This window comes from Proteiniphilum sp. UBA5463, from assembly GCF_002427225.1.
Classification (GTDB): domain Bacteria; phylum Bacteroidota; class Bacteroidia; order Bacteroidales; family Dysgonomonadaceae; genus Proteiniphilum; species Proteiniphilum propionicum.
Genome location: NZ_DIQL01000005.1, coordinates 79236 through 121793, shown reverse-complemented (window position 1 = coordinate 121793; position 42558 = coordinate 79236). Strand labels below are relative to the sequence as shown.

Genomic DNA, 42558 nt, shown 5'->3' with positions numbered 1-42558 from the left:
CAGGTTACCGGTGATGTGCAATGGGCAGACCACCTCGAAAAAATTGCTTATAATGCCTTACCAACTCAAACCACCGACGATTTTGGCGCTCGACAGTATTACCAGCAGGTCAACCAGATTAAAGTCAGCCGGGACATGCGAAATTTCGTAACTCCCCATCACGATACAGACAACCTTTTCGGAGAACTCACCGGATACCCCTGCTGTACCTCCAACATGCATCAGGGGTGGCCCAAGTTTACGCAGAATCTTTGGTATGCGACCAACGATAACGGCATTGCCGCAATGGTGTATGCCCCATCGGAGGTTTCAGCAAAGGTAGGAAATGGACAACTCATCACCGTTAAAGAGTCCACACAGTATCCTTTTGAGGAAACCATTACTTTTACCTTTGAGTTTCCAGATAAAAAAGAAGAAAGAATAAAATTTCCGTTCCACCTGGGTATTCCCCGATGGTGTAAAAACCCCGTAATAACGATAAACGGGGAAGGGGTTACGGCAGAAACAAGGCAAGGTGAAATCGCAAAGATCGATCGTGCCTGGAAAAGCAATGACAAGGTCGTTCTACGCCTGCCCATGGAAGTGTCGATAAGCCGATGGTACGATGGCGGAGCGGCCGTTGAACGCGGCCCACTTCTGTATGCGCTGAAGATGAATGAAAACTGGCAAAAGAAAACAACAGAGCCCCACGAAACCAAACGTTACGGAAAATGGTATTACCAGGTCACCAGCGACTCTCCCTGGAACTATGCCTTACCTATCCGTAACTTAAGTAAAGAAAATGTTGAGAAAGCTTTTATTGTTGAAACAAAAAACATGACTTCAGATTATCCCTGGACGCTGCAAAATGCACCTGTTAAAATAAGAACAACAGGATTACGCCTCCCCGGATGGAAAGAATACAACGGGTCGGCCGGCCCGGTATCTTATTTTCTCACTGAACAGGAAAAAGACATTGGTAATGAAGAAGACATTGAACTTATCCCCTATGGGTGCAGTACATTACGAATTGCTGTTTTTCCCGTGAGAGACTGATGAAATGTATACACCCCAATAAGTTTACACTTTGGGTTACTAAACCATAAATTTATAGAATAGGCAGATATTAAGAGGAAATATTTGGTGCCCATTTGTTTTTTCATGCACTAATCTCTCCTTCTTTGTGAAATTCATAGACATGTTAAAAAATTCGACTATATTTGTGACAAAAGAATGTCACTAATATAAGCATTTAATCTTTGCTTAAATCGTTTTGCAAATTACTGTGTATGATACAAAATATGATATACCTATTGCTATTCCAGGAATTACTGAATTTAAATAATCATAGATATGAACAAACGGGAATTTATTAAATCGGCTGCCGCCATTGCGGGAGCGACAGTCGTTTCTCCCTTGTCTGCAACGATATCGCCCATTGAGACTGTCACTCCATCGTTGGGTCTATCATCAACCCTTGTAGACAATAAGCCGAAACAAAAAGTCGCCTTAAAAAAGAGCTTGGGGCTTGGAATGATCAAAGAGGAGTTGTCATTAACTGACAAATTTAAACTTGCCGTAGATCTTGGATTCAACGGTGTAGAACTAAACTCACCTGTTGATTTTAATATGCCCGAGATCCTTGAGGCAAAAGCCAAATCGGGGATTGAACTTCCCTCGGTTGTAAACAAGGACCACTGGAGTTCACCCCTTTCCGATCCCGACCCGGCCGTGAGGAAAAAGTGTATCGACTCTGTCGCGAAATCTTTGCAGGAGGTGAAAGAGATGGGTGGAGACACGGTTTTAGTCGTGCCGGGTGTAGTCAACGAAAAGGTATCTTACGAGCAGGCATACATCACTTCTCAAAACTCAATCAGAGAGCTGATTCCTTATGCAGAAGAAACAGGGATGCAAATTGCTTTGGAAAACGTATGGAACAATTTCCTCATAAGTCCGGTGGAAGCAAAAAGATTTGTTGATGAAATAAATCATCCTCTTGTAGGATGGTATTTCGATATTGGTAATGTGCTGCGTTACGGATGGCCTGAGCATTGGATCAGGACATTAAACAGACGCATTATGAAACTCCACATCAAAGAGTTCAGCCGCGAGCTGATGAACTCCAAAGGATTGTGGGAAGGGTTCAAAGTAGATCTGCTGAAAGGCGACAATAACTGGCCTTTGGTAATGAAAGCCGTCAAAGAGATAAATCATCAGGGAGGATGGCTCACTGCAGAGGTAAACGGGGGAGACCGGAATCATCTGAAGATGATCTCGGCACAAATGGATGAGATTATATCGTATCTGTAATAAATTGTATCTTGTATCGATGAAACAAAAAACTAGAAACGAGATTCAGCCACAGCGACTAAAGTCACTCGATGCTCTGAGAGGATTCGACATGTTCTGGATTATGGGTGCAGGTGAGTTTTTTATACTGCTGGGCTCTTTAACCGGATTACCCGCTCTGCAGTGGTGGGCAAACCAGATGACACATATAGAATGGCATGGTTTTCACGCATATGACATGATCTTTCCTTTGTTCCTTTTCATTGCCGGTGTCTCATTTCCCTTCTCTGCACAAAAGCGTTTAAAGATGGAAGATGGAAGGAATTCACTTTACAGGCATATTTTTAAGAGAGGGTTGCTACTTGTGCTGATAGGTATTATTTACAATAACGGTATCAGCTTCGATTTCGCAAACCTGCGTTATGCAAGCGTTCTGGGACGAATTGGACTGGCATGGATGTTTGCCACATTGATTTTCATGAATACGAAAAAATCAAAAACACGTGTAATCTGGTTCTGGGGTATCCTGATTTTCTACTGGCTCCTTTTTGTACTGTTTAAGGCACCTGATACTGGAGATCCCGATCATTATTCAATGCAGGGAAATATTGCAAGTTATATCGACAGGCTTCTGTTACCGGGACGTTTCTGCTGTTTTGAGCTGGGAGATAACGAAGGGATATTGGCTCTGATCTCCGCTACTGGGACAGGATTATTAGGTATTCTGACAGGGGAGCTGCTTTTAACAAACCTGAAACCATTAAAGAAAGTATTGTATATGGCTATTGCAGGTGTTATCCTTATGATAGCAGGTCAGTTATGGAATCTTGCCTTCCCTATTAATAAAATACTGTGGTCCAGCTCTTTTGTCTGTTGGGTTGGAGGTATAAGCCTGCTTTTGATGGCTATTTTTTACCTGATTATTGACGTGTGGAGGTTAAGTAAGTGGTCTTTTTTCTTCGTCGTGATAGGGATGAACCCTATTACAATCTATCTTGCTAACCGTATCATACGGTGGGGAAATGCAAATGAATTTTTCTTCCGTGGTATTGCTGAACTCTTTCCCGAAACTTGGGCTCCCATTGTCATGTCTGCAGGATATATAACCATAGGATGGGTGTTTCTTTATATCCTCTATAGGCGAAAAATATTTCTTAAGATATAAGTCTATCCTCTGATTAATCTTTTTTTGAAACTCATTTTTCGCAAATTATGAATATATTACTTCGTTATTTTTCTAACTTTGCCAAATGTGAATTACAATCTATTGATATAATTTTCAGTTATCTGAAGTCTTAAAACATATTATTTCGAAATGCAACAAAACAATCAATTATCACGGAGAAATTTTCTAAAAAGTTCAGTAGTAGCCGGAACAATAGGAATAACCGCTGGAATTCCGATTCTGAGTTCTTGCTCATCTCAAAAAAAAGATAAAAAAGCCGGGTTAACACTCCCTGTATTACCAGATCAGGCACCCGATGGAAAAGTTCTAAAAGCCGGATTGGTCGGTTGTGGTGGACGTGGTACTGGTGCTGCAATAGATTTCCTGAATGCAGGGCCAAATCTGCAGATAGTGGCTCTTGGTGATGTCTTCCAGGATAAGATGGATGCCTGCAGGGAGATTTTGAAAAAGAAAAAAAATGTGGAAATTCCTGATGAGAATTGTTTTATTGGTTTCGACAGCTATGAGAAAGTTATTGATTCAGGAATTGATATAGTACTGTTATGCACACCTCCACATTTTCGTCCTACACATGTAGAGGCCGCTGTGAACGCAAAAAAACATATCTTTATGGAGAAGCCTATTGCTGTTGACCCCACAGGTGTAAGGAAAGTGCTGGCAGCAGTAAAAAGAGCTGAATCACTTAATCTGAATATAATCAGCGGGACCATTCGCCGTTCACAGAAGGACTATATGGAGACCCGACGAAGGGTATTAAACGGTGAAATCGGTGAAATAACCGGAGCAAACATTATCAGGAACGGGGGAGCCTTGTGGTTTCGCAACAGAAGGCCGGAATGGACAGATATGGAGTATATGCTAAGAAACTGGGTAAACTTCTGCTGGCTGTCGGGAGATCATATTACAGAACAGTTCATTCACGAGATAGATGTGATGAACTGGTATTTTGGGCAGTACCCTGTAAAAGCTACCGGTTGGGGAGGGCGCCAAAGAAGGGTCACCGGTGATCAGTACGACTTTTTCAGTATCGAATATCTTTATGAAAACGGCATGCGAGGACATTGCGCTTCACGTCAGATAGACGGGTGCAGTAATGGGAAAGTTGAGCAGATTAATTGCTCAAACGGTTATGCAGACGCATCCGGAAAGCTGTATGACCTGAAAGGAAATATTGTTTGGGAGTACCCTTTACCTGCTGAAAATGACAACCAGTCGGAATGGAAAGTGACCAATCCCTTCGTTCAGGAACATACAAACCTGGTCACCGCAATAAGAACAGGGAACACCATAAACGACGGGGTTGACCAGGCTTACTCTACGCTTGTAACCATTATGGGTAGAATAGCAGCATACACAGGAAAAGACATAACCTGGGATGAGATATTGAATTCCGAGTTATACCTGGGTCCCAAAACTTACCTTATGGGTAAAGTGGAAAACATCCCCGAGACAATTCCTTTGGCAGGTGCACCTCACAAAGAATAGCCTATTTCAAATATTTCAAAGGAGACTGTTTTTAAAAGCCGGACAGTCTCCTTTTTTTATGTGCATTTGGGCCCGGCTTTTTTCTGGTTTATGAAGCAGCAGAAACTTTTGAACTTACTTTGAAAGATTTATCCCTTTGCTGGCTCTCCAAGCATGACAAACAAGGAGATTTTTGTACCTATCTAGAAAGATTCAAGTATGCTTTTTCTAAAAGATGAAACAGTCTTTCATTTATTTAACAAAAAGTGTACTTAAAATTTAACACCTGTTACTTTTACTCTTTTTTTATTCTTTATCTAACTTTTCATTCTTTTTTCTCCTCAGAAAACATTATTTTTACAAAGTTAATTTTTCACATACCTATAAGTAATTAAATTTTATAATAACAATGACCACCAGAAGACATTTTTTAAAAACTATCGGTGGAGTTACATTGCTGACAATTGTGCCCCGGAATGTGCTGGGGAAAGGGATGATTGCTCCCAGCGATGAACTTACCAAGGGAATTATCGGCGTGGGAGGAATGGGACGCGGTCACATTTCCTACGATAACACACGTGTTGTTGCTATGTGCGATGTCGACAAAAATCACCTTACCAAAGCAGCTGCAATGGTAAAAGAAAAGATCAACCTCTATCACGATTTTAGGGATCTTATCCTTGATAAAAACGTTGATATCGTTCACATTGCTACCCCACCCCATTGGCATGGAATTATGTCGGTTGAAGCAGCAAAGGCAGGAAAAGATATTTTCTGTGAAAAGCCGATGACAAGAACCATAGGAGAAGGGAAACGTGTTAGGGAAGCAATAGCACAACATGGTAATATTTTCCGTCTGAACACCTGGTTCCGCTTCAAGGATCAATTTTACGGCCTTGGCACCCCGGTAAAGCCGCTAAAAAAACTGATCGACAGCGGGCTCTTAGGATGGCCTCTGAAAGTGACCATCAGCAAACATACCGGTTTCGACTGGAAATTCTTCTGGGTGGGGAAAACACACCTTGAACCACAGCCTGTACCTCAGGAACTAGATTATGATATGTGGCTGGGGCCGGCTCCCTATAAGCCATACAATGCACATCGCGTTCACCAGACCTTTCGTGGTTACTGGGACTACGATGGCGGAGGATTAGGTGATATGGGACAGCACTATATCGACCCCGTACAGTACATGTTGGGTAAAGACAATACAAGTCCGGTTAAAGTGGAGGTTGATGCACCTCAACAGCATCCCGACGCAGTCGGCACATGGCGTTCAATCACTTACACTTATGAAGACGGCTGTCAGATCATACTCTGGGGTGGCGATTACGGAAAACCTGACACCCCCTATATTTCAGGGCCAAAAGGAAATGTTTACAAAAACTTTGTTTGCGATATCCCCGACTGGGAAAAGAAACTGGCTGCATTCCCCGAACCACGCGAACAGAATACTAATTTCCTTGAGTCTGTTCGAAACAGACAGAAGTTTGCACTGAACGAGGTGAACGGGCACCGCTCATGTACTATCGTGAACATGGGTGCTATAGCGCTTCAACTAAACAGAACACTGCAGTTTGACCCGGTAAATGAAATGTTTGTCAATGACGAAGAAGCTAACAGACTGATTGATCAGCCTATGAGAGCTCCCTGGACTATATAATCTCTTAAAATAAAAAAAGATGAAACATATACGATTTATCATATTTTTTCTGAGCCTTCTGATAACTGCCGGAATTCAGGCTCAGACACCGCAAGGTAGAACCGATGCTACCATCATCGCCGATGCACTGGCCCAACTGCCGGCAGACACCCCGAAGAATTACAACCAGATTATTTCAGATTTAGTCTCCACCGGTGAAAAGGGACTGCTGGAAATTATAGGAAGGATGAATCCTCCCGGAAAAGAGAGTAACGAAGTGCTGGATTACGCCATTAGCGGCTGGACCAGCTTTGTGGCAAACGACTACAACAAACGATCAGTGGCTGAAAAAGCATTCGGAAAGGCACTCGCCCAACCTCTCGATAAAGAGGTGAAGGCATTCATTATACGCCAACTCAGAAAAATAGGAACTGACGAAAGTGTAAACGTATTAGCCGATTTCCTTACTGACAGCTATCTCTCAGACGATGCGTCGCAAGCGCTGGTAAGTATCGGAACAGAGAAAGCTCATGATGCTCTACTGATAGCTCTCTCCTCAGGTGGATCGGATGAGATAAGGCTCAACCTTGTTAACGCCATTGCCCAGACCGATTACCAAAAAGCCGAACCGGCCCTGCTTAGCCTGTTAAGCAACAGCACACAGGAAAAAATGGAAAAAGTAATTCTCAATGCATTAGCCAATGTGGGGTCAGAAGATGCCCTTGAACCATTAAGAGAGGCAGCGGCAAAGGCCGGATTTGCATATAATAAAAACAGTGCCACTGCATCATATATCAAATTACTTGACAGGCTCAACAACGGCAACCCCAAACTGGTAGAGAAAGAAGCAAAGAAGCTACTTTCCACTGCTTCCAGACAGAATGACACGGGACTGAGGAGTGCTGCCATGCAATTGATCCTGGCACAGGAATCCACGAAAAAAGTGAACTTATTGAAGAATGTTATTAAAGATGGTGATATCACTTATATAAACGCTGTGCTCAACGCATACCCTTTTCAGAATGATAAAAAAGCGAATGAGCTGATATTAAAGGAGCTATCCTCTAACAAATCGACCCAGATACAGACAACCCTTATCTACTGGTCTGCAGAAAACAACGGAAAAACAGCCCTTCCTCAAATCATAAGGCTTGTAAAATCTTCTGACAAGGAAGTGCAAAAGGCTGCAGCTCATTCTCTTGCAAGAATCGGTGGAGATGAGGCTCTTATTGCATTAGCTGCCCTGCTAAAAAGCGATGATAAAGAGACAGTTACACTAACACAAAATGCTTTATCAACCTTTGACGGTGATATATCTTACACCCTTGCATCAGTTTTTAACGAATGCGGAGATGAGGGGAAAAAGGCAATCCTGCAACTTATTGCAAACCGCAAAATGGAGAGCCAATACAATCTCGTTTATAATCAGATATTTACTGGCAATACAGTAGTGAAAACCGAAGCTGCAAACACACTGAAAGAGGTTGTAACTGACAGAAACCTATCTGACCTTTTCACCCTGCTTGAGCAGTCCGATGCAAGCTATGCACCCGCAATACGGCAGGCAATTAATGCGGCACTCAACTATCTTCCGGCGGATGAGCAACTGAATCTGGTTGCCGGAAGAATGGGTAAATCTGCCAACAAACACCTCTATTACAGCGCCCTTGCAAACAGCGGAACCCCGCAGGCAATGGATCTTATTTCCAAAGCATATGGTAAAGAAACCGGTAAAAATAAAAGCGCTGCTTTTGAAGCACTTGCCGGATGGAAATCGTTTAACGTTGTTTATCCTCTTTTGGATATAGCAAGAAGCAGCAAAAACAATCAGGAACTGGAAAAGGTAACCGATGCGCTTGTTTCGACAATCGCCGGATCTAATAAAACAGGTGCCGTTAAATACCTCTTCCTGCGCGAAACGATGTCATTTGCCCAAAACGACAAACAGAAGAATGAAATTATTAAACTGATGGGCACTACCGCCCAATACCAGGCAATGCTTTTCGTTGCTCCCTATATGGAGCAGCCTCAAACAAGCGAGACAGCTGCTATTGCGGCAATGAATATTGCAATTAACAATCCCTCTTTTGCCGGCACAGAAACAAAGAAAATACTGGATAAAGTAAGTCAAACACTTCAAAATCCAGATGCAGACTATCAGAGGCAATCCATCCAGAAATATCTCTCGGAAAACTCACAGGAGGGAGGATATATTTCTATCTTTAATGGGGAAAACCTGGACGGATGGAAAGGATTGGTGGCAAACCCGATCAAAAGGGCAGCCATGAACAAGAAAGAACTTACTCAGGCACAGCAGAAAGCAGACAAGGAAGCAGCAGAAAGCTGGATTGTTGAAGATGGAGTACTGCTCTTTACGGGAAAAGGCGACAACCTCTGTACCGAGGAACAATACGGCGATTTTGATATGCTAATAGACTGGAAACTGTATGAAGGGCCTGAACCTGATGCTGGCATCTATCTTCGCGGAACTCCGCAGGTACAAATATGGGACACAGCAAGAGTAAACGTAGGTGCACAAGTCGGGTCAGGCGGGCTCTATAATAATCAGGTGAATCCCAGTAAACCACTTAAGGTGGCAGATATAAAGGTGGGTGAATGGAATACATTCCGTATCAGGATGATAGGCGACCGCGTTTCGGTGTGGCTTAACGGCCAGCTGGTAACTGACAATGTCATTCTGGAAAACTATTGGGATCGCAGCCAGCCGATATTCCCTGTTGAGCAAATTGAGTTGCAGGCTCACGGTAGCAAAGTGGCATATCGCGACATCTTGATCAAAGAACTGGAACGCCCTGAACCATTCAAACTCTCAGAACAGGAGAAAAAAGAAGGGTTTGAGGTACTCTTCGATGGTACAAACATGCATCACTGGACAGGAAACACCACCGACTATATTATGGAAGATGGAGTGATAGCAGTATATCCTGGTAAGAACTACAGCGGAATCAACCGTAACCTCTACACCAAGAAAGAGTATGATAATTTTGTCTTTCGTTTTGAGTTTATGCTCACACCCGATGCCAACAACGGGCTGGGGATTCGTACTCCGATGGAAGGTGATGCTGCCTACCAGGGTATGGAGCTGCAGATTCTCGATAATGAAGCACCCGTTTATAAAGACCTGCAGAAATATCAGTATCACGGGTCGGTATATGGGGTGATCCCAGCTAAAAGAGGCTTCCTTAAACCGACAGGCGAATGGAATTACCAGGAAGTTATTGCCGATGGAGACAATATTAAAGTAATACTGAATGGGACAACAATCTTAGACGGAAATATTCGTGAAGCTGCCAAAAACGGAACGATAGATGGCAGAGAGCACCCGGGACTTTTCAATAAAAAAGGACATATCGGATTTCTGGGACACGGAACGGTTGTGAAATTCAGGAATATAAGAGTAAAGGAGTTGTAGATCTTTAGTATAATATCAACATTAAGATTTTATTGTGCCGGAAAAGATTATAAGTTGCTTTTCCGGCACAGTTTTTTAGAAATTGCTTTGTGACAGAAACAACAACCAAGTGTTTTATTTAATGATTGCTTATAATATATTGGTTAAAGGATAAATTATCATTGCGTTAAACTTTACTGAAATACAACAGTGTTTCTTGCTGACTCTCATTGTATTAAAAAAGTATTTAACTAACCATCAAGAAAAATTACCTATAATACAATTAAAATGGAAAATTTAAAAACATATCTGCTTGAAATATTTTTTTTTTACATTGCAATAGCAGCTCAGACAACACAATCTAACTATCAAATTCCATATCGGCAGTAAAGAAGCCCATATGATTGAAATAATCGCAAATAATTGATTTGATCATTACAAAATAAAGTTTTTTGACTGGGTTTTTTAATTTTTTAAATAAAAAAACCCAGCATCAGCAACGAAATACAAAATTTTCTTTATAGTTTTGTATATGTTGAAATATGCCTCCAAGAATAGTTACATTTATAAATCGATATAAAACTGATCACTATGTCCACAACAGCTAAACTGTATTCTTTAAGACTAAGCAACACGAAAACCTATCTATTCGCTGCTGTTTTTATTGCAGGAAACCTTCTGTTACCACAGCTGGCACACCTAGTTCCGCAAGGTGGGTTTATATTTTTGCCAATATATTTCTTCACCCTGATTGCCGCTTATAAATATGGCATTCATGTGGGACTACTAACAGCTATCCTGTCACCCTTGGCCAACAGCTTACTATTTGGCATGCCACCGGTAGCTGTACTTCCAGCCATAATGATCAAATCGGGCATTCTGGCTATCGCTGCAGCAATGGCTGCAAAACATTTTGGAAAAGTGTCTCTATTAGGCATTTTGATTGCTGTCATAGCCTATCAGGTTATCGGAACGGGTATTGAGTGGATAATGACTCAAAATTTCACCGTTGCTGCTCAGGATTTCCGTATCGGTATTCCCGGAATGATTATCCAGCTTTTCGGCGGATATTTTGTGCTGAAAGCACTGGCCAGAGTTTAAAATGATTGAAGTAAAACCTTTCGAAGAGGTTATGAAAAAGTTTCGCGAGATAGAGTTCCGCGAGACTTTCGATATGATTGTGGCAATTGCCAACGGGGGTGTAATACCTGCTGCAATCATCAATCAGCGTTTGAACGTAGAAATACAACTGTTAAAAATAAACCTGCGAGATCCCAGCCAAAAGCCAAAATACGACAGCCCGGTACTTGTCTCTCCAATAAATTTCGAATATAAGAATAAGACAGTGCTATTGGTTGAAGATCGTATAAAAACAGGTGCTACAGTAGATTTTGCTATCAATCTTTTACATGGCGCCAGGCAGATAAAAACCTTTGCCGTGAACGGCAGGGCTGATTATTCGCTATATGACGAATCATGTTTCAGATTTCCCTGGATTGTATGAGAAGAATCACCTTTTTTATTTTTTCCTGCTTATTAGTGCCCCATACGCTGCTGGCGGGAAACGGGTACACCGATAACGAAGAACTGAATGACACCATTCGCCTGGATGAGGTGATAGTTACGGGTAGCATGCCGAAAGTAAATCTGCGCAATGTACCCATGAGTATTTCCATTGTCGGAGAACAACAGATACGAAACCGGCTAGAGCCATCGCTGCTTCCCATACTTACGGAGGAAGTGCCCGGGCTCTTCATCACACAGAGAGGCGTTATAGGATATGGTGTGGCAAATGGCGCCGCTGGCGGAATGAGTATCAGAGGAATAGGGGGAATGCCTACATCGGGAGTATTGGTTTTAATTGATGGCCATCCCCAATACATGGGACTTATGGGACATCCGCTGGCGGACAGTTATCAATCAATGATGGCGGAACGTGTGGAAGTAGTCCGGGGCCCCGCTTCTGTTCTTTATGGCTCCAACGCTATGGGTGGCGTGATCAACATCATAACCAAAAAGCAACAACAGGAGGGACTTCAACAATCTGCCCAAACTATGTACGGCAGCCACAACACGTTTAGTGGAGAAGTAATGAACGGATGGAGGAAAGAGAGGTTGCAACTTGTAGGAAACATCGGATACAACCGCTCTGACGGTCATAGGGAAAACATGGAGTACAGGCAGGTAAACGCTTATGGAAAGGCTGGTTATCAATTATCCGGAAATTGGTCGGGATTTATCGACCTCAACCTCTCTAATACTAAGTCATCCAACCCGGGATCGATCTCCAACCTGATGATCGACAATGATGCCGATATTTTGCGGGGAGTAGCTTCTGCTGTTTTGGAAAATGAATTTACCCACACATCGGGAGCATTAAAATTCTTTTATAATTTCGGCAGGCATGAAATAAACGACGGTATCTCAAGCCTTTCATCCTCTCTGCCGCCTGACTATCGTTTTCGTTCAAATGACCAAATGTTTGGATTTTCAGTCTCTCAGTCCTATTCTTTTTTTGAAGGAAACAAGACAACTGCCGGACTCGATTTTCAACGCTTCGGAGGAAAAGCATGGAACAAATTCAATGACAAAGTGAATAATGAAGAGTTAGCAGATGTTCACCTCAACAATCAGGCGGGTTACGTGAATGTGCAGCAAACTTTACTGGATAAATCACTTACAATAAACACAGGCATCCGCCTCGATCATCATGAAATAAACGGTTCAGAATGGATACCTCAGTTTGGAATAAGTTTCACTCCTTCATCTCCCACAGTAATTAAAGCCATCGTAAGCAAGGGATTTCGCAATCCAGCCATTCGGGAGATGTATATGTTCCCGCCGAAAAATCCCGGTCTGAGGCCGGAACAACTCTGGAATTACGAACTATCGTATCTGCAAACTCTATTGGGAAACAGATTTAACATAGGAGTAAACCTTTTTTACATAAATGGTGATAATATGATACGTGTGGAACCGGGTATCGGTAAATGGAGCAATACCGGAAAAGTAGAAAACAAAGGTTTCGAGATAAGCTCTATTTACATGGTTACCAATCGCTTGCGACTCTCGAGCAACTACAGCTATCTCTATATGAGACATAAGATTATTGCTGCTCCTGAACATAAGTTGTATGTGAGCGGAATATATACCAAAAATCGGTTGAATTTTTCTACAGGCATGCAATATATTGGTAATCTGTACAAAGCCGTCCGCCCTGAACATATAAAGGAAAATTTCCTGCTTTGGAATGCTCGTGCTGGATTCAAGGCATCAGAGTGGCTTAATATCTTTTTAAAAGGAGAAAACCTGCTTGACCAGAAATATGAGATCAATGCTGGATATCCCATGCCTGGAGCTACAGTTTCCGGAGGGTTACAGGTGCAGTTTAAGTATATTTAAAAAAGCAGGTAAACTTTACGCAAAGATGATAATTACAAACGAAAATCATTTTTATGCTTATAAATTACAAAGATGAGCCCCCTGTAAACAGCCTCTTTTATTGTAAACAAACCAATATAAATATTGATATCAATAATATATAAATAATTATTTATATATTAGTGGCTTTCGGAGATGACTCAAAGATTAGTAAATTAACAAAACCAAAATAAATTAGATTATGGACAGACGGAAATTCTTACGGGCGGTAGCTCTTACAGGTGCTGCCCTTACTACAGTAAAAGAAGTGGGTGCGATGAGTGTTCTAACCCAATCGTTCGAAACTACCAACGCAGCCTCAAAATACGATTTGGTGGCAGTAATGGGAGATGAACCCGAAAACATGTTCCGCAGGGCGATTGCAGAAATAGGTGGAATGAAAAATTTTATCAGCAAAGGCGACAAGGTTTGCGTGAAGCCCAACATCGGGTGGGACCAGCCTGTTGAAATGGCAGCCAATACCAACCCAAAACTGGTTATGGAAATTATCAAACAATGTTTCGACGCCGGTGCTTCGGAGGTTACAGTGTTTGATCACACCTGCGACGACTGGCGAAAATCATACACTAACAGTGGCATTGAGGAAGCAGCAAAAAATGCAGGTGCCAAAGTGGTTCCCGCCCATCAGGAATCATATTACAAAACAGTCTCACTGCCCAAAGGGAGAAGCCTTAAAACTGCAAAGATTCACCAGGCAATCGTGGATAGCGATAAATGGATAAATGTGCCTGTACTCAAAAATCATGGCGGCGCACAATTAACTATCTCAATGAAAAACTATATGGGGATTGTATGGGATAGAGGTTATTTCCATGCAAACGACCTTCAACAATGCATCGCTGATGTATGTACATACGAAAAACGGCCGGTCTTAAATGTGGTGGACGCTTATAGATTAATGAAAACAAGCGGCCCTAAAGGAAAATCACTCTCCGATGTGGTTCTCTCAAAAGGGTTGTTTGTATCTCAGGATATTATTGCCGCCGATACTGCTGCTGCTAATTTCTTCAACCAGGCTCGTGAGATGCCTATAGAAAAGGTGACCCACATTGCCAAGGGACAAGAATTGGGTATTGGTACTATGAATCTTGACAATTTAAACATCAGAAGAGTACGAATGTAATTCCGTCTGTTTTTATTTAGAGTTGTTCGGCGTAATAATCCGGTAATATCAACCGGATTATGTCTCTGCGTATAACCGAGAATGGAAGGAAGGAAGGAAGCAAGCAAGGAAGCAAGCAAGCAAGCGAGCATGGAAGCAAGGAAGCAAGGAAGCAAGCGAGGAAGCAAGGAAGTAAGGAAGTAAATAATAGAGTAAGAAAATAAGCAAGCAACAATAAAAGAAAACATTATGTTAAAAAAGATACGGGTTATTCTGTCTGTCATCCTGTTCACACTAATAACACTTTATTTCCTTGATTTCAGGGAAGTACTACCGGAAAGTCTTAGTATTCTGGCTGAGATCCAGTTTATTCCTGCACTCCTGGCACTTAATATTATTATTCTGGTATCACTGATTGTGCTCACCCTGATCTTCGGCAGAGTTTACTGCTCGTCCATCTGTCCAATGGGAATATATCAGGATATAGTAGCATGGCTATCCAAAAGATTTATCAGGAAGAAAAAATATAGGTACAGCAAGGCAAAAAATATTCTCCGGTGGAGTGTGCTTGCAGCCACTGTAATTGCTTTTGTTTTCGGATTTACCTTTCTGGTGGGACTTCTCGATCCCTACGGTGCATACGGAAGAATGGCAACACACCTTCTGAGGCCTGCTTATCTGGCCGGGAACAATCTGCTGGATACAATTTTCACCTCTTTCGATAATTACTCATTCTACAAGGTAGGGATCTACTCTCTGGGAGTTTTTTCAACCATAATAGCACTCCTTACTCTATTGACAATCGGTTACCTTGCATGGCGTGGCGGCAGGACCTGGTGCAACACTATCTGCCCGGTGGGAACCACACTTGGTTTGCTGAGCAAATACTCGCTATTCAGGATTCAGTTTATAGATGACAAGTGTAATATGTGTGGACTGTGTAGCATGAGGTGCAAGGCTTCCTGCATCGATTCCAGCAACAAACAGATAGATTACAGCCGGTGCGTTACCTGCTTTAACTGTATTGAGAGCTGCAACCACGATGCAATGAAATACAAGTTTATCATGCCTGTCAAAAGGAGACGGACAGATAATATTCAGGTAAACAGCTATGTGGAAAAGGAGATGTCGGAAAAAATGGATAAAACCGGGAAACCGGGAAGAACTGTAAAATCGGAGAAACCGGAGATAGCGGAAAAGACAGGGAATCCGCAAAAGATTAACAGGGTGGAAAGGACGGATAGACCTGAGAGAGCGGATAAACAAGATAATGATAAAAGATCTGTAGATGAATCGAAACGACGCTTCCTGTCCGCCTCCCTGGTAACCGGACTGGCAGCAGGGAGCCTTATCGCGCAAGAGATTCAGGGAGGGGTAATTCCAAAGCGTGATTTAAAACGTCAGGTTCCTATTGCACCACCTGGGGCACTTTCCTTCGACCACCTACGGGAAAAATGCATCTCCTGCCACCTCTGCGTAAGCAAATGTCCGTCACACGTTATAAAGCCTGCATTCCTAGAATATGGCCCCGGAGGAATAATGCAGCCCAAACTCTATTTCAGCAAAGGTTTTTGCAACTATGATTGTACAATCTGCGGAGAGGTTTGTCCCACAGGAGCCATCCTCCCATTAACCAAAGAGGAGAAGAACCACACACAAATGGGGCAGGTGCAGTTTATTGTTGAGAACTGTATTGTCTATTACGATGAAACTAACTGTGGTGCCTGCTCTGAGCACTGTCCAACCCAAGCTGTACATATGGTCCCCTATAAAGGCTCGCTGACTATTCCCGAGATTAATCCCGCTATCTGTGTCGGTTGCGGTGGATGCGAATATGTATGCCCCGCAATTCCTTTTAAAGCCATCTATGTGGAGGGATTGCCATCACAAAATGTGATAGAGATTGAGCAGGAAGAAGCTGAGGATGTTGTAATTGACGACTTCGGATTCTGAAAGGCCAGTATTATAGCACTTCGAAAACAAGTGGTTCTTCTTCGGGTAATAACGAGGTTGTTATTCCTAAATCGGCCATACTATGGACAGGGAAACGTTCCATCGTCTATGTGAAAGGTTTTGCAAGGTGTATGGTGGACTAAAAGATTTAATTTATCTTTGTTTTTTAAAACAGACATACAGGCCATAATCTCTTATATTTAAAAACATTAACAAATGAATAGATCTATATTTCCGTTGTTCATTATTTTTTTCATTCTCAACACTTCCTCTCTCTTTGCCCAGCAGGGCGACTCCATCCGCAACGAAATACTTAGTCGCCGTGCCAGTGACATGGAAATAATTTCTAAAGGGCGTTCGCTAACCCTGGAACATTTGCTGAAGGGCGATATATCCGCTTTAAAGGATGTAAAAGATTATCTTGCCGGTGAAGCATTCAATCCATACAAAGTCTATCTGCCCGTAGAATACTGGCTTCTATCATTCTGGACTGAAGATTACACCGAACTGCTTCATGAGGCAAAGCAGTTTTCTGCGAATATCGACTTGAATAATGGCGGTTACTGGCAAATGCCCGAAAGGTTCAGGCCTTCATCAATGTTGAGAATGATATCCGATAACGACCATCTCACAGAGGAGGCAGGAAAGAAATCAGCTGAATCATATCTGCCATTGACAGTATGTATAGACAATTCGGAGTTGAGCGTGGAAGAGAAGGAGTTTCTCAAATTGTGGCTATACTCACTTCTTTTCACGCCTGATAAAGTGGATGATGAACCGGAGATGGAAGAGGTAAATTCCATGGCGACCGGTTTTTTGGAAACCTACGAAAATAGTGAATATGCAGACTACACACGCAGGTTTATCCGCTACCGGTTCCGGCCGGGTAACTGGGGGTTAGGATATGAGTTCTATCTGGGGCATAACGCACTTACCGGCGGGCTGAGTCACCACTTCAGAAACAGTATCGCAGGCGGTTTTGCTCTGGATGCGCTTTACAAGGATTTCGACCTCTCCCTGCGTTTCAACTATGCTTCCACCAAAACCAACCGGGAAGTTATCAATCATAATATTAACTGGCCGGTCAATATCAAGGGCTATCTTATCGGAGCCGATCTTACGCTCCAATATCCGGCCTTCCAAAGTCGTGACATCAAGTTTATGCCTTTCATAGGTATCGGAGGAATGGGTATGGGACCAACTGATACAGAGATAAAGAGCCATCCCGAACTGGGTGATTTCAAGGAGTTGTCGGCTCTTAACTACCTGGCAGGACTGGAAATTAAACTGAATACCTGGAGCAAAGAGACAGACCTCTCCCGCTACGGAGGAACCTACATAGGAGTACGTTACACTTTTTACATACCCAACTACAACAGGGAAAACAACCTGCTGGATGGGAACATGCATATGGTTACCCTCAGCTTCGGTGGTTTCAGCCGTCCCCCTAAAAGGCATTTCTAATATCGGCAGAAGTGGTTAGGCTCAAACAGTCAACATATAGAGATATCTTAAAAGTATTATCTCGTAACTGTTGAGTATGTAACGATATCGATCAATCGGGATAGCTGACTGACTGGGTCAGTAATATCTCCTCATTGGGCTTCAGATTAAGCAGCTTGCCCAGCTTATCCTTATCGAACGATCCACGCACAACTGAACCAAGTCCCTCTGATGCACAGTAGAGATAGACGTTTTGCGACACAAATCCGCAATTTGTATAGGCATACTGCCTGCTGGAAGCCATATCCATGTCGGAGACAAAAACCAGATTAAGTGCCGCATCAGCAACAAAATCCTGGACACCTGTCTCAGCACGATAGTCCCCTTTTTTCACCTCTTTCAGAGTGTGGTTTCGGGCATCATAAAAATAAATCCCGTTTTTGATCACCACGTACAGTTCCAGTTCCTGGCGGTTGTTTGCCGTTGGTGCGGTGCGTTTATCATCGCGATTAAAACCATTGGCAGCCCACAACAGATCTGATAGTTGCCGTATTGTCAGCTCTTTGTCCCGGTAAGAACGGACTGATTTTCTTTCGTTAAGCGCCTGCATCAGTGGTTTTCCACCTGTTCTGTCGGGATCAGGCAATTTAATATCCTGTGCGGATAATGAGTAACCCATAAGTAAAACGGATGTAAGCATTATTAGTCTGTTCATAACAAACGATTTATAAATTCAACACAAATATAGATGAAAACTCAACAATATCAGATCCTTCTCCCTTTACTTTTTTTAAATCTTTCAATTAAATAGAGACAAAACTCAAAGAATAAATTACACATTCAAATTGAGCCATATAAATTAATTGAGTTCATCTCATTATTTTATGGGGTGTTGCGAGCGATGACCCTCTTATAATCAGATTCGAACTAAATATTTTTACAGTGTTAATGTCATAAGGTTGATCATTACATAAAGAAAGAGTAAATTTCCCTATTTCTTCCCCAATCTCTTTGTATGGCCGCTCAATGCCAGTAATTGTAGGTGTTGAATATTTACACTCCGGATTCTCATCAAAACTGACCACAGCCATCTGCTCGGGAACAGAAATACTATTTATTTTAGCAATAGAGATGGCTTGTAAAGCAGAAGTGAAATTAGGAAGTATTAAAGCATCGGGTCTTGACTTAAGTTTGATAAAACGGGTGATTACTTCATAAGTATCCTCAACTGTTAGTTCGCTGTATATCAAATAGTCTGGATTAAATTCAACATTATTTTCACTAAGCACATCTTTATAAGCCTGTATCCTCTCTTTGTAAATTGGACAATTATAGTGTTTAGCCGCAAAAGCAATTTTTTTGTAGCCGGATGTTACCAGATGATTTGTCAACATATATGAATCCATATAGTTATCGATTAAAAACTTTGGACAATCATAGTTATAGTTAACTCTGTTGAATAAAATTACAGGAATTCCTTTTTTCTCAACTTCCTTAAGGTGAGATGAATCACTTGTATCCATACTTTGTGAAATAATGAGGCAACGAATTTGAGAGGGATCTAATTTTGCCACAATTTCTCGCTCTATTTCAGCTGAATTAAATGAACACAGTATAGAAAAAAGATATTTATTTTGTAAAGTATGCTGAATTGTGGATAAAACCTGACTATAGAAATAATTATTGATTTCAGGTGTAATTATAGCTATGACATTAGCTTTGTTTAAAACTTTTGGGTTTATGTATCCTATCTCTATAGCTTTAGCAATAACTCTTTCCTTAGTCTTTATATTTACATTAGAGTTATCTGCCAAGGCTCGAGAAACCGTTGATGGTGAAATTTTTAGTTTATCTGCAATATCATATATTGTAATTTTCTTACCCATAGTGTTTGTTTACTTTTCAAAACATAATGCAGCCGCTCCATATATTGAAATATCAGGATTAGTAGACTTTAATATCTGAATATTCTTCAAAGTTGATTTGTAAATAAAAGTATTCACAGTTTTGAACATCGATTCCTGAAAATACCTGTAAGCCTCAGAAAGCCTCCCTCCAATAACAATAGCATCAGGATCTAAAGCATACATGATGGTTTTAACAGCATTTCCCAGATCCACACCAAACATCTCATAAATGGCTAAAGCAATTTTATCTCGTTTTTTAGCTCTGTTGAACAGAACATCATCTTTTATACCGTATTTTTCCTCAAAATATTTTACACTGCAATAATATTCATAATCATAGTCCTTATATGGTATAGAACAAAATTCACCGGCACCAGCATTACGTCCCGAGTAAAGTCTTCCGTCAATAATAATACCCACTCCCATTCCCGTACCAATAGTAATACCGGCAATATTATTAAAATCCTTGGCTACACCAAAATATTTTTCGCCTAAAGCAAAACAGTTAGCGTCATTATTTATAAAGACCTGAATATTAAATCTCTCTTCCAGGATATCTTTCAGATAAACCTTATTCCACGAAGGAATATTTGTCGGATTAAACACAATTCCTTCTTTCACATCAACCAGGCTTGGCATCCCAACGCCGATGCCCACAACCGAATCATTGTGTATTTGCCTTATTGAAGAAATAATTTCACTTAGAATAACCTCTTCCGGTTCTCTGTTATTTATCTCCCTGTGTTTAATTTCTGCAATAACACCGTTTTCCAACCTTGCCACGTGAAGATATTTTCCCCCAAAAATTACTCCGATAACATTTTTAAACAACTTTTCCTGATTGAATATCATTTGATTACCCAAATAGTCTTTATATACTAGAATTTTAAACAAAAATACTCCATTTTATCGTAACATCAAATTATGTTGAAATTACAATATTAAGTAAATGTGACGCTATAACATTTATTTGCCGAAAATACCCGGATGCTAGAAAGAGAGCTTCGACCGGGAAGAAAATTTCTATTGCAAACCGTGAAAAATAGCACGTGATAATTTTTGATAGAAAATGAATTTCCGCTCTATTGTTTTTTGTCTAAAGGATTTCCTGCTTCCCTTAAAAACTGCTCCTGCAATTCGGGGACATTCTTGTCTGCTTTAACATTACGAATAGTCTCCACAAATTGATCAACAACACTTTCCAAAATAAGCCTTCCAGCTTGTGCATTAGCTTTTGATCCATCTCCAGAATAATGATTGGGAAAACGAGCGTACCACCATATACCTGAATAGACGTTAGGGAGATTTTTCAAGCGGTCAAGGTCAATACCCGATTGTTGTCCCGCCTTTTCAGGATGTACCAGATCAGGCACAATGGCTTTTAATATAGATGACTCGCTATTTCCGGCATGCTGATCATAAGGATCATGCTGGGAAACAGCCTCCGCTTTTTTAATCACTTCGGGATCATAGGAAGGTTGAAACCAGTAAAGCGAGTAATCTCTCTTTTCTGATAGTTGCGCCATGCCAAAATAATTCAGAAAAGCGTTATTACCACCATGTCCGTTCAGTATGATGATCTTTTTGAAACCATTTCTACTAAGTTCGTTGAGTGTCTCCTGCAGCACTTCCCATATTAGTGAGGGAGAATAGGCTATGGTTCCAGGTTGATGCCTGGCTTCATTAATCTGACTGAAGTAGTACCACGGGAAAACAACTGTGTACTCTTTTTCAGCTGCACGAAGAGCAATCTCTCTAGCTATATAAAGATCTGTTCCTAATGGCATGTGAGGACCATGCTTTTCGAAAACGCCAATAGGAAGAATAGCAGTCTTGGAACTTTCTTCTACTGCATTTACAAACTCTGGTGCAGAAAGCTCTTCCATCTTATAAGGCAGATCTTGTGCCTTAAGGCTGATTAGGCAAAATAGTGCCAAAAATACTGAAAAGTGTTTCATAATAACAATATTATTTTAATTATCTTTCGCACGTATCCATGTGATGAGCATATAGCAAAATACAAACATTTCGATGTTTCGAGGGCTACCTGTTTTACGAAAATAGCGCTTAGACCTTTTGCAATCGCAAAAAAGAATGCGACTCTAAATATAATATGTTGAAAAATTTAGCTACAATTATAATATATGCGTAATTTGAATTATTTCAAATTAAAACCCTGAATTACAATATTCATTCTTTCCGGATTGCTGAATTGGCTACTATTACCAGCTACCGTCAATATGCGTTTTTCACCCGGAAGCAATGAAATGTAGTTATCACTCCAATACACGGGTAAGACCGGTTCATTTGTCTCTTTATCCACAAGCATAAATTCCAGGAAAAAGGCAATTTTGTTTGTCGGATTATGAATAGTTACCTCAAAATTCGCTCCATCCTTATCGGTTGAAATAGAATAATCATAATTCACTTCTGTTTTTTCTATACTGTTCAATGCCTTAAAATCAGCATGTTGTTTATTGGGAGTCCAGTACCAGGTACTCTTTTCAAAGTCTGGAATGTCCGGTTTTGTGGATAACCAGTAAAAATTATTTTCAACCGATTTTCCCTCATCATCCATAAGTCTCAAATCGAGAAAAAAGGTAGAGGATAGATTATCTACTTCAGGCATATTCAGTACTTTTTTTGACTGATTAGGCCCAATATCCAATTTTTCTACTTCATCGAACAACAGATTGGAGTTAATATCAAATATCTTTATCTGCAAAGAAATATCAGTCAATGAATCTTTTTTATCGTTGTTTACATAAATTCCATGATCACCATAATTATAAATAGGGAGAACCGGAGATGATGCTTTCTTAGTACCATAAAATGCACCATTGGGCATAAGATAGTAGTCGAACAACTGCCAGTAAAGCGTTGGCCAGGCAGAATTGTACATCCATTGTACTACTCCTGTACTATTAAACTTGTTTACCGCAAATGACTCGAACATAGGTCTTATGGCTTCATAGCTGCTTATTTGATTTTTCAGCAGAAACGTCTCAAGATCATTTGATTCCCCATATCGTGCATTAAAGGCACTAAGAAAACGATCCAGATTTTCAAATTCACCCCTGCCACTATAATAGAGCCATACACTATCAATAGGCCAGAGTGATTCCTTTGGAATCATTTTCTTTATACTTGGAAGCGGGGGAATCTGAGGGCCCGGACCCACCTCTGTGTTAAATCCGAATGCTCCGCCATACTGTTTGTCTACATACCAGTAAACAGGTGGAACCCAGTCGTAAGGTCCCTCCATTTTCACTCCTGTGGGGCCGCTGATAACACTTTGTCGTGGGTCGTCGTCTCCCATTAGCATGGAACCGCCACAATAGCTGAGAATGGGGCGAGTGGTGTCAATTTCTGCCATTATCTTGTTGAGCTTAATTTCCAGAGAGGGACGGGGTAACTTATCACTTCCATAAGTCCATATTGCAACACTGGGATGTCTGCGACGCCATAATACCTGATCCCTGTAATTTTTTGTATGCAATATCTCAGCTTCCTCTCCGCGGATCGTCACATAATCATCGTGAGGAATTCCAATATAACCCTCCCATTCCCAATGAGCAGACCAACCAAAAATAAGCAATAAACCACACTCGTCTGCCATATCCATAATAGTACGATTTTTCCCCCAGAAACCTTCGAATCGAAGCGAATTCAGGTTCATATGTTTAGCATACTTCACCATCGCTTCTACTTTCTTATCAGAATCTCCCAAGAAGATATCATCAACCCAACCGGCACTTCTTAGCAATACTTTTTGTCCGTTAACCATAAATCCCCTGAATCCAGATTCGTTCCAAAAATCTTCTATTTCCCTGATGCCAAACCGAAAATTCTCTTCATCACTTTTCTCGTTGTTCACCCGGAGAGTAAGTTTCAAATCATATAATGCCTGTTCTCCCATATTATTTGGCCACCATAATTTGGGGTTATTAATCTTCAGCTCATCAAAATCAGAGGGTGATAAAAAAACCTCACGTATCTCATTAGCTTGCAGCTGTACCTCCTGGCTTATTTGAATATTATTAAATGACGCGATAAGTGTACCATTTTGTTGATGGCCGGTATGATTGGTCAGTACAGTTGAAATTGTCAATTCTGCAGATTTAAGCGTGTTCTTATCTACTTTTGAGACAACATTAGAGTGACGCATTGAAAGTGGTCCGGTATGACTAAGTATAACATCTCGATAAATACCCATTAACCTATCGGGAGGTGTAGGATTCCAATCAACAAATCCCATATGCACATCCTCCCCGAACACAGGTGGAATAATTTCAACAGCCAGCATATTATCTCCTTTATGCAGAAATTGGGTAATATCGAAGTTCCAAACGCCATATGATCCCTGCACAGAATCCTTATCAGCAATCTTCATCCCGTTAAGCCAGATATTGGCTTTGTAATTAAGCCCCTCGAACGTGATCTGGTAGAAATCCAGATCGGACAATGCATCAATTCTAAACACTTTTCGATACCACCATGGAATTTCATATGGAGTTTTATCCATCTTTTCAAGGACAAATGGTTCAAAAATGTCAGGGAAGAGTCCATTTTGTATTAATCCGTTCATTACTGTAGCAGGGACTTTTACAGTATAACCAAATTTATTGTCAAAATCTGGTGATGAAATAAAAGAACCGTCAGCATTGATCGAATCTGAAGAAAACAGTTGCCATCCCTCATTAAGACAGATTCGATATTGCGTATTATCAGTCTCGGTAGAACATGATATGAAAAAAAGCATGCTCAAGATAATCCAGATTGTATTGTTTAATATAAAATGCATAAAAATAATATTTAATATTGCCTGCAATAGTCAGGTAAAAAAGTTTTGGGCACTATGTAGTACATTAACTATCAGTAGAATCTCCTTAATCAAACCTCTGCAATCTTTCTTGCTAACAGTCATGTAATTAGTTAAACATTTAACTAAACATCTACCTAAATATTGCTAAAGGAATTACTTCGAAAAAAAAGAATGATCGTTAATTGGTTTTAAAAGTACATCCGGCTCCACTGTTCCGAACCAGATGTACAACATTATCACACAGTTTCAAGGCTTTTTTATCTTAAAAACTTATTATCCTTATAAAAAATCTTTCTTATATGTTTTAGGGCTCCATCGGCTTAAAAACCCATACCCATCCTGGACTCCACACAACTGGTGTATTGAACAGGACCAATCTGTTCTCGGTGAGTTCTAGAATCCTATAATTCTTACCACCGCTTTCATGTTCTCCTCCTCCTTCAACACCCAGTATATTCGCATCTCCTACCAGTCTTAGTTCAGTCCAATCTGAATTTACAAACCAAAGAGTATTTCCAATAGGTTCAGCAGTTGGAGAAGCATAATAGGTGAAACCGGGAGAACCAATCAAACTGAATACCATACGCCCGGTTTCATCCGACGGCCCTTCATCAGGTTGCCACCAGAAAGCGTTGGGATCGGCATCAGTCATATACCACCAGCGAGTAATATCAGATTTATCAAAAACCCAGGTCTTACTCCCATCACCAACCAGATACTTCCACTCAGAAGGAACAGGGTGCTTATCATCAAGAAAACTAATATCTACATCAATTGTCTTGGTAATAAACTCACTGTTCATCAAATCACCATTTGGAATATATGCCGATGACACAACATATGTAAATGTTTGTTTTCCTGTTATAGGATATAACACTTTGGCTTCATCACCGTATGATTTACCTAGAATATAATCCCAATACCCGGTAACACCGGGAGTATTCATTTTTAGTGTAAAATAGTTGCTCCCAGGTGAGGAGTGTATCACACTCAGTTCAATATCTTCAGGTTGGTACGTATTTGTTAACGTCTCTTTATCTTCAATTGGAGTACATGACATGAATAAACTTACTCCCAACAACAACGCCAAAATATTTATAGTAAATACTTTCATATCTTTTACGATTTTAAACATATGAACTAGTTTTTATTTTTTACATCAACCGGCCTACCAACCCGGATTTTGATTATAAACACCGTTGGAAAGTCGAATTTCGGATTCGGGAATTGGTAGCAAACCTTTTATTTCGGAACGGTATTTCACAGAATATGTAGCTTCCACATTATTATTTAAGACAGATGCCTCACGAGAGTAGTAATTTCGGGTACTGTTTTCCACATCACCCCACCTTACAAGATCGAACCAACGAACTCCTTCAAATGCAAATTCATACATACGTTCCTTTTTTAACGCATCTAGTGAATAGGAGATATTATTTAACCCGGCTCTGCTACGGACCTGATTTAACCCATCAGCTGTCCCGGTAAGTTCAGAGTGCATCAGCAACACATCTGCATAGCGCAAGTAATAGAAATCTTGAGCTGTCCATAACATATAGCTATCACTATCAGATCCAGGATTATACATATAATAAAACATACCCTTTACTCCCTGAGGCCCATCATGTTGAAGTTGTATATATTTCTTAATGATTAATCCGGTTTGATGGTACCCATTGTTTGCTGCCGGATTATAATCCTCAACACCTTCATCATCAGCATTCAGATCTAATACTGAGCCCCTCTTTCTGGGATCATTGTCAGGCCATTCGTTGTAAAACACCGGATGAACAGGCGCCCATCCCCATCCCTGGCCGTAGGGCACCAGTTCCTGTCCACGAACAGAAAAGAACAATACTCCCCAATTCCTGAATTTGGTATTATCCCATCCTGAGAATGCATATCTTTGTGCAAACATCACCTCGGTATTACCAGTACCCATCGTTGAATTTGGACCGTCCTGACCGACCCATTCCAGGCCCTCATTTTCTGCCCATGGCAAGATTACTTCCCCTGCTCTCTCATTTACATACGAATAAGGCCAAAGATTTCTAAAATCTGGAACAAGTTCATAACCACCTGAAGCAATAACATCTTCAAGGTGTCCTATAACATCGGTTTTGGTTATCGCTGATCCATCAGGTAATATCAGTTCATCAGTTGCACTCTTTTCTATATTAGTCATATATCCCGTATAGTGCAGAAAAGTTCGAGCAAGATATGCTTTTGCAACCCATCTATTGGCATGTCCGTAATCATTGATACTGATTGCATTAACATTAATATCTTCCATTAGGGATGCAGCCTTGTTGAAATCCTCTGCTATCTGCCCGAATGTTTCACTGTATGATGCTCTGGGAGAATCACGTGGTGTTTCTGTAGAATTTATCAGAGGCATTCCTCCAAAGAAGCGTGCTGCACGAAACATTAAAAAACCTCGCATGAAATAAGCTTCACCCAAGGTATTGTTCTTAAATACTTCAGCTTCATTTTCCGTTGAAAAATAATCGGTAAAAGTTGCATCCTCAATTGCTTCAATAATGCTGTTTGCACGGTAAACACCATTGTATGTTTCAATCCACAATTCTCGATAAGTATCATCCATAGGATCTAAAAAACCAGCAGCATTGTGAGCAAAAAAATCATCATTACCTCCACCTGCCAAAGTCAGATCTTCTAAAAGTGTAGCTGCAATTTGCTCATCTCCCAGACCTGTATTAGTCTGTACATACAGTGCATTATAGACACCACTGATTGCTTCTCTTATATCCTTTGGGGTCTGATAGAAATTCTGCGTATTCTTATCGAAAAGATTCCTCGTGTCCAGATGATCATTACAGCTGAACGCCATCAATAGCGATAACACAATTATCAAATATACTATTTTTTTCATTTGTTTTCTTTTTTACTATTGTACATTTCTCTCAAATCATTAATCTATCACTATCCATTAGAAAGTAAGGTTAACACCAAACATAACGGTTCTAGGTAAAGGATATAAACCAAGATCAATGCCCGATGCCCATGAATCCGGGGCATATCCTATCTCCGAATCCATCCCGTCATACTTTGTTATAGTGTATAAATTATTAAACGAGACATAGATAGCAGCAGATTGCATCCACTCAATTGTTCTGAGCAGATTGTCGAACCTGTAACCGAAAGTAAGGTTAGATATTCTTAGAAAATCGGCATCATGGAGGTATATATCAGAAACATAACTATTGTTTGCATTGGTTACTGCACTCAGTCTGGGGAGTTTATTAGATGTTCCTTCCCCATGCCAACGATTCATTGCAGATGAAGGATAATTCTCCATTGGAAGTCCGGCAAAATCTCTATAGGATTGCATCACCTGCATACCAAATTTACCAACCAAAGTAGAGTTCATATAAAAACCTTTGTACTCAGCATTCAACTGTAAACCTAATTCAAAATCAGGATGCGGACTTCCCAGCATCACCTTGTCTTCATCATCAATTACGCCATCTCCATTCTGATCAATGAACCTCACATCTCCCGGTCTTCTTGGCGTATTTTCCTCAGAACCAATTAAAATAGGTGATCCTTTAGAAGTAACATATGCATCAACCTCTTTCTGATTCTGAAATACTCCATCAGTTTTATATCCATAGAAATATCCAATCGGTTGACCCACTGATACTCGTGACACATAAGATGTGTTTTGGGCGATTACATTCACCGATCCTGTAATAATACCTTCAGCATTATCAAGTCGGGTTACCTTGTTCTGGTTATGAGAACCACTTACAGTAATATCATAAGTAAAATCTCTGACTTTGTCATTCCATGAAATCATCAATTCATATCCTTTGTTTTCCACATCCCCACCATTGATATAGGGCGCACTGGCACCACTTGTTCCTAATACTGGAGCTACCACCAACCAATCTTTGGTAGTTTTCTTATACCAGTCGAAACTCACCCCCAAACGGGAATTTAACAAACGAGTATCTATTCCTAAGTTTAACTGTTCAGAAGTCTCCCATTTAACATCTGAATTAGGAATATTCGCAGGAATTGCGGTACTTGATGAGACGAGTTTATCAGGTCCAAAATAATATCCCTTAGAGAGGTATTCAATATTTGACAGATAGATAAAGTTGGGTATTGATTGATTACCGTTCTGTCCCCAGCTGGCACGCAATTTACCGAAAGTCAACCAATCGATGTTAGCCATAAAATCCTCATCGGAAAAATTCCATCCTGCCGAAACAGAAGGAAAATATCCCCAACGGTTGTTCTTAGCAAAGTTGGAAGAGCCATCGGCACGTAATGTTACATCAATCATATATTTTTCAAGATAATTATAGGAAACGCGTGCCATATAAGACATTAATCCTCCTCCCTGCGCTGCCCTGTCACGACCGGAAGCCCAAATATCACCTACACTCTCAACAACCTGCACATTATCCAGATAGGCATGATCAGGTAAACCGAAACCGGTTTTAGCTTTGAAAGCACTGAGTTCTGAATCAAGCACATTTTTCAGCATTTCACTCCCAACCAAAAAATTAAAACTATGAGCTTCCTTTCTCCAATCATAGGTCAATGTATTTGTCCATGTATAGTCCACACCCTGCCACTTGCTTTGGGTAACACCATCACTGGTCCTTTTGCTTGAATCTGCAAGCCCGTATACAGGACTGTAATTTCTGCTATGTCCGAACCATGAATTAATTCCAAAAGAGGAACGGTATCTCAAATTTTTAATCGGCTCAAGCACTGCATATACATTGCCGATGATAGAATTGCTTTTACCCCAGTTAAAATTATGTCTGTAATACATTAGTGCTACCGGATTATGCAGATTTCTGTGAACACCCTCTAGAGTTGGTGCATATCCATTTGTTGTAGGCAAAAGCTCATGTTTATCGTAATATAGCGGTAACAGCGGATTTGCTACTATTGCCGAGTGCAAATCGTTCCAGTAAATATCACCGGTGGCAACTGATCGGTTACGACTATTGGTATAGGTAAAATTCTCACCTATTGTAAGGATATTATGACTTTTGTTTTTTAAAAGTATCATTTCAGTATTCATACGTGCAGTAAGCCGCCTATATCCAGCATCAGTTACATCCCCTCCGATAATACCTTTCTGATCAAGATACGATACTCCTATTGCATAGGTGACATCTTCTTTTCCTCCACCAATATTCAATGAGTGGCTTTTTACGGGGGCATTCGACATACTCATCTCTTCTACCCAGTCAGTACCTGTCCATCCCGATTCCAATTTATCCCATACATATTTCCCGTATTCTGTTCCTATAGAACCCGGAAAATTGTTATTAAGATAACTATTACCGTTTATCACCATATTTTGCCAATTGTAAGGTGTTGCACCATCATTTAACCGGGCTTCATCAAAAAGATACATATATTCTTGAGCATTCAAAACTGATGGTTTTTTGTAAATGTTTTGAAATCCAAAATATCCATCGTAGGTAATCATTGGCTTTGCTCTTGAGACTCCTTTCTTTGTAGTAACCAGGATAACACCGTTTGCGGCACGTGAACCATAAATAGCAGCCGATGCCGCATCTTTCAGTACATCTATGGTTTCAATATCCGATGCATTCAAGTGATCTATGTTTGAAACTGCCACCCCATCAACAATATATAATGGAGATGAGGTTCCAATTGTCCCCATACCACGAATGGTAACTTTCGTTCCTGCCCCCGGTGCTCCGTGATTTCTTACAATCTGCACTCCGGGCGCAATCCCCTGCAGGGCTTCCATAGCTGTGGTAGTTCTTAGCTCCGCAACCCGTTCACCTGAAACATTCACATTTGCTCCGGTAACCAAAGCTTTTCGCTGCACACCATATCCAATTACAACCAATTCATCTAAATCAGTTAGAATTTCACTCATTACCACATTCAATTCACCTCTCTCACCCACTTCTATTTCCTGAGTCTCCATTCCGATAAATGAAAATACAAGAACAGATCGTTCATTCGATACAACAATTGAATAGTGACCATTCACATCAGTAATTATACCGTTTCCTGTTCCTTTTTCCAAAATAGCAAGGCCCGGGATTGGCTCATTATCAGCATCTGTAACAATGCCACTGACCCTTTGCTGTGCATAAGTTGTCAGACCAAGCAAAAAGCAAAGAATCAACACCAGATTTTTACGTTTCATAGGTATTTTTGTTATTAAATGTATAAATAAAAAAATGTTTTTACGCAGTTTTATAATATTCTAAAATTTCTGTTCAGTTTCCATATAGTCAAATCAAATATTTCAAAAGAACACGCTGTATACTACAATAATATAATAGTTGCTGAATTTATATAGCAATGGACTATAATCACTTATTAGGATTTTTGTTTGTAAATGGCTTCCACATGCATTTCACTTTTTTAAATTAAGATTATCTGAATTATTTTCAATACATAAGGCGCCTGCACCAAGAATCCCGATATTACTTAAATCCGAGTTCATAATTTTAATTTTTTCAACGGATTTTGGATAGGGAAAATCATTCAAATTTTCGAACATTGACTTTTTAAACAGGTTGTAAGACTTAGATATTGAGCCTCCAAAAATGATAGCCTCCGGATCAAGGATTAGTATTATTATTTTCACCAAAATTGCAATATGTTTTCCATATTCATTGAATAAATCGATTGCTTTTTTGTTTCCATTTTTAGCAGACAAAGCAATCTCATACGCAGTTTGTGAGGCTTCGCGTGTAAAAAAACGACTACCGCAATAATCTTCAAGAATTGAATCCAGATAAGGAATTTCTCCGAATTCTCCTGAACCACAGTTGGAATCTGACAAAAGATGGTGATTTTGTATAATACCACCTCCTACACCTGTTCCTAAAGTAATCCCAACAAAGTTTTTGAATTTATTCCCTTTACCAAATATTTTCTCTCCATATGCAAAACAGTTGGCATCATTATCAACATATACAGGTACTTTAAATTCCTCTTCCAACAGCGATTTCAAATGAATTTCTTCCCAGCCTTTTATATTCTGGGCGTTGTAAACAATTCCTCTCTTTTTATCCACAACACTCGGAACACCTATACCTATTGTATTTGTATCAGCTGCCTTCAACTGACGGATGGCTTTTTTCAATACATTTATTGTTTTAACTCCTCCCTCCTCTGCATGTGTATCAATTGTAAACTGTTCAACAATTCTGTTACCAACAATTCTTCCACCTTTTATAGTAGTACCACCGATATCAATCCCTAAAATACTTTCCATTTATTATCTGTTTTTCATTTCTTATATCTTATGTTGACATTTTTTGCCGATTAAATTATCATTAGCTTTAGAAAAGATTTTCAATATAATGCAACATGTTGCATTCTCACTACATTTTCATTTATATTATCAACAGTTGAGAAATATTTAAATCACAAAGTTGAAAATTGAAGTCGTCTCACAATTTAACTTATCATATATTTTAACTATTTATTGGATGCATTGCCCATTATACCGATTGCGTTCCGTTAATTAGTTATTGATTATGCAAACATAATATAAGTTTTCGATAATTACAACTTTTATGCAATAATGTTTTCTTTATACTATTTTATTGCAATTTATTGCATTTTATTGCATAGCATTTTATTAAAAAGCAAAACTTATTGTCTAAAAAAACGGATAAATGATGTAATCCGTTTTTTTATGCACCACGAGAAATTAGCTAATCCCTGTGTACATGGAAGCCATATGTTATTTTTAACAATCGGTCACAACTCTGCAGCCGAAAGTTCCGCAAGCGCTTTCTGATAATCACGTTCCGCTTCCAATGCCAAATCTACCGTTTCGTAATACAACCCCATCTCAGCAATGTAATCCAGCAGGGATATCTCACCGGCATCAAGGGCTTTTTTCAGCAACCCGAAACTGTTTGCCGTTTTTAGCGACCTGCGATATTCCCCTGCAGTTATTTTCAGTCCTTCGGTACGGTTATACAAAATCTTTAGCCGGTCATAAAGTTGCTTTCTACTGTCAGCCTCCCGCAATTCGGCAGCAGATAGTGATACTTTAGCCTGTTTCACCCGGTTTTTATTCTCCCACAAAGGGATGGAAACGCCCAAAGTAATTCCCTGAAATCGTTCTCCTGCAACCTTCTCGCTCATGTATCCTGCCGAAAAGGAAGGCAGTCCCATTGCTTTGCTTAGCAACACCTGTTGTTTTCCTGCTTCAACTTCCTGTCCGGCAAACGCCAAAATGGGATTCCTAATGGCAGCGTGGGAAAACCAGCTTTCGAAGTCTACCGGAAGCATAATATCATCATAAATATCTACGTCCAGTGATATCTCTATACCTCCGTTCAGCCTTTTCAGTTGTTCAAGCAGTGTATTACGTTCTACATTGATACGTGACACCTCTCCCTGTGCTAACGAAAGATTAAGCAGCGTTTTATTGTACTCCAGACGACTTGCATCACCTGAATCCATGCGCGACCTATACCCTCCTGCAATTATTCCGGCGTGCTTCAGACGCACCTCTAACTCTTTCATAAGAGCATTGTAATAGATCAGATCAATACAGTACTGCTTTGCCTCAAGCAGAATATTCATCCGGCCAGTCAAATATTGCCATTCCACCAGCCTGTTTTGACTCTCTGAGGCCCTATTTTTCATTCCTGTTATTGTGGGAATATCAAAATTCTGGATCAGACTGATATCGGTCCTGTTTCCAATATCCGTGGGATCACCCCACAGATAATTGTACACCGCCTCAGGGTTGCTGAGAAATATTCCTGTCTTGTTCTTCAGCTTTTCGGCATCGGCGGTTTCACGAAGTGCCTTCAGGGTTGTGTTGTTCTTCTCGATTGCCTTAAGCACAGCAGCAATATTATCTTGCGCGGAAAGTGTAAAGCCCATCGCAAACAGCAATAAAATTATGAATGTTCTCATTTTCATTGTTATTTATTCATATGTTTATTTTTAATCATGCCTGATTCATCTGTAATTTCTTCATCTCTTATAACCTCTCTAACTATTATTCTGTTTGTTAAAAGATATATAATCGGAATAATAAATCCATTAAGTAAAGTAGATGTAAGCAGTCCGCCAAGAATAACTTTAGCCATAGGACTCTGAATTTCGTTACCTGGCAGATCGCCGCCCAGAGCCAGAGGAATAAGTGCCAAACCAGTTGTAAGAGCCGTCATCAGAATCGGGTTCAATCGGTCAAGCGAACCGTGAATTACACATTCTCGGGCAGAGAAGCCTTCGTTTTGCAAGTCGTTATACCTGGAAATAAGCAACATTCCGTTTCGTGTAGCAATTCCGAACAGTGATATAAAACCGATAATTGAAGGTATACTGATAACACCATCTGATAAGAATATGATAAAAATACCACCAATGAGAGCCAACGGCAGATTCAGCATAATTACGGCCGACTGTGCAACACTCCGGAACTGGTTAAACAACAACAGAAAAATAACAATAATCGAAAATATGGAGGTAACAAGGAGTGTGCGCGATGCAGCCTGTTCACTCTCAAACTGTCCTCCGTATTCGATATGATATCCTTCGGGCAGAGAGATCCCGGCATTAATCCTGTCCTGAATATCGTTCACAACGCCTCGCAGGTCGTTACCGGCCACATTGGCTGAAACCACTATTTTACGTGATACGTTTTCCCGGTTGATCGTATTGGGACCCATGGATGAGGCGATGTTGGCAATATTACCTAACGTTGTTTTTTGTCCACCGGCATCTACAATCATATTTCTGATATTTTCAGCGGTTGCGCGACTTTCTTCGTTAACCTTCAACGTAAGATCGAAAGACCTGTCCCCCTCATATACCTGAGAAACAACCTCTCCGCCCAACATCACATCAACTATCTCGGCAAACTGAGGCAGTGTTATATTGTATTTGGCAAGCATTTCGCGCTTCGGCGTTATTTTCAGTTGTGGCCGTTCAATCTGCTGCTCCACGTTGAGATCGGCAACACCCTCCACATTTTCAATTAAACCTTTTATCCGGTTAGCTAAAGTAAACATTTTATTCAGATCGCTCCCGAAAATTTTGATGGCGATATTTGCCCGGGTACCGGAAAGCATGGCATCTATCCGGTGCGAGATAGGTTGCCCTATTTCAATATTAACTCCCGGCAGAATTTTAAGTTTTCCACGTATATCCTTCAACACTTCCTCTTTCGACCTTTTTTTCAGAATAAAGGGAGCTTCAATCTCTGAGACATTTACACCTAATGCGTGTTCATCAAGCTCTGCACGTCCCGTTTTTCTTCCCACCGTCTCTACCTCCGGTATAGAAAGAAGTATGTTTTCAGCAATGCGCCCCATCCTGTCAGACTCATCAAGCGATATTCCCGGAAGTGTGCTGATATTGATCGTAAAAGAGCCCTCATTAAAAGACGGAAGAAAACTTCTTCCAAGAGTAAAGAAGACAATAACAGCTACAACAAATAGCGCACCTGTTCCTGCTAAAACCCACTTTTGATGATAGAGTGTCCAGTCCAGGGCTTTCTTATATGCACCCTTCAGTTTTCGAGCTACAAGGGGATCGCTTTCAGGTTTGCCATCTTTCTTATCCTTACCCAGCAGATAACTGCACAATACAGGAGTCAGTGTAAGCGCCACAACTGTAGAAGCAACCAGGGCAAAGATAAATGATATACCGAGAGGAGCCAGCATACGCCCTTCCATTCCTGAAAGGAAGAACAACGGAACAAAACTTGCAATAATGATAAATGTTGAATTCATGATAGGCAGACGCACCTCCTTGGAAGCTTCGAAGATAACCGTCAATTTTTTTTTCTGCTCTTCTATAGGTTTCTCTCTGTTTTGGCGTAATCGTTTGAACACATTCTCCACATCCACAATTGCATCGTCCACAAGCGAACCTATAGCTATAGCCATACCTCCCAGGCTCATTGTATTTATTGTCAGTCCCATCATTTTAAGCGCGAGAACCGAGGTCAACAATGAAATCGGGATAGTAACCAGCGAAATCAGGGTTGTCCTGGCATTCATCAGGAATATAAAGAGCACGAAAACAACAAATATTCCTCCCTCTAAAAGTGCCTTTTGAACGTTATTTATGGAATTTTCGATGAAACGGGACTGACGGAAAATATCAGTCGAGAGTTTCACATCCGCCGGGAGTGTCTCCTGAAGCTCTGCCAGCGACCGGTCCAGCTGATCGGTCAGCTTCAGCGTGCTTGTAGCCGGTTGCTTGGTCACAGTAATCAGCACCGCCGGTTTTCCCCGTTCCGATGCAACACCAAGCTTTGGAGTTTTGTTGCCGATTGTTACCTCAGCCACGTTCTCAAGATATACAGGAACATCGTTCACACTCTTCACAACAGTCTTACCAAGTACCAACGGATCATTTGAAGAGAGTATGCCACGGATAATATATTCGTTTCCATACTCATAAAGGACCCCTCCCGAAGCATTACGGTTCATTTGTCTCACCACGCTCATTATCTCGTTAAGGCCAACACCATAATGTTTCATCTTCCCGGGATTGAGCAGTATCTGGTATTCCCTGATTTCACCACCTATCACTGTTACCTGAGCCACACCACCAGTAGAAAGCAGACGAGGACGAACAGTCCAGTCAGCTATCGTACGCAGCTCCTGCATCGATGTGCTGTCTGCCGTGAGCCCAATAATCATCACTTCACCCAGGATAGACGATTGAGGCCCTAATGTAGGATTACCCACGTTGGAAGGCAGAGACTCACCTACCAGAGCAAGTTTTTCCGATACAATCTGTCGGGCACGGTAGATATCCGTTCCCCAATCAAACTCTACCCACACTATGGAGAATCCGGTGGTGGAAGAGGAGCGGACACGGCGCACACCGGTGGCTCCATTCACGGCTGTCTCAACGGGAAAAGTGACCAGCCTCTCCACCTCTTCGGGAGCCATTCCTTTAGCTTCTGTCATCACTACAACCGTAGGTGCATTCAGGTCGGGAAACACATCCACCTCCATATTGGCAGCAATGTATGTTCCCGCAATAATTAACAATACAGATGCCACCAACACAACCATACGGTTGTTCAGCGAAAATTTTATGATCTTGTTTAACATTCTGTTTCGCCTTTCAAAGTTAATGAGTATGCCCTTCGGGTAAGACAGATGATGTTGCAGCCAGCTTTACCTGATAAACACCTCTTATTACAACCCGGTCCCCCGGCCTTAGTCCTGAGAGTACCCTGATCCTGTCACCATTACTCTGTCCAAGCTTCACCTCCTGCTTCTTGTAGCCCTCTTCATCCAGCTGCAGATAAACAAAATAAAGTCCCTGTTCCTCGGTTAAAGCTGAAACCGGGACGGAAATCACATTTTCCATCTTACCTGATAGCAGATATACTGTCACATAAGAACCGGAGATTATGTCTCCGATATTATCGAATTCGAAGTTGACGGGAATGCAGGACGACTCTTCAATGGATCCTTTTCCAAACGACAATAGCCGCCCGTTCAGTTCCGAAAGTTTATAGACCCTATTGTCATACGATGTCTGAAAATTGGCGCTCTCAATGTTGCCGAGGCTTTTAAAATGATTTTCCGGGACCTCTGCACGCAGTTGCAGCCGACGGTTCTGTGAAACGGTTGCAATTGTCTGCCCTACCGAAACATATTCTCCCTGTCTGACCATCAGGTTTTTGATATATCCGCCAATGGGCGATGTAACCTTCACACCACCAGGTGTGGCATGGGCAGCCAGAGCCTCAAAGCTGTTTTTTGCCATTTCGTATTCCAGACGCCTCTGTTCATACTCCCTGGTTGAAATAACTTGCTCTTTCACCAGCTCCCCGGCACGTCGGTACTCTTTTTCTGCTGTCTCAAACTCTACCCGGGTTTTTATGACAGGGTCACCATCCTGAATGTTTTTCGATGAGATGACTACTATGGCCTCACCAGCCCTCACGGCCACACCATCAGTGAATGTGGCTCCCGCAAACGATACTGTTCCGCTGGAAGTGGCAGCAATAATAGCCTCATCTCCCAAAGCCGGCATGATATGGCCGCTCGTCCTGATAACATCGGTAAAAGTGGCCGGCACAATAGTTTCCAGCTGCAGTCCGGCCGCTTCAGCCTGTTGAGTGGTAAAAGTGATCTCATCAATATGATCATGATCTTCTTCATCATCGTGACAATGTGAATCCACGTTTTTTATCTGTTTGTGTGCCTCATCTGTTGAAGAGTATTTATTGTTTTTCTCCGGGCTGCAGCCGGCAACAGAGAGCACGGAAATAATGAATAAATGTAGTACTATAATAGATTTCATCTGTTTTTAAAAGAATAGCCTCTACAAAAGGCTGTAATTATTTAACTGACTAAAAAATCTGAATGTAAAAAAAAGGATCAACACGGTAAGTCGCAGAGTACATAAAATAATATACTTGAATAATGAGGATATCTCATGTCCCGGTCAGAACAGGCTTACAATAAGAGGTAAATAAACGGGGCATCTCATTGAATCATGAAAATTCAAAGGGCAGGAAGTTATCTCTTACATCAATGTACTTACAGGTCGATCAGTATAGAAAGGGAGGGGCACGTAGGCCATGGATTTGTGTATTTCCAGGAGATATGTAAAACGCTGTATATTCCCAGTAACCGGTTTTGTTTAACGTGTTTTCGCCGGGAACTGCAACATAGTCCGCCACAAGAAAAAAGAGGGGGAACAGGTGTATATGATTCAGATTATCGCAACCACCACAGATAGATACCTTGTATTTAATCTTATTCTCGGAACCGGGGACAAAGTAGTCGGCATCAGCAACACATGATTGTCCGTTTTTTCCGCTGCCGGCAGCATGTCTGTGTATATCGCCAGGTATGTTGTCCGTTTCGCAACATTCCATCATCACACAGGGTAAGCCGTCGTGATGGTGATGTGGTATAATCCCAGACATCAGCAGCAATAATGCAGCCAATAGAATGAATGATATGGAAAACCTCTTTTTCAATGAATGCGATTTGTAGCAAAATTAAATTTTTATTTTCAGTTTCTCAAGTAAAAACCGCATAAATGCATTGATTAGTTCATAAAGAAAACAAAACATGCTTCTCTTTTCTCGTCATGGCTATTTGGAAATACTCCACCAAGTGATCGCCTAAACTCCTAATGATCAATGCGAGACGTTCATAGACCAGATAAGTCGCAATTTGCTGATAACTTACAAATGCCGGTAAAGATTATTTTCAATTATTTTGATATGATGATTTTTCATTGATAAGAGAAAGAATCTGCTTTAAATATATTTGGCAAACAGCTCCTTCCATTATCTACAGATCCAGCAATAATGAAACCGGTTCGGAGAGAAACTCCATCACCTTACGGATAAACCGGGCAGTCTCTCCACCATCCACTATGCGATGGTCTACCGTGAGCGAAAGAGGCATAATATTTCCGATAACTATTTCATTATTCTTTACAATGGGTGTTTTTAGAATACGCCCTATCCCAAGTATGCCTGCCTGTGGATAATTAAGCACCGGTGTGGCGAAGATACCGCCGATGGAACCAAAGCTGGTTATTGAAAAAGAACCCCCTTTCAAATCATCCAGCGTCAGTTTTCTTGACCTCGCCTTTGTGGCCAGCTCACCGGTGCGCATCGCTATTTGAAAGATTGAAAGCTTATCTGCGTCACGAATCACAGGAACGACCAATCCATCCGGTGCATCTACAGCGATAGCAATATTATATCTATTGCTGATAATCATCCGGTTGTTTTCAAAATCAATCTGCGAATTGAGCTGCGAATGTTGCTTTAATGCCAGGGCTACCGCTTTAACGATAAAAGGAAGATAAGTAAGCTTGACTCCTTTATCGGCAAGCTTGTGCATGAGCTTATCTTTCAGCTGTATCAATCCTGATATTTCCACCTCTTCGAATATTGACATATGAGCTGCGTTCTGTTTAGATTTCAGCATGTTCCTGGCAATAGTTTTTCTTATTTGTGTCAGCGGCTGGTAGGTCACATCATCGGGAATACCATTGAGCTGTTCTTTTCTATCGGCTTTCTGCTCCCTACTTTCTTTAAAGCTCACAATATCCTTATCCATTACCCTTCCTAAAGGGCCGCTTCCTTTTATATTGCTGATATCAATATTCATCTTCTTCGCCATGGCACGTGTTGCAGGTGTTGCAAGTACTTTTCGCGATCCGCTTTTGTGGTTCACTATTTCAAGAGATCCTTCATCGCTTGGCGCCTGAATGATATTCTTATCGGCCAGTTCCATGGTGCCGACAACTGCAGCTACATCTTCTTGTTCGGTGATTGTCTGATAAGGCTGTTCTACTTTTACAGAGCCTTGCTCGTTTTCAACCCCTTCCAGTTCAATATCCACAAGGGGTGATCCAACAGGTATCACATCACCTGCAGCTCCATAGCAAGCTGTAATAATTCCGCTTTTCGGAGAAGGGATATCCGCCACCACCTTGTCGGTCTCCATCTGAACAACCAGATCACCCACCTTCACTCTATCCCCTTCTTTTACATACCACTCCAGGATAGTTCCCTCCTCAAGCCCTTCACCCAGATCGGGAAAGTTAAATACATACTTCATGCTGCGAAAAGTTAAAAATGGATACTCTTTTCGATCTCATAGTAAATACGGTCTGGCGAAATAACATAGTATCTTTCGCCCTGTGCCAGGGGAACAACAGTATCGAACCCCATCACCCTCACCGGCGGCGCTTCCAGATAAAGAAAAGCCTCCTCATTGGCAACAGCGATTAACTCCGATCCGACGCTGAACGATTCGTGTGCTTCGGCGACGATAACCATCCGGCCTGTTTTTCTTATTGATCTACCTACAGTCTCCCTGTCGATAGGGTAAACAGAGCGCAGATCAATCAGTTCTACAGATATGCCTGCCTCCTCAGCCATTGCAACTGCCTTCCGGCACTCACGAATCATGGCACCGAAAGCCACGAGAGTTATATCTGTCCCTTCTTGAACCACCTTCGCCTTTCCCAGGGGAAGGGTAAACTTTTCATCTGAAACTTCCTGCCTTATAGCACGATAGATCCGTTTCGGCTCCATAAAGATGACAGGGTCATTGCTTTCGATGGCAGAAATCAGCATGCCTTTTGCATCGTACGGAGTAGAAGGTATCACCACCTTCAGTCCCGGTATATGAGCAAAGAGTGCCTCCGGGCTATCGGAATGATGTTCGAGCGCATTTATACCTCCTCCGTAAGGGAAACGAATAACTACAGGCACATTGAATTTTCCCCGTGAACGGTTCTGCAAACGCGAGACATTTGAGATAATCTGGTTGAAGGCCGGAAAGGTGAACCCCTCAAATTGTAATTCCACAACAGGCCTGAGTCCCGAAACGGCCATCCCCAAGGCAGTTCCTGCAATTCCGGACTCAGCCAGCGGAGAATCGAATACACGCTCAACACCATATTTTCTCTGCAGTCCCTCCGTCACGCGAAAAACACCTCCCCCAAACCCCACATCTTCTCCATAAACAACAATACTCCCATCTTCACTCAATTTAATATCCAGTGCATTGTTGATAGCCTGCACCATTGTCATTATACTCATTTTCTCTTCTCCTTCCAGCTTAAGAATTGTTCATACTTCTGCTTTTGTCTCTTTAACTCGTCCGGTATATCAGTGTACATGTATTGAAACAGATCGCCCAGCGGGTATGATTTATTGTTTTCCGCCTCAATAAACTCCTTGTCGATCTGTAGCTTGTATTCTTCCTTTAGCCTCTCTTCGTCTATATTCCATATACCCTGGTTTTCCATATATCGCTTCAATCGGATCAGCGGATCTGCCAGCCTCCATCTCTTTTCCTCCACCTTCTCCCTGTACTTTGTGGGATCGTCAGAAGTGGTATGAGCCCCAAGTCGATATGTAAAAGCCTCTATTAGCAGGGCTCCCCTGCCAGAGCGTGCATACTCTAATGCCGTTTTATAGGCAAGGTACATGGCAAAAAAGTCGTTTCCGTCCACCTTGATGCCCGGGATACCGAACGCGACCGACTTAACAGCCAGGTTGATTGAATTGGTCTGGGAACTTACGGGAACAGAGATGGCATACTGATTATTCTGAATGGTAAATACGACCGGCACCTTCCATACACCTGCAAAGTTCAGTGCCTCACTGAAATCTCCTTCCGAAGTGCCTCCATCGCCGATAAAAGTAAAGACCACCTCATCTCTTTTCCGGTATTTAACGGAATACCCAATGCCGGTAGCATGATGAAGCTGGGTGCCTATTGAGATGGCAATAGGCAAAACATGCTTAGCATTCTTGAAACTTCCGCCATGCTCATTACCACTATAAAAGAGGAATATCTCTTTCATTGTTACCCCTTTCGCCAACAGGGTACCCATTTCACGAAAAGCTGGTACCAACCAGTCTTCATCACGGATATTCATTCCGGCTGCAATATGGATAGCCTCCTGTCCAAGGTTAGGCGTATAAGTGTACATTCTCCCCTGACGTTGGAATGAGATAGCCATCTCATCGGCTATCCGTTCATACAGCATCTGTTTATAGGCATCTGTAATAGTTCTATCATCCAATACTGGCATCAGATCTTTACTGACAATATTACCATCATTATCAATAATACGCAGCATCTTATCTTCTAATGGGTCAAAATCACGAAAAATCGAAGGTAAATCGTTTTGGGCCATCTATCTGTTTATTTAGAACGAATTTAAATAGTAATTAGCTGTGTATATAACATTCCGATAAATAAATAGTTTGATGATGTTTGATGCAAACCTGGAACAAATTGTTGCATAGATTGACAAACAATATCTTACATCCCTATTTTTTAGCTACGGTTGCATCTTTTTCCGTTTTATGCAGTATATCCGGATAGCTTTATTGCAAAACATCAACTATTTCTCTTACTAGATACGGGAAATCGGCAGGC

The 42558-nt window shown here is 41.2% G+C and carries 27 protein-coding genes and 1 pseudogene; 12 read left to right on the top strand and 16 right to left on the bottom strand.

What is annotated here, in order from left to right:
- The 12 genes and pseudogenes from B3B27_RS01645 to B3B27_RS01590 form a co-directional block, all read left to right on the top strand.
- Window positions 1-1035, top strand: a pseudogene (locus B3B27_RS01645) (beta-L-arabinofuranosidase domain-containing protein); the annotation flags it as partial.
- 297 nt (window positions 1036-1332) lie between these two features.
- Entirely contained in the window at window positions 1333-2289 is a 957-nt protein-coding gene (locus B3B27_RS01640; protein WP_238841665.1) for a sugar phosphate isomerase/epimerase family protein, read from the top strand.
- Window positions 2290-2308: 19 nt separating this feature from the next.
- Window positions 2309-3433 (top strand): acyltransferase family protein, encoded by a 1125-nt coding sequence (locus B3B27_RS01635; RefSeq protein ID WP_238841664.1) that lies wholly within the window; start codon window positions 2309-2311, stop codon window positions 3431-3433.
- A 150-nt stretch (window positions 3434-3583) separates the two neighbouring features.
- Window positions 3584-4939 (top strand): Gfo/Idh/MocA family protein, encoded by a 1356-nt coding sequence (locus B3B27_RS01630; RefSeq protein WP_286846740.1) that lies wholly within the window; start codon window positions 3584-3586, stop codon window positions 4937-4939.
- 388 nt (window positions 4940-5327) lie between these two features.
- Entirely contained in the window at window positions 5328-6581 is a 1254-nt protein-coding gene (locus B3B27_RS01625) for a Gfo/Idh/MocA family oxidoreductase (RefSeq protein WP_238841662.1), read from the top strand.
- 19 nt (window positions 6582-6600) lie between these two features.
- Window positions 6601-9993 (top strand): DUF1080 domain-containing protein, encoded by a 3393-nt coding sequence (locus B3B27_RS01620; RefSeq protein WP_286846737.1) that lies wholly within the window; start codon window positions 6601-6603, stop codon window positions 9991-9993.
- A 570-nt stretch (window positions 9994-10563) separates the two neighbouring features.
- Window positions 10564-11073 (top strand): ECF transporter S component, encoded by a 510-nt coding sequence (locus tag B3B27_RS01615; protein WP_238841660.1) that lies wholly within the window; start codon window positions 10564-10566, stop codon window positions 11071-11073.
- A 1-nt stretch (window position 11074) separates the two neighbouring features.
- Window positions 11075-11476, top strand: a complete 402-nt coding sequence (locus B3B27_RS01610; RefSeq protein ID WP_238841659.1) for a phosphoribosyltransferase — start codon at window positions 11075-11077, stop codon at window positions 11474-11476.
- Window positions 11473-13374 carry a TonB-dependent receptor plug domain-containing protein gene (locus tag B3B27_RS01605; RefSeq protein WP_286846736.1) on the top strand — a complete coding sequence of 634 codons (1902 nt, stop codon included), beginning with the start codon at window positions 11473-11475 and terminating at the stop codon, window positions 13372-13374. Before B3B27_RS01610 ends, B3B27_RS01605 begins: the two co-directional genes overlap by 4 nt.
- Before the next feature lie 220 nt (window positions 13375-13594).
- Window positions 13595-14536 carry a DUF362 domain-containing protein gene (locus B3B27_RS01600; protein WP_238841658.1) on the top strand — a complete coding sequence of 314 codons (942 nt, stop codon included), beginning with the start codon at window positions 13595-13597 and terminating at the stop codon, window positions 14534-14536.
- 228 nt (window positions 14537-14764) lie between these two features.
- A complete protein-coding gene (locus B3B27_RS01595; protein WP_238841657.1) occupies window positions 14765-16468 on the top strand; it encodes a 4Fe-4S dicluster domain-containing protein in 1704 nt (567 codons plus the stop codon).
- 216 nt (window positions 16469-16684) lie between these two features.
- Window positions 16685-17932: a hypothetical protein gene (locus tag B3B27_RS01590; RefSeq protein ID WP_238841656.1), complete on the top strand. Its 1248-nt coding sequence runs from the start codon at window positions 16685-16687 to the stop codon at window positions 17930-17932.
- 91 nt (window positions 17933-18023) lie between these two features.
- On the opposite strand, the gene B3B27_RS01585 is transcribed toward B3B27_RS01590, so the two are convergent.
- The 16 genes from B3B27_RS01585 to pdhA form a co-directional block, all read right to left on the bottom strand.
- On the bottom strand, window positions 18024-18626 hold the full coding sequence (locus B3B27_RS01585) for a SagB/ThcOx family dehydrogenase (RefSeq protein WP_286846735.1): 603 nt from the start codon (window positions 18624-18626) through the stop codon (window positions 18024-18026).
- 154 nt (window positions 18627-18780) lie between these two features.
- Window positions 18781-19797, bottom strand: coding sequence for a LacI family DNA-binding transcriptional regulator (locus B3B27_RS01580; RefSeq protein ID WP_286846732.1), 1017 nt, complete (start codon window positions 19795-19797; stop codon window positions 18781-18783).
- 9 nt (window positions 19798-19806) lie between these two features.
- Entirely contained in the window at window positions 19807-20670 is an 864-nt protein-coding gene (locus B3B27_RS01575) for an ROK family protein (RefSeq protein WP_286846730.1), read from the bottom strand.
- Window positions 20671-20900: 230 nt separating this feature from the next.
- Window positions 20901-21776 carry a creatininase family protein gene (locus B3B27_RS01570; protein WP_286846728.1) on the bottom strand — a complete coding sequence of 292 codons (876 nt, stop codon included), beginning with the start codon at window positions 21774-21776 and terminating at the stop codon, window positions 20901-20903.
- Window positions 21777-21976: 200 nt separating this feature from the next.
- On the bottom strand, window positions 21977-24622 hold the full coding sequence (locus tag B3B27_RS01565; protein WP_286846726.1) for a glycoside hydrolase family 2 protein: 2646 nt from the start codon (window positions 24620-24622) through the stop codon (window positions 21977-21979).
- Between the two features lie 325 nt (window positions 24623-24947).
- Window positions 24948-25778, bottom strand: coding sequence for a hypothetical protein (locus B3B27_RS01560; protein ID WP_286846724.1), 831 nt, complete (start codon window positions 25776-25778; stop codon window positions 24948-24950).
- 33 nt (window positions 25779-25811) lie between these two features.
- Window positions 25812-27536: a RagB/SusD family nutrient uptake outer membrane protein gene (locus B3B27_RS01555; RefSeq protein WP_286846721.1), complete on the bottom strand. Its 1725-nt coding sequence runs from the start codon at window positions 27534-27536 to the stop codon at window positions 25812-25814.
- A gap of 57 nt (window positions 27537-27593) precedes the next feature.
- Window positions 27594-30818 (bottom strand): SusC/RagA family TonB-linked outer membrane protein, encoded by a 3225-nt coding sequence (locus B3B27_RS01550; RefSeq protein WP_286846719.1) that lies wholly within the window; start codon window positions 30816-30818, stop codon window positions 27594-27596.
- 213 nt (window positions 30819-31031) lie between these two features.
- On the bottom strand, window positions 31032-31898 hold the full coding sequence (locus tag B3B27_RS01545; RefSeq protein WP_286846717.1) for an ROK family protein: 867 nt from the start codon (window positions 31896-31898) through the stop codon (window positions 31032-31034).
- 491 nt (window positions 31899-32389) lie between these two features.
- Window positions 32390-33565 (bottom strand): TolC family protein, encoded by a 1176-nt coding sequence (locus B3B27_RS01540; RefSeq protein WP_238841654.1) that lies wholly within the window; start codon window positions 33563-33565, stop codon window positions 32390-32392.
- Between the two features lie 8 nt (window positions 33566-33573).
- A complete protein-coding gene (locus B3B27_RS01535) occupies window positions 33574-36726 on the bottom strand; it encodes an efflux RND transporter permease subunit (protein WP_286832620.1) in 3153 nt (1050 codons plus the stop codon).
- A 19-nt stretch (window positions 36727-36745) separates the two neighbouring features.
- Complete coding sequence (locus tag B3B27_RS01530; RefSeq protein ID WP_238841652.1) at window positions 36746-37930, bottom strand: efflux RND transporter periplasmic adaptor subunit; 1185 nt, start codon at window positions 37928-37930, stop codon at window positions 36746-36748.
- A gap of 250 nt (window positions 37931-38180) precedes the next feature.
- Complete coding sequence (locus B3B27_RS01525) at window positions 38181-38615, bottom strand: DUF6769 family protein (RefSeq protein WP_238841651.1); 435 nt, start codon at window positions 38613-38615, stop codon at window positions 38181-38183.
- Between the two features lie 319 nt (window positions 38616-38934).
- Complete coding sequence (locus B3B27_RS01520; RefSeq protein ID WP_286845834.1) at window positions 38935-40218, bottom strand: dihydrolipoamide acetyltransferase family protein; 1284 nt, start codon at window positions 40216-40218, stop codon at window positions 38935-38937.
- Window positions 40219-40229: 11 nt separating this feature from the next.
- Entirely contained in the window at window positions 40230-41207 is a 978-nt protein-coding gene (locus B3B27_RS01515; RefSeq protein WP_238841649.1) for an alpha-ketoacid dehydrogenase subunit beta, read from the bottom strand.
- On the bottom strand, window positions 41204-42313 hold the full coding sequence (gene pdhA / locus B3B27_RS01510; RefSeq protein WP_286832626.1) for a pyruvate dehydrogenase (acetyl-transferring) E1 component subunit alpha: 1110 nt from the start codon (window positions 42311-42313) through the stop codon (window positions 41204-41206). The genes B3B27_RS01515 and pdhA overlap by 4 nt, the downstream gene beginning before the upstream one ends.
- Window positions 42314-42558: the final 245 nt, after the last annotated feature.

What these genes read in the sequence shown, in the direction of transcription:
- B3B27_RS01640 (WP_238841665.1), top strand. Translation starts at nt 1,333, where the DNA reads ATGAACAAACGGGAATTTATTAAATCGGCTGCCGCCATTGCGGGAGCG.
- B3B27_RS01635 (WP_238841664.1), top strand. Translation starts at nt 2,309, where the DNA reads ATGAAACAAAAAACTAGAAACGAGATTCAGCCACAGCGACTAAAGTCA.
- B3B27_RS01630 (WP_286846740.1), top strand. Translation starts at nt 3,584, where the DNA reads ATGCAACAAAACAATCAATTATCACGGAGAAATTTTCTAAAAAGTTCA.
- B3B27_RS01625 (WP_238841662.1), top strand. Translation starts at nt 5,328, where the DNA reads ATGACCACCAGAAGACATTTTTTAAAAACTATCGGTGGAGTTACATTG.
- B3B27_RS01620 (WP_286846737.1), top strand. Translation starts at nt 6,601, where the DNA reads ATGAAACATATACGATTTATCATATTTTTTCTGAGCCTTCTGATAACT.
- B3B27_RS01615 (WP_238841660.1), top strand. Translation starts at nt 10,564, where the DNA reads ATGTCCACAACAGCTAAACTGTATTCTTTAAGACTAAGCAACACGAAA.
- B3B27_RS01610 (WP_238841659.1), top strand. Translation starts at nt 11,075, where the DNA reads ATGATTGAAGTAAAACCTTTCGAAGAGGTTATGAAAAAGTTTCGCGAG.
- B3B27_RS01605 (WP_286846736.1), top strand. Translation starts at nt 11,473, where the DNA reads ATGAGAAGAATCACCTTTTTTATTTTTTCCTGCTTATTAGTGCCCCAT.
- B3B27_RS01600 (WP_238841658.1), top strand. Translation starts at nt 13,595, where the DNA reads ATGGACAGACGGAAATTCTTACGGGCGGTAGCTCTTACAGGTGCTGCC.
- B3B27_RS01595 (WP_238841657.1), top strand. Translation starts at nt 14,765, where the DNA reads ATGTTAAAAAAGATACGGGTTATTCTGTCTGTCATCCTGTTCACACTA.
- B3B27_RS01590 (WP_238841656.1), top strand. Translation starts at nt 16,685, where the DNA reads ATGAATAGATCTATATTTCCGTTGTTCATTATTTTTTTCATTCTCAAC.
- B3B27_RS01585 (WP_286846735.1), bottom strand. Translation starts at nt 18,626, where the DNA reads ATGAACAGACTAATAATGCTTACATCCGTTTTACTTATGGGTTACTCA.
- B3B27_RS01580 (WP_286846732.1), bottom strand. Translation starts at nt 19,797, where the DNA reads ATGGGTAAGAAAATTACAATATATGATATTGCAGATAAACTAAAAATT.
- B3B27_RS01575 (WP_286846730.1), bottom strand. Translation starts at nt 20,670, where the DNA reads ATGATATTCAATCAGGAAAAGTTGTTTAAAAATGTTATCGGAGTAATT.
- B3B27_RS01570 (WP_286846728.1), bottom strand. Translation starts at nt 21,776, where the DNA reads ATGAAACACTTTTCAGTATTTTTGGCACTATTTTGCCTAATCAGCCTT.
- B3B27_RS01565 (WP_286846726.1), bottom strand. Translation starts at nt 24,622, where the DNA reads ATGCATTTTATATTAAACAATACAATCTGGATTATCTTGAGCATGCTT.
- B3B27_RS01560 (WP_286846724.1), bottom strand. Translation starts at nt 25,778, where the DNA reads ATGTTTAAAATCGTAAAAGATATGAAAGTATTTACTATAAATATTTTG.
- B3B27_RS01555 (WP_286846721.1), bottom strand. Translation starts at nt 27,536, where the DNA reads ATGAAAAAAATAGTATATTTGATAATTGTGTTATCGCTATTGATGGCG.
- B3B27_RS01550 (WP_286846719.1), bottom strand. Translation starts at nt 30,818, where the DNA reads ATGAAACGTAAAAATCTGGTGTTGATTCTTTGCTTTTTGCTTGGTCTG.
- B3B27_RS01545 (WP_286846717.1), bottom strand. Translation starts at nt 31,898, where the DNA reads ATGGAAAGTATTTTAGGGATTGATATCGGTGGTACTACTATAAAAGGT.
- B3B27_RS01540 (WP_238841654.1), bottom strand. Translation starts at nt 33,565, where the DNA reads ATGAGAACATTCATAATTTTATTGCTGTTTGCGATGGGCTTTACACTT.
- B3B27_RS01535 (WP_286832620.1), bottom strand. Translation starts at nt 36,726, where the DNA reads ATGTTAAACAAGATCATAAAATTTTCGCTGAACAACCGTATGGTTGTG.
- B3B27_RS01530 (WP_238841652.1), bottom strand. Translation starts at nt 37,930, where the DNA reads ATGAAATCTATTATAGTACTACATTTATTCATTATTTCCGTGCTCTCT.
- B3B27_RS01520 (WP_286845834.1), bottom strand. Translation starts at nt 40,218, where the DNA reads ATGAAGTATGTATTTAACTTTCCCGATCTGGGTGAAGGGCTTGAGGAG.
- B3B27_RS01515 (WP_238841649.1), bottom strand. Translation starts at nt 41,207, where the DNA reads ATGAGTATAATGACAATGGTGCAGGCTATCAACAATGCACTGGATATT.
- pdhA (WP_286832626.1), bottom strand. Translation starts at nt 42,313, where the DNA reads ATGGCCCAAAACGATTTACCTTCGATTTTTCGTGATTTTGACCCATTA.